The sequence below is a fragment of the Allobosea sp. RIT-PG3_2 genome (assembly GCF_057321085.1).
Genome location: NZ_JBXWCA010000001.1, coordinates 170640 through 227348 on the forward strand (window position 1 = coordinate 170640; position 56709 = coordinate 227348).

Sequence of the window (56709 nt, forward strand, 5' to 3'; positions counted from 1 at the left end):
GGGCATCGCATGCAGGACCGGCGTCGGCCGCACCGGCGTCGTCGCCGATATCGAAGGCGGGGCTCCCGGCCCGCGCCTCGTGATCCGCGCCGACATGGACGCGCTGCCGATGCAGGAGACCACCGGCCTGCCCTATGCCAGCACCGTTCCGGGCCGGATGCATGCCTGCGGCCATGATCTGCACACGGCGACGCTGATCGGCGTGGGTGCCGCCCTCAACCAGCTCTCCGGCAAGCTGAGGGGCTCGATCCGCCTCGTCTTCCAGCCGGCGGAGGAGACGATCGACAGCGGTGCCGCCGCCATGATCGCCGACGGCGTGCTGGACGGTGTCGACATGGCGCTCGGCTTCCACAACGAGCCCGGCATACCCGCTGGCCAGATCGCCTATATCCGCGGCGCGAGCTTCGCCTCCGCCGACAGTTTCCAGATCGTGGTCGAGGGTCGCTCAGGCCACGCCGCCCAGCCGCATGAAGCCGTCGATCCCATCGTGGCGGCCGGCTATCTCCTGACCCAGCTGCAGACGATCGTCTCGCGCGAGCTCAATCCGATCCGCAGCGCCGTCGTCACCGTGGGCCGCATCGAAGGCGGCGACGCCTACAACATCATCCCGGACCGCTGCACGATGGCTGGCACGGTCCGCACCCGCTCGCCCGAGGCGCGCGACACTATCGAGGCGGCGATGAAGCGCATCTGCGCCGGCGTCTCGCTCGTCCATCGCGTGGACTGCAAGATCCACTATCGCCGCAACCTGCCGCCGGTGATGAGCGACGACAAACTGCTCGACCGCACAATCGCGGCGGTGAGACTGCAGGGGGGTGACGCCATCGAAGTCGAGGGCGGGTTCGGCGCCGAGGATTTCGCCTTCTTCTCAGAGCGGGTGCCGTCCTCGCATATCCGCATCGGCTCCGGACAAGCAGGCCGTCAGGACCGCGTCCACAACTCGAACTACCAGCCCGACGAGTCCTGTATTGCCGAAGGCGTGCGGGTGCTCGTCCGATCCGCCATCGAAATGCTCAACGGACGACCGGCGGTGTAGCATTGCGACCCGGCAGCTGGCCGACAGCGCCCCGGCATCAAGCTGGATGAGGGGCAGCGACTTCGCGCGCCGCCGTCCGAACCGCGTCCAAGGTTCGATCGACGATCGCTGCGTCATGCTCCGACGAAACGAACCAGGCGCCGCGTTCCAGCACGCGAACGCCGCGCTTGAGCAGCGCATGGGCGAAGCGGCTGTAGGCCGCCTTGTCCGAGCGGGCGACATCGCGATAGTTCCGCGCCGGCGCATCGAGTCCAAAGGCGACATGGAACATCAGCGGGAAGCCCGCGACCTGCGCCTGGATGCCCTCCTCGGCCAGGATCTTGCGGATGCCGTCCTGCAGGCGCTGGCCATGGGCGGAGCTGCGCTCGTAATGCTCCGGCGTCAGCGCTTTCTGGGTTGCGACCATCGCCGCCATGGCGATCGGCTGCGCATTGAAGGTGCCGCCATGCAGCACGCCATCTGCGAACAGATCGACAAGCTCCGCGCGACCGGCGATCGCCGCGACCGGAAAGCCGTTGGCGATCGCCTTCGCCATGATGGTGAGATCCGGCGTCACGCCGAAGCGCTCCTGCGCCCCGCCCCGGCCGAGGCGAAAGCCGGTGATGACCTCGTCGAAGATCAATAGCGCGCCGTGCCTGCGGCAGGCGGCGAGCGCACCCTCGAGATAGCCGGGCGCGGGCGCGATGGCACCCTGGTTGCACATCGCCGGTTCCATCAGAACGGCGGCGACGTCGCCCTTGGCCAGCCGCGCCTCCAGCGCCGCGAGGTCGTTCCAGCCGAGGATCGAGAGCCCCTCGCCCGCCTCCGGGTCCTGCCCCTTGCTGCCGATCACCGGCGTCGGCGCCTCGTCTGGCCCGGCCGCGTTCAGCCCCGGCGCCGTCGACCACAGGATGTTGTCGAACCAGCCGTGATAATGCCCCTCGAACTTGACGATGGTCCGCTTGCCTGTGGCCGCACGCACCAGCCGCATCGCCGCCTGCGCCACCTCCGAGCCGGAGGAGCCGAAGCGCAGCCGCTCCGCCGAGGGGATGCGCTCGCAGATCAGCTTGGCGGCTTCATATTCGATCGGCGCCTGCCCGGCGAAGAGGATGCCCTTCTCCGCCTGACGCTGGGCCGCCTCGATCACGGCCTTGGGCGAGTGGCCAAGCACGGTCGCGCCCATGCCGCAGTAATAATCGATGATCCGATTGCCATCGACATCGATCAGATAGGCGCCCTCGCCGCGCTCGAAGACGAGCGGCCCCGGTGCCATGCCGAGCCGGAAATTGCTGTTCACGCCACCCGCGACGAAACGGGCGTTCGCCGCGACCTGGCGGGCCGATTCCTCGAAGCGCAGTGTCTCGGACTGCTGTGTGCCGTTGCCTGCCACGTGCGTTGCCTCCGCTGCTATTGCCCCGACCAGACCAGACCCTCCGCACCGCGTAAAGGAACGCTGGTTTCGTCTTGCGGAATTCCGCGGGGCTGGGTATGCGGAGCTGATCGAGCTGGACGACCGGAGCGGCCATGACCAGGAAACCCGACAACCCCTACGTCGTGCAGCCGGTGATGAAGGCGCTGAAGGTGCTGGAACTGGTGGCCCGCCACGGGCACGAGATCGCGCTCACAGCCGTCAGCAAGGAGCTGCGGATTCCGAAGACGACCACCTTCCGCTATCTGCAGACGCTCACCGCCGCCGGCTTTCTCGACCACAACCGAGCCACCGACCGCTACAATCTCGGCCCCCAGCTGCGCGCCATCGCCCGTGCCGATGCCAGCGTCAGCAAGGTCCGCGAGCTTGCGCGCCCGGCCATGATCGAGCTGATGCACGAGTTCAACGAGACGGTGAACCTGGCCGTGAAGGGCAACGGCACGGTCGTCTATATCGACCTGATCGAGGCCAATCGTTCGCTGCGGATGCAGGCGCGCATCGGAGAAAGCCATCCGATGCATTCGACCGCGCTCGGCAAGGCGATCCTGGCCTTCCTCCCCGAAGCCGAGCGTCAGCGCCAGCTCGACCTGCCCCTGACAGAGCGCACCGGGCGCACGCTGCTCGAACGCGAGGAGATCGAACGCCAGCTCCGTCAGGTGGCGCGGACCGGCTATGCCACCGAGATGGGCGAGAACGAGGACGGGGCCATGTGTGTCGGCGTGCCGATCCTCGACGAGGACGGCTATCCCGTCGCGGCGCTCAGCGTCTCCGCCCCCCTGATGCGCATGCCGCATTCGCTGGCGGCGAAGGTCGGGACGCGTCTGCGCGAGGTTGCGGCCGGCATCTCGACCCGGCTCGGTTCGCATCCGCCGGCCGCTGCGCGCTGAAGCCCCGCTCATCGGTATTCGATCCGAGGGTCGATCCAGGCATAGAGCACGTCAACCGTGAGGTTGATCAGCATATAGGCGATCAGGATCACCAGGATGCAGCCCTGGATCAGTGGATAGTCGCGCGTGCTGATCGCCTGGATCAGCAGGCGCCCCAGCCCCGGATAGGTGAAGACCGCCTCCGTCACCACCGCCCCGCCGATGAAATTCGCCATCATCAAGCCGACGATGGTGACGAAGGGCAAAAGCGCATTGCGCATGATGTGCAGGCCTACGATGCGGTTTTCCGGCACGCCCTTGGCGCGGGCGGTCCGGACATAGTCGGCCCGCGCCTCGCCGATCAAGGAAGCCCGCAGGAAGCGCGCCAGGATGCCCGAGACATAGGTGCCGAGCGTGATCGCCGGCAGCGCCAGGCTGCGCAGCGCGTCAGCCGGAGACTCCCAGAGCGGCACATGGCGCGAGGCCGAGGGCAGCCAGCGCAATTCCACCGCGAAGAGCAGGATCAGCAGGATGCCGAGCCAGAAGGTCGGCACGCCCAGCGCCAGCGCGCTCCAGCCGCTGAGCAGCCGGTCGAGCCAGGAATTCGGCCGGACCGCGCTCGCGATCGCCACGGGGATGCCGATCGCCAGAGCCACGACGATCGCCGCCAGCGCCAATTGCAGCGTCGCCGGCAGCCGCTCCCCGATCAATTGCAGCACCGGTTGGCGGCTATGCAGCGACAGGCCGAAATCGCCGGTCAGCGCCCGGCCGAGCCAGTCGAGATACTGCACGACCATCGGGCGGTCGAGCCCGTAGCGCTGGATGGCCGCAGCGATCTCCTCCGGCCCCGCATTCTCTCCGACGATGACCGCGACCGGCCCGCCTGGCACCGCATAAATCATCGCGAAGATCGCAAACGAGGCGGCCAGCAGCACGGGCAGCATCTGCAGGAGGCGGCGCAGGATATAGGCCGTCATCGCCTGGCCCCGATCTTCTCGCCGGAGGCGTCGGTCTCGTTGCGGTCGAGCAGCGAGGTCAGGGCCCGGCCGATCGTGTCGAAGGACAGGATCGTCAGTGTCAGGACGAGGCCGGGCAGCACCGCATAGGTGGGAGCCTCGTAGAGATAGGACTTGCCGGTGCGCAGCATCTCGCCCCAGCTCGGTGTTGGCGGCGGCACGCCGACTCCGAGGAAGGCGAGCGCCGCCTCGAGCAGGATCGCGATCGAGGCGAGCACGATCGCCTGAACTACCAATGGGCTCAAGGCGTTGGGCAGGATCGTTCGGAACATGATGTAGCCGGGGCGCCCGCCGAAGCCGCGCACCGCCATGACGAAATCGAGCTGGCGCAGTGCCATGACCTGCGCCCGCGCGATGCGCGCGAAACCGGGAATGCCGGCGACGCCGACCGCGATCAGCGCCGCCCCCTGGCTGCGTCCGAGCACCGCGATCAGCGCCATGGCGAAGAGGATGTTCGGCAGGGCGAGCAGCACGTCGATGCAGCGCATCAGGAGCGAGTCCCGCCAGTCGCCGTAGAAGCCGGCGATGAGCCCGACGGGCACGCCGATCAGCGCCGCGATGAGGACCGCGCCGAAGGCCGTGACCAGCGAGGTTCGCGCGCCATAGACGACGCGGGCGAGAATATCCCGGCCGAGTTCGTCGGTGCCGAACCAGTATTCCGGCGAAGGCGGCTGCAGCGAATCCGCGATGCTCTGCCTCAGCGGGTCAAGCGGCAGCATGCCCGCGAAGATCGCCGTGAGCGCGACCAGGGCGAGGAAGGCGAGGCTCAGCGCCGCGCCACGCCGGGCCAGCAGCCGGCGCAGCACGCGCCCGAGCGAGGCCAGGCTCTCCCGCATCAGGCGGCGCCGATGAGGCGCCGCCGCGTTTCCGCCAGCCGCATCACTTGAACCCGATGGTGCGCGCGACGAACAGGTTGTCGATGTCGAGCGTAACCCCGCCGATCTTCTCCGAGGCGGCGATCAGGCCGACATCGTAGGAGTTGGTCGGGATCGCGAAAGCCTCGTCCACCATGACCCGGTTGAGGTTGTCGTAGGCGGCCTTGACCTCGGCCTCTCCGCCCGCGGCACCGTCGACCTTGGCGATCGCGGCGACATAGTCCGGGTGCGGGTGCGGGTCCTTGAGGACCGGGTTCTGCGACGTCCGGTAGATCGAGTTGGTCGTGACCCGCGACGGGAACTTCTGGACGTTGCCGACAGCGCCGAAAGTCGCGGCGAAATCGCCGCCGAGCAGCGCCGTGACGTATTCCGCGCCCTGCCGCATATCGAGTTCGATCGGGATGCCGGCCTTGGCGAGCGAGCCCTGGACGATCTGGCTGATCGTCACGGAAGCCTCGTTGCTGCCGTCCACCAGGATCTTCCAGCCCTTCATCTCGTCCGCCGAAAGACCGGAGGCCGCGAGCAGCTTCTTCGCCTTGTCGAGATCGAAGGAGTAGGTCTTGATGTAGCTGGCATCGAAGGCCGGGCTCGCCGGCGCCCAGGGCAAGGCGACCACCTGCCCCATGCCGGCATAACCGACGCGCAGGATGCTGCCGCGGTCCATCAGATAATTGAAGGCCTGCCGGAACGACTTGTTGCGGAAGGGACCGCGCGTCGAGTTGATCCGGAAGACCTGGACGAGCTGGCCGGGGCCGGCGAAGACCTGATAGCCGGCGCCCTTGAGCCTGACCGCGCTGCGCGAAGAGCCGTTGTAGACGATGTCGACGGCGCCCGACTCCAGCGCCGCGGTCGCCGCCGCATCCTCGCTGAAGACGGTGAAGACGAGGTCCTGCGCGATCGGCTGCTTCTCGCGCCAGTATTTCGGGTTGGCCTTGAGAACGAGCCCCTGCCCGACCGCACGGCTCACCAGCGTGTACGGGCCGGTGCCGGCCGGAACTGTCTCGACCGTGTCGATGCCTTTTGGGTCAATCGGGATCAGGAACTGCAGGAGGTCTAGAATCTGCCGGTCCGGCACCGGCGCCTTGAAGTTGATCGTGACCGTGCGCTCGTCCGGCGCCGACCAATCCTTCACGATCGCCATGGTCGAAAAGACGTTCTTGCCGCGCTTGGGATCGGCGCCCTTCTGCAGGGTGGCGACCACGGAGTCGGACTTGAACGGCGTGCCGCTATGGAAGGTCACGCCGTCGCGCAGCTTCAGCGTCACCGAGGTCTTGTCCGGCGCGATTATCCACCCGGTCGCCAGGCTCGGCTCCGGCTTCCCCTCCGGCGTGTACTCGATCAGGCTGTCGTAGAGGTTCTTGATGACATGGAAATTGACCGTGGAGAGCTGCTGCGGATCATAGTTCGCCAGCTCGTTCAGCACGGCGACACGCAGAGTGCCGCCCTTGAGCTGCTGGGCGGAAGCCGGCAAGGCCGCCAGCAGCGGGGCCGCCCCCGCAAGGGCAAGGCCGGTCATGCAGATTTGACGTCGCGACAGCTTTGTCATCGCTTTCCCCTCTTGTTGTGCTTCGGTTTCGCGTCAGCTCGTCCCCGCTCCCGGCTGGGACGAATGCGCCCGCCAGTCGCTTATTGTCTCCAACGGATAGACCGGGCGCGGAATCCGCTGCCACGGCAGGGTGAACACATCCGACTGTCCCGGCCCGCGCGTGTCGGCGCGCACGAGCCCGGAGGCGATACGGTCGAAATACTGGAAGTTCGAGGCCGTCTTGAGCACGGCCATCTTGTAGTCCGAGAGGTCGATGCCGAAGGCCTCGTAAACGTCAGGCACATTGCCCGCGACGCCGCGCAATTCCGAGATCAGGAGCGTCACCGGCCCGACATCGAAGACGGCGACCCGGCCCATGTCGACTTCCGGCTGATGATTGAAGTTCAGTGGGATCGACCCGCCTCCGAGCTTCCGCACCCTGCCCGTCACCGTCAGCGGCTTGAAGAAGGCGGTCGCCGCATCGCCGCCGAGCGGCAGGGTCACCTCGGCGCCCTCGCCCGCCGCGGTCAGCGTCGCGACGGCCTTGGGCGAGATCAGCGGGATCAGCGCCTTGCTCCTGATGCCGAGCCGCAGCATCGCTTCCAGCAGCAGGTTGCTGTCGCCGGCCGCGCCGCCGAAGACGGTGTCGCCGGTGTCGCTCAGCACGACCATGCCGCGCTCGGCCGCATCGGCCTTGCGTACGGCGTCATCAATGGAGATCGCTTCACGAATCTGGAAGTCGTCGCGCATCGACCAGGCGAGATCGGCAAGCTCGTCCGCCAGCGTCTCGGCCAAAGCCTTATCGCCATCGGTGACGACGATGGTCGACCATCCGCCCTCGGCGACATCGAGCCAAGGCTGCATCGGATAGTTCGAGGCCTGCAGCACGCGGCGGTCGGCCTCCAGTGCCCGCGCCCGGTCGAACCAGATCTTCATCGGCCCCTTCGAGGTCAGGAACTGCTCCTGATGCGAAAGCAGCGGGATCTTGCGCCAGGCCATGACGGGTTTGAGCTTGCCGGTCAGGATGCGCAGCAGCACCTCGGTCCCGACCTTGCCGGTGTCGAACACGTCATGCGGCTGGGTGCGGTGGCCCACGATAGCCGTGCAATTGGCCATAATCTTCTGCGTGATATTGGCGTGATGATCGAGCCCGAGCATGATCGGCACGCCCGGCCCGAGGATCTGGCGGCAAAGCTCCGCCTGTTCACCCTCGACATCGTCCACCCCCTCCGCCGCGCAGGCGCCGTGCAGGTGCAGCACCAGCCCGTCGATCGGCCCGACATTCTCCAGGCCGGCCCGGATCTTCGCCTGGAAGAAGTCGAAGGCCTCGCGCGAAATACGTCCGCCGGCCACCGCCCAGGCCCGGATGATCGGGACCGTCTCGATATCGAGCCCGGATTCGCGGATCGCGGCGAAATGCCCGCCGATCTGTCCGATCTCGCCGAAGTGCCGGGCGATGTCCTCGCCTTCATAGAGGCCGAACGCCTCGAAATCGTCGAGCGTGGTCAGCACCGGATTGAAGTCGTTCGTTTCCTGAACGATGTGGATCAACGCCAGACGCACAGCGACCTCCCGGATAGCGGCTTCGAGCGCCCGGGCCACGCCGGGCGAACGGCTTGTCAGAAGCTTGCAGGCATCGGCTGCGCCGGTCCCGGCCACGAAGCAGACGACCCCGCGAAATCTTCGAAAAGCGTAGGTGCGGCAACTATTTCACGTCAAGGATTCAACGTTCCATCTGAAGGAACATGACGTCAGGCGACGGCCTGTGCTCTCGCCGCCGGCCAGTAGCGGCAGGAGACGCCATGCCCTTCCGAGACCTCGTGCCATTCGGGCGTGCCGGCGCGGCTGTGATCGACCCCGCGGCTGTGATCGACCCCGTGGACGCAGCCACCACCATCGCCATCGAGGAAGCGCAGATCCGGCGGGGCCCGCCTCAGACGCTCGCGCTGAAGGGCAGGATCGGGCACCGGCACGGCGTCGAGCAGCAATCGCGTATAGGGATGAGCCGGGCTGTCATACACTTGGCCCGCGCTGCCCATCTCGACGATGCGCCCGCGGAACATCACGGCGACCCGATGCGCCATCTCCCTGACGATGGCGAGGTCGTGCGCGATGAAGAGATAGGACAGCCCCAGCTTCTCCTGCAGCGATTGCAGGAGCGCGACGATCTGCGCCTGCGTGCGCACGTCGAGTGCCGAGACCGGCTCGTCGCAGACGACGAAATCCGGATTGACCGCCAGCGCCCGCGCGATGACGACACGCTGCCGCTGCCCGCCGGAGAATTCGTGCGGATAGCGCCGCACCATCGCCGGATCGAGGTTCACCAGTTCCAGCAACTCCGCGACCCGCGCGCGCATCTGGTGCGCCGGCACGCTGCGGTGGACCTGCAGGGGTTCGCTGAGGATCTGGCCGATGGTCATGCGCGGATGCAGGCTCGAATAGGGGTTCTGCAGGACGAACTGCATGTGCCGGCGCATCCGGCGCAGTTCGCCGGCGCGCATCGTGGTCAACTCCTGCCCGAGCAGCCTGACCGAGCCCCCGCTCGCCTTCTGGAGTTGCAGGATGGCGCGGCCTGCCGTCGTCTTGCCTGAGCCGGACTGGCCGACGAGACCGAGCGTCTGCCCCGGCGCGATATCGAAGGAGAGGCGCTCCACGGCGGTGACCGGCGCCGCGCCGCGCCGTCCCGGAAACTGCACAGAGAGGTCGCGGACTTGCAGCACGGGCTCGATCGAGAGCTCCCCAGCCAGGTCGCGAAGCCCGGGTGCCGCGGTCATCGGACCGCCCTCGCATCCTGCAGGCGCGGCACGGCATCGAGCAGAGCCCGGGTATAGGCGTGCTGCGGCGCTGCAAAGATCTCGTCCACCGGTCCGGCCTCGACGATCTCGCCGCGGTACATCACGTTGACGCGGTCGACCATGCCCGCAACGACCCCGAAATCATGGGTGATCAGCATGAGCGCCATGCCGCGCTCTTCCCTGAGGCGCAGCAAGATCCGCAGGATCTGCGCCTGCACGGTGACGTCGAGCGCCGTGGTCGGCTCGTCGGCGATAAGCAAGTCTGGCTCGCAGGAGATCGCGATTGCGATCAGCACGCGCTGGCGCTGCCCGCCCGAGAACTGATGCGGAAAATCGTCGATGCGACCAGCCGGATCGGGAATGCCGACGAGATCGAGCAGTTCGACGCTGCGCTCGCGCGCTGCCTTGCCCGACAAGCCGAGATGGCGGCGCAGCATGTCGCCCATCTGCGCGCCGATGCTCATCACCGGGTTGAGCGAGGTCATAGGGTCCTGGAAGACCATGGCGATGCGCCGGCCGCGCAAATCGCGCATCTCCTCCTCGCCCAGCCCGAGAAGCTCCTGCCCCCAGAACGCGACCGAGCCGCCGAGCCCGATCGAGGCACCCTCGGGTGCCAGCCGCATCAGGGCCTTGGCGGTGACGCTCTTGCCGCAGCCAGATTCGCCGACGAAGCCGACCGCCTCGTCGGCGTTGATGTCGAAGGAGATGCCGCGCACGGCCTGTATGATCTCGCGCCGTGTCGTTACCGTCGCGGTCAGGTCGCGCACCCGGAGAAGCGGCCCTTTCATCGCACGCTCCCCACGTCGAGCACTTCACGCAGGCCGTTGGCGATGATGATGAAGGTCAGCGTCGCGAAGACGATCGCGGCGGCAGGGCCGACCACCGTCAGCGGCGCCAGCTCCATGAACTGCCGCGCTTCCGAGAGCATGCCGCCCCAGTTCGGATCGGGAGGCGGCGGGCCGAGCCCCAGGAAGGAGAGCGCCGTCACCGTGAAGATCGTCTGCGACAAGGTCAGGCTCGTCGCGACGAGGATGGGCGAGACCACGATGGGCAGGATATGGCGCAGCACCAGCCTTATCTCGCTCATGCCGACGCTGCGCGCCGCCTCGACATGGTCCCATTGCTTGACGCTGAGCACCGGCGCCCGCACCACCCGCGCCATCGCCGGCGTGTAGACGATGGCTATGGTCAGGATCAGGTTCGGCACCGTTGGCCCGAGTGCGGCGACGACAGCGATTGCCAGAAGCAGCACCGGAAAGGCGAAGACGACATCGAGCAGGCGCATGACGATCTCGTCGACGAACCCGCCGAGATAGCCGGCAGCGAGCCCCAAGATCAGCCCTGCCACCAGCGCGATGAACACCGCCGTCACCGTGATGAGCAGCGTCGTACGCCCGCCGACGATCAGGCGGCTCAGGACGTCGCGCCCGATCGAATCCGTGCCGAGCCAGTGGGCGGCGCTCGCCGGAGCGAGCGAATCCGGCGAGGTCACGGAGGGAGCATAGGGCGCGACCAGCGGCGCGAAGACGGTGACGATCAGCATTGCCCCCAGCATGGCCAGCCCCAGGCCGAGCAGCAGCCAGCCCTGTGTGATCCCGGCCGCCTTGCGTTCGCTTGGAGGGGCCGCCGTGGCGGCCGGCATGTTCTCCTGCACGGCGCCGCTCACATCTGAACCCGCGCATCGACCCGCGCATAGGCGATGTCGATCATGGTGTTGACCAGGACGACGATGCCGGCTGCGACCAGTACGATTGCCTGGATAACCGGATAGTCGCGGCTGTTGATTGAATCGAAGAGGTACTGGCCCATTCCCGGAATGGCGAAGATGGTTTCGACCAGAATACTGCCGCCGAGCAGCGCCGCGATCTTGAGGCCTGCGGCGGTGATGACCGGCGTCAGCGCGTTGCGCATCAGGTAATCGCGCAGGATCGCGCCGGGTCTCAGCCCCTTGGCGCGGGCGACCATGACGAAGTCCTGATTGGCGACCTCGAGCACGGCGGCGCGCGTGTTCTCGGCGATCGTCACCGAGACGGCGAGCGCCAGCGCGAAGGCAGGCAGCAGCATGCTGCAGAGATTGGCGAGCGGGTTTTCGAGAAAGGGCGTGTAGCCGAGCACCGTGATCTCGGGGAAGTAGAGGCCGAAGAGGAGCACGATCAAGGTTGCGACGACATAGTTCGGCACCGCCAGCATCAGCCCGTTCCAGAGCCGGACCAGCCAATCGACCGCGCCGCGCAGCCGCGCCGCAGCCAGCCCTGTGGCGATGCCCATCACGACGGCCATGATCGCGGCGATCAACGTGAGCTGGACGGTAACGGCGAGCCGATCGAGCAGCTCGCCCAGCACCGGCCGGCGCGTCACGAAGGAGATGCCAAGATCGCCGGTGAGCGCAGCCCCGAGCCATGACAGATATTGTTGCATCAGCGGTTGGTCGAGCCCGAGATCGCGGCGGATCGTCGCCAGTACATCCGGCGCCACGCTCTGCGAACCGGCCGCCGCGATGGCAAAATCCCCCGGAATCGCGCGCATCAGCGTGAAAGCGATGATGGAGACGCCGAGCAGGATCGCCGCCATCCAGGCAAGGCGCCCGAGGACGAAACGCGTCATCGGCATGCCTCCGCCGCGAGGCGGCAGGCAGAGCCTACTTCTTCAGCCATGTCGTGCGCACGAAGGAGCGGATGTTCGCCGCCAGCGGCACATAGCCCTGGACATAGTTCCACCAGATCTCCCAGCGCAGCGGGTATTGGTAGACCTGGATGACATAAGCGTTGTCGGCGATGCGCCGCTGGATCTCGAGATTCTTTCCTGCGCGCTTGCCCGTGTCGAGTTCGGCCCGCGCCTCGGCGATCATCTTGTCGAGCTCGGGATCGTTCGAGCCCATCGCCTTGCCGTAGCCGCTGGTCGAGGTGATGTACTGGAACACCCCGTCGGGATCGGGCGTCCAGGACAGCGCGACGGAAAGCAGAGTCGGCCAGTCGCCGCTCGCCCATTTGGCGAGGAGCGGCGCGGTCTCCATCGGCACCAGCTTCACGGTGATCCCGGCCGTCTGCCATTGCTGCTGCAGGATCTGCGCGCAGGCGACGTCAAGCGGATTGGCGGCGACGACGATATAGTCCCCGAGATCGATGCCGCCGGGATAGCCGGCTTCGGCGAGAAGCGCCTTCGCCGCCGCCGGATCGTGCTTGTAATAGGGCAGCTCGCCCGCTCCGTCATAGCCGCCGACCTGGCTTTCCGGGATCATCGCGCCGACCTTGCCGGAGCCGCCGAGCACGGTGTCGAGGCAGGCCTTGCGGTCCGTTGCCAGGCTGAGCGCGCGACGGACCTTCACGTCGTTCAGGGGCTTTGCCTTCATGTTCAGCCAGATCGGGAAGGTGCGCGAGGTCTGGCCGGGCGCCGAGACGAAATTCGGCGAAGCGCGCGAGATGGCGGTCGCCACCTTCGGGTCCTTCACCCAGGTCATGTCGATGGCGCGGGAGCGCAGCGCCGAGGTCAGCGTCGCCTGATCCTTGTAGAACTTGAACACCACCTTCGCGAGATGGGGCTCGCCCTTCTCGTAATAGCCATCGAAGCGCGCCAGCGAGAATTGCTGGTTCGGCTGATAGGCCTCGAAGGCAAAAGGCCCGGTGCCGACCGGCTGGGTGACGAGGTTTTCGACTCCGGCCGGGACGATCGCGCCATTGGGGTTGCTGGCGAGATTGCTGAGGAAGGCCGCATCGGTCGCGTTGAGCTGAAACCTGACCGTCAAGGGATCAACCACCGTCACCGACTCGATGCTGGAATACAAAGCGCGCAGGCGGCTGCCTGTGGCCGGGTTCATGATCCGGTCGAAGGTGTGCTTCACGTCCTCGGCGCTGAAGCCCTTGCCGTTATGGAACTTCACACCCTGCCTGAGCTTGAAGACGTAAGTCTTTGGATCTGGCTGCTCATAGCCCGTCGCCAGATCGGGCTCGACCTTCATCTGGGCGTTCCAGCGCAGCAGGCCGGTATAGAGCAGACTGGTGAAGTCGTAGGACGAGAAGGCGTTGACCGTGACCGGGTCGAGTCCGATCGGATCGGCATCGGCGCCGATCGTCAGCGTGCCGCCCGCGGCCGGGGTCTGGCCGTGCGCCAACGCGCTCCAGAGGGCGGGCGTGGCAAAGGCCGCGCTACCGGCTGTCAACAGCTGCAGCAGACTGCGTCGCGACGGCGCGTGCTCGCCTTCGCCATCGACCCCGAGGAATGACGGTGCGGTCACGAACGATCCTCCCACAATGACGCTCGCCGGCGCATCCGGCCCGATCCTTGCCTGCTGCCCGAAGGGTTGGGCGGCATCGTCGGGTTCCTGATCTCGATGCTTTGGCCGCCTTACCGTTTGGATTGGTGACGGCCTTCCCGCTCTCGAACGCAGGCTAGGAAGCGCCCGAATTCGCGTCAAGGATCACAGGTTTCACCAGAAGGAACAGTCTGCGCGCTCCCTTCAGAAGAAAGTCCGGATGGCGCCGGTCACGCGCCAGTCGTCGTCGACCAGCATCAGCAGCGCCCATTTGTCGAAGGTCGTGCAGGGATGGCCGATGCCGAAGGCGACCATGTCGCCGACCTGCAGTGGGCTCTCATCGGGCGTGCCGAGATGGCAGTGCTGGTCGTTGAGCGCCAGCACATTATGCCCGGCCGGCATCGGCTCCGGCCGCGCCATCGCCCCGCCCGGCCGGTACCAGCGCAAGGGCACCGGCATCCCCGAATCGAAGCTGATGTCGCGCTTGCCGACAGTGAGCAGGCTGCGCCCGCGCTCCGGCCGCGACTGGACATAGGCCCAGACTTCCAAAGCCGGCTCCAACCCACCCGGCGGCAGCTTCAAACTGGTCTCCAGCGTGATCCGCCGGAACGCCGCCGAATAGACGGTGGAATCATGGGTCAGGTAGCAGCCCGAGCGCAGCACCTTGACGATCGACCGCTTGAAGGCCGCAGCATTGAACGCCTCGCCGACCCGGTCGAACAGCGAGGTCCCGCCGGCCGAGAGCACCATCGGTTCCGGCCCCAAGAGCCCCTCGCCCTCGGCAGCCGTCGCAACCGCGACCACTTCGCCGAGCAGCCTGTCGGCATTGGCGGTGTCGCTGTGCAGGCCCTCGAAACATTCGAAGCCGGCGAGCCGCAGGCCCGGCGCGCCTGCGACGGTGCGCGCCACGGCCAGCGCTTCCTCGCGGGTCCGCGCGCCGGTGCGCCCGCCCATGAAGCCGATCTCGACGAGGATGCGCAGGGGGTTGGCGTCCGCATGCTCCTTCGCGGCCTCGGCGAGCAACCCGACCCCGGCGACGCTGTCGGCGAGGCAGTAAAGTTCGAAGCCAGGTTCCCGCAGCGCGGCGAAACAGGCCGCGATCTCTTGCGGGCCGACCGGCTGGTTGGCGAGGATGACGCGTTTCACGCCGAAATGCCGGGCAACGGCAAGCTGCTGCATCGTCGCCACGGTGATCGCCCAGGCACCGTCGGCGATCTGCAGGTCGAAGAGCTGCGGCGCCATCGTCGTCTTGCCATGCGGCGCGATCAGCAAATCGTTGGCGCCGGCGAAAGCGCTCATCCAGGCGCTGTTGGCCTGCAGGACGCTCTCGCGGATCACCGCGAGCGGCATCGGCATGTCGCCGCCGAGAACGCTCCAGCCCTGCCGGCCGATATCGCCAAGCCGCAGCTTCGCGCCCGGCGGCAGTCCCTTCATCAGATCGTCGAGGTGCTGGTCCCCGATCTCGCCCAACGACAGGCGCGGCAGGGCGGCGGCAGAAGCGGTTACAGCCATGGGTTCGGATCCAGCGGAGAGAAGGGGCGCCTGACCTTGGTATAGGGGATCTTGCTCGCATCCGGCGGATAAGGCCCGCCGCTGTCGAGATAGAGCACGCTCGCTGCGATCGGCGCGAAGGCGGCGTGGAAGTGGTTCGAGGACTTCACCACGACCAGCTTTTTGGCGGCGAGATCGACGCCGAGATCGGTGAAGACCGGCGGGCTGAAGGTCTGCGCCCGCGTCGAGGCAAGCACGATGTCGATCTGGCCGATGCGGATCGCGGCGGCAGGGCCGAGCGAGACCCAGCTCTGTGCGAACGGGATCAGCAGGTCGTCGGTCGTCCCGATGACCTGGACCGTCGCATCGATCGGCTTGCCGGAGGACGGCGCCGCCTTTCCGGCGAACCGCAACGAGATTTCGGTCCCGACGCCGGCGGCTCTGCAGAGGCCGACCGCGACGGGGTCCCATAGCGCCCCTATCGCGGCGGGCACGTCCGGGTGCCGCAGCAGCGCCTCGACCATCACCGAGGAATCGCCGGCCACGCCGCCGCCCGGATTGTCCCAGCGATCGGCCAGGACCACGGGTTTTCCCGGCTGCGCCAGTTCGAGCGCCGCCGCGATGCCCTCTTCCGGCCTGTAGTGCTTCGGCGAGGCGCCGTTCCCCCAGCGCAGGATTTCGAGACCGAGTTCCCTGGCGAGCGCCGCCGCCTTCGCTTCGTCGCCATCGGTAATGACCAGCACCTTCGTCCCGACATCGGCGACGTCCGCGGCCTGAAAACCATGCGCGACCGAAATCGATAGGATGCCGTCCCTCCCTTCCAGCGCCATGATCCGGTCCACGAAACTGCGGCCAGGCTCCCGGCTGGTCATGAAGGCGGCGAGCCCGCGGCAATCGAACACTGCGCTGGCGGGCCTGACCTGCTTGCGCGCGGTCCTGAGGCAGAGTTCCAGCAGGTCCTCGGCCCGCGCCAGAAAGTCCGTGTGCGGGAACTCCTTGAAGGCGACGATGATGTCGGCGCCCTCGACCATCTGCCCGGTAAGATGGCAATGCATGTCGAGCTCGGCTCCGACCACGCAATCCGGCCCGGCGAGCGCCCTCACCCGCGCGATCAGGTCACCTTCGCAATCGTCATAGCCGCGCGCCACCATCGCGCCGTGCAGGCCGAGCAGGACGATGTCGACCGGCAGTGCCGCCTCGAGCTGCCCGAGGATTTCGTCGCGCAGACTCTCATAGCCGCCTTGAGAGACAAGCCCCGCCGGCTCGGCCCAGGTCGCCGTCCCCTCGATCAGCTCGTAACCTTCGCTGGCGGCGCGACGCCGCGCCGCGACGATCGGCGCCGAGCACAGGGTCGGCGTTTCCGGGTGGGTTCCCGGCGGGCAATAAAAGGCTCCCTCGAAGGCGCTGCGATCGACGAAGAGCGGCGCGAAGGTGTTGGTTTCCGTCGCCAGCGACGCAGTGAAGACGCGCATCTGCCTCTAGTCCCGATCTGCGCCGGCATCGCTCTCTCCGGCGCGCGGGCCGGCACCATGAAGCGGGGAGTTGGCGCAACCTGTCAAAGCACTCGCGTTCCTTGGAGCGGAACAATGCCGGCTTGATTCGGAACAGCGCAGCGGCCGAGATGAGCAGGCTTCAGGGAGCCTCGCAGAACATGCCGCAGCCTCGCCGGATCCTGCTGGGGTCCCTCTTCCACGAGACGCATAGCTTCGTCGACGAGGTTACCGGGCTGGCCGATTTCACCATCCGCACCGGCGAGGAACTGTTGCGCCGGCGCGGCGACGGCTCGACGGTCGACGGCTTCCTCGAAGTGGCCGAAGCCGAGGGTTGGCAGGTTGTGCCGACGGCCGACTACACGGCGCTGCCGGCCGGAACCGTCGATCACGCCATCTTCGAGCGCTTCCTGTCGGAATTCGATGCCGGGCTGAAGGCAGGGCTCAGCTCCGGTGGCCTCGACGGCATCTGGCTCGCGCTGCACGGTGCCATGGTCACGACCGCCTGCCCGGATCCCGAAGGCGCGCTGCTCGCCCATATCCGCTCAGTGCCGGGCTGTGAGACCCTGCCGGTCTTCGGCGTCTTCGACCTTCATGCCAATTTCACCGCGGCAATGGCACAGCATGCCAACACCCTCGTCGCCTACCGCGAGAACCCGCATACGGACGCTCGCGAATCCGCCGTGCGCTCGGCCCGTCTGCTCGCGCAGGCCCTGAAGGAGAACGTCCTGCCGCGCATGCTCTCCTGCAACGCGCCCGTGATGTGGCCTCCGACCGGCACCGGCACCGCCGACCGGCCCATGCGCGACCTGGAAGCGCTGGCCCGGCGGATCGAGCAGGAGAACCCGGCGATCCGGGTCGCCAACGTCATCGGCGGCTATTCCTTCTCCGATGTGGCCGAGGCCGGCGTCGCCTTCGCGATAGCGTTCACCGGCGCGGAAGCGGAAGCGCGGGACGCTCTCGCCCAACTGACCGAGACAGCCGTCGCCTTGCGCGATCACGGCCTGCCGGCGGAATGGGACATCGACGACGCGGTCGCGGAGATCCTGCGGTCTCCGGGCGGCCCGTATCTCGTGGTCGAGCCGGCCGACAATATCGGCGGCGGCGCGCCGGGCGACGGCACCTCGGTGCTGCGGGCCTTCCTGCACCACGGCGTCGAGAACTGCGCGGTCGCCATCGCCGATCCCGTGGCCGTTGCCGCCATGACCGGCGCGAAACCCGGAGAGACCCGCAAGCTCTCGATCGGCGGAAAGGGCAGCGCCGTTGCCGAAGGGCCGGTCGAGATCGAGGCGCGCTTCGTCAGCGCCAGCGACGGGGAATTCGCGCTGGAGGACCTGAATAGCCACCTCGCCGCCTCGCAGGGCTCGCGCTTCAGCATGGGGTCGAGCGTGGTGGTCGAGGCAGGCGGCGTCACCATCCTGCTGACCAGCCGCAAGACCCCGCCTTTCGACCTCGGCCAGTTCCGCTCGCAGGGCATCCATCCCGAGATGCTGAAGGCGATCGGCGTCAAGGCGGCGGTGGCGCATCGGCGAGCCTACGACAAGATCGCCAAGGGCAGCTTCACGGTGGCGACGCCCGGCCCCTGCACCAGCAAGATCGCCGGGTTGCCCTATACGCGTTTGCGCGGGCCGGTCTTTCCGATCCACGCTGAAGCGCCGCATCGATAATGCGGAGGCCAGCTGCGCCTGGGAAGCGCGGCCGCGAATATCCTGTTTCCTCTCACGAAACAGGCGCATCTTGCTTGGGGAGGGCGGCGCATCGTCTGCTTGCCGCTGCGCCGGCCATCGAGCGGTTTTCAGCAAAAGGCGGAGGGGAAGCCATGTTTCAGAATCTCATCAAGATCGCCGCAGGGCTCGGAGTCGCCGCCTGCGTTCTCCTGCCCGCCACCGGTGCCTCGGCACAGGGCAAGCTCAAGGAGGTGCTGAGCCGCGGCAAGCTCATCGTCGGCACGGGCAGCACCAACCCGCCCTGGCATTTCCGCAACGAGAAGGGCGAGCTGGTCGGCTTCGACATCGAGATCGCCAAGATCATCGCACAGGGCCTGTTCGACGATCCCAACAAGATCGAGTTCGTCAATCAGGCATCGGACGCTCGCATCCCGAACATCGCCACCGGCAAGGTCGATATCGCCTGCCAGTTCGTGACCGTGACGGCCGCGCGCGCCCAGCAGGTCGCCTTCACGGTGCCGTACTATCGCGAGGGCGTCAGCCTGATGATGGTCGCCGGCGGCCCCTTTGCCGATTATGCGGCGCTGAAGGCGGCCGGCAGCAAGGTCACGATCTCCGTGCTGCAGAATGTGTTCGCAGAGAAGATGGTCAGGGATGCATTGCCCGAGGCCAAGGTCGACCAGTTCGAGAGCGTCGACCTGATGTACCAGGCGCTGAACTCGGGCCGTGCCCAGGCCGCGGCGACGGATTCCTCTTCGCTGCGGTACTATATGAAGCAGAACCCCAACCGCTATGTGGATTCCGGTTACAGCTGGAACCCGCAGACCTATTCCTGCATCGTGAAGCAGGGCGATCCGGACTGGCTCAACTTCGTCAACGTGGCGCTCCGCGAGTCGATGACCGGCACGACTTTCCCGATCTACAAGGCGGCCTATGAGCGCTGGTTCGGCGAGACGCCGCCCGAGCCCAAGATCGGCTTCCCGCAGGAGTTCCGCTGAGCCCCAGGTCACTGCTCCGTGGAGTATTCGCTGCATTTCGGCGCCGTCTGGGCGAGCTTCGACAAGCTTCTGTCGGGGCTCGCACTCGGCTTGGCGCTGGCCGTCGTCGCCGTGGCGATCGGCACCGTTCTCGGGCTGCTGTCGGCCTTCGCCAGCGTCGCGCCTTATCGTGCGCTGCGCAGCGTCTCTGCGCTGTATGTCGCGCTGATTCGCAACCTGCCGCTGCTGGTGCTGGTGCTGCTCGCCTATTTCGCCCTGCCCCAGGCCGGCATCACGCTCGACAAGTACCAGAGCTTTGCGGGCGCGCTCGCGCTCTATTCCGGCGCTTATCTCACCGAGGTGTTCCGGGCCGGGCTGATCTCGGTGCCGAAGGGCGTGATCGAGGCCGCGCGTTCCATCGGCCTGACACGGCTGCAGACCAATGTCTCGGTGGTCGCGCCGATCATGCTGCGCAACGTCCTGCCATCGCTCGGCAACACCTTCATCGGCATGTTCAAGGACAGCTCCATCGCCGCCGCCATCGCCGTGCCGGAACTGACCTTCGAAGCCCGCAAGATCAATGTCGACACCTTCCGCGTGATCGAGACCTGGACCGTGGCGAGCGGGCTTTACATCGCAGCCTGCGTGGTCATCGCCATGCTGCTGCGCGGCCTCGAACGCCGCTTCCCCAAGTTCTGAGCGCGCCATGCAGCTTTTCCTCGATCAGCTCTGGATCGCCCGCTGGCCGCTCTGGGACGGTTTTCTCCTCACCGTCGCGATAGCGGCCGCCTCGATCCTGTTCGGCACGCTACTGGGCGGGCTCGTCGGCATCCAGCTCTCCTATGCACCCTGGTGGCTGCGGCTGCCGTTCCGGCTCTATGTCGACATCATGCGCGGCACCCCCGTGCTCGTGCTGATCCTCGCCGCGTTCTACATTCCCTCCGTGGCAGGCCTCAGCCTCGGCCCGACGCAGGCCGGCATTCTCGCTCTGTCGCTGTTCGCGGGCGCGCATATCGGCGAGTTGCTGCGCGGCTCGCTGCAGGCCATCCCGCCCGGGCAGGCTGAAGCCGGGCGCAGCATCGGACTGACCTTCCCGCAGCTCCTCGCCTATGTGCTCCTGCCGCAGGCGGCGCGCAGCGCGCTGCCCCCCTGGATCAATACCGGCGTCGAGCTGATCAAGGGCTCGAGCCTGCTGTCGATGATCGGCGTCGGCGAACTCCTGCTCAAGACGCAGGAGATCATCGGCCGCAACTTCATGACCATCCAGTTCTATCTCTTCGCCGGCATCCTCTATCTGGCGATCAACATCCTGCTGGATCAGATCGGCAAGATCGTCGAAAGGCGCGTGGGGCAGCATTGATGGACGAAAAGCGGCAGCCCCTTCTCGCGATCCGTGGCCTGACGAAGCGGTTCGGCCCCGTCGAAGTGCTCAAGGGGGTCGACCTCGACCTCAACCAGCGCGAGGTGGTCTCGATCATCGGCTCCAGCGGCTCGGGCAAGACGACGTTGCTGCGCTGCGTCAACCTGCTGGAGGAATACCAGGGCGGCGACATCGTGCTCGATGGCGAGACGATCGGCTATCGCTCGACGAATGAGCGCCGCCATCGGCTGGGCGACCGCGAGCTTTCGCGCCAGCGCTCGATGACCGGCATGGTCTTCCAGAGCTTCAACCTGTTTCCGCATCTGACGGCGGCCGGCAACATCATGCTCGGCCTGCGCAAGGTGCAGAAGCGCCCCAGGGCCGAGGCACGCGCCATCGCGGAGACGTGGCTCGCCCGCGTCGGTCTCGCGGCGCGGGCCGATCACCATCCAAGCCAGCTCTCCGGCGGCCAGCAGCAGCGCGTCGCCATCGCCCGCGCGCTCGCGATGAACCCCAAGCTCGTGCTGCTCGACGAGGTGACCTCGGCGCTCGACCCGGAACTGGTGCAGGAAGTGCTGAACACCGTGAAGAGCATCGCCGACGACGGGGCGACGCTGCTGATCGTGACGCATGAGATGCGCTTCGCCCGTGACGTCTCCAGCCGCGTCGTCTTCATGGAACAGGGTCGGATCGTCGAGGATGGCCCGCCCGCGGAGATATTCGGCAATCCCCGGAGCACTCGGCTGGCGGAATTTCTGCGCAATACTCGGAACTGACGGTCGACCGCACCCGGATCACATCCGGTCCAAGACGATCCGGCCGACGATCGAGCACACCGACCAATTCGGAGCATGCTCCTCATCGCAAACATGGCCGCAGGAGTGCGGCCATTCAAGCGCTGCCACAGCGACCTGGAGACGATGAATCGACAGGTCGAGCTAGAACGGGAAGAGACGAACGGAAAACCGTAAAGAGAGCGATAGAGGGCAAGTTTTCAAGGGCTTAGCATTCCCTTGGCTGCCGACTAATTGGCATTGTGTAAACAACAGCGGCTCCTTGCCACTTTTTGCGATCAGTTTTTTAGATTTCGGCCCTGCCGGGAATCGACGCTGGAGACCTCCAAAGCCTTCCCTCTCACTCTTCAGTCGCTCGTTTCATAGGCAGGTGGTCGATTCATTGTGAGCCGCGGCGAGATCGTGGAACACCTGTACGAAGAGCTCGGAGCGCTCTTTGCCGAGCGGCTCAAGATGCCGCCTCTGCGTGAACGGCTTCTTCAATCGCCCAAAGCGAGATTAACCCCTCACCAGAGGGAAATAGACAGCGTACCGTGCGAGCTGCGGCGATGCGGCAACGCCACCTTTCGCGCGCTCGCACCTGGCGGAAGTGCAATATCTGCGGATCCACAACCGGCTACAGTTGATTACACGGCGCGTCAGCTGAAGAGCTGAGGCATAGTGTTGCGGCGCTCTCACCGCTTTCCTTGTCGGCGGGACGAGGCCGAGCGGATCAAACTTGGCTAGACCCGAGAGATTCTCCAGCTAGCCCGTTGCGGACGTCGGCAAGGTCCGCTTTCCGCCTGTTCTGCTTGTGCTATCAGCTCGCCTTTCCTGGCCATTCTGAAAAAGCGTTCTCTTCCGGAGCGCTCAGGTCAATCACAGTGAGATGACCGTCGGCCCTGGGCCCAGCGCATCGTAGGAGGTACCGGCGCCTTAGGCAGAGCAGTTCCTCGGGTCAATTTGGGCAACACTCATCCTACCGCCGATCCACGCAAGGATGCCGTTTCATATGGCGTGCGATCTTTTGAACGTCCTGAGCCACAAGGAGAAGATACGTAATACCGCGGCCTCAGCTTACGGCCGCGCACATCACTGTTAGGCGGAGAACGGTAGACAATCTTGGATTTGATTCGCTGTGGCTCCAAAATCGACGACGAGGATCGCCGTCCAAGTCTCCTCGATAAATGGATTTAGGCTCTTCGCGTGGCGCGACGCCGTTTTCAAGCTTTTAAAATTCAATAACTGCCATGTCGAGTATGCGAGACAATTCTATTCAATTACAATGAATTAGAAGCAGAAGGGGGGCCCGCCGGCCGTCATAAAGCTGGGGAGCGGTTCAAATTGCTCTAGCCCCGGATTGTCGATCGGATCACACTCCTTGCGAGTGCACCCAATACGCGACGATGTGCTGACAACCGATGCGAGCGAGCGCCCTGGAGGACGCATCCGCTGTGCCTGGCCTTTCCGGTGAAACGGACATGAATTCTCAACCACCGTAAGATCGTGAGCTCAGCCATGAACGTGACGTTCGAAGAAGGTTTGGCGGTCCTTGAGGCTTTAGCCAGCAGTAATTGCCCCAGCACTGTCAGTCAGTTAAGCTCTCAAACTCACTTCGACGAGGACACCGTCCAGAATACGCTGAAGATTCTTGAAATGTCGCGATACATCTCCATATCGCGACATTCTTCTCGCGTAGCACTGTCACCCAAACTGTGGAGCTTGGGGTTTTGCCTAAAGGACGCAGCTGATCTGAAACGCGTTTCGGAGCGACATCTTTCAAAGCTGGTCATGGAAACGCGCGAGTCCGCATGCGTGGCGGTGATCGCTGATCTAGAAGTCGTTATCGCGGCCTGCATTAACGCGCCAGGACCAACTGTGACTGAATTTGAGGTTGGCAGCAAAGTACCAGCTCAGAATTGCGCTGCCGGAAAGGCGATCCTGGCATTTCAATCTCCACAGGTCATCAGTGAAGTGGAGGCTAGGACTGTTGGCGAGGCACGGGGGCAATTCGATGCTGGATCGTTCCGAAGCGAACTTGAGATGATTCGCGCGCGAGGATTCGCTGTTAATTCCGACGAAACGGGAAAAATGAAGTGCGAAATCGCCGCGCCGATTCGATACAGCGGTGGAGTTGTCGAGGCTGCGATCGGTATATCGGGCCCATCAAACTGGGTAGAATCGGAATCTATTTCGGAACTGGCCGAGAATATCCTGGAAGCAGCCAAGCAGATTTCATGCGAACTCAACCGGTTAAACGCTGGGACAGCGTTCAACTCTTGAAAGTGCCGCCGATTTTTCGGAGACAGCGTTGGGTCAGGAAATGATCGGTTCTCGCACTCGGGCTATGCCGGTGAACGCCTCCCACCGGCTCGGATCCCTTAGCTATATCGCTGCCGCGCTTTGAATTGGGTTCAAGGAAGCAGCTCCGTTATCGAACGAAGCGGTAAAGCTATGGCACTGACCGGAATTCCGGGAACGACCGAAACTCACGTCCGAAGGCGCCGAGTCTATCATATCGGCGGCTACGACCCGGCGCCCCCGTCGGCAGTGTTCGAGCGCTTCACCAGGGAGCTGCGACGCTTCGAACGCGCGTGGGGAACACATGCATCAACGACCGAACTCGAAGTAAGCGGAGATCTCGCCTCGTGGCAGGTTTCCGCGTCGGGCTCGAACTGGCGTACCGAAATCGAGATGCGTCTCGTCAGGTGGGACGATGTGATCGTCGGCTCAGGCGTGCAACCAACATGGCGCCGTTTAGTGCCCGCAGTTATCGCATTCTGTGATTTTCTGGTTGCAGGGGCGTTCACGGCATATCTCCGATCCAGTTGGCGATATGCACTGTTTTTCCTCTATCCGATTTTGATTCTGGCGCTGGCCGGCTCTGTCTCTGCAGCGGCGGCGGCATTCATTCTGAACTCCACTGGAAGTTACTTCGCAGCAATTCTGACTTTATTTATTTCATTATACGCTACGTTATACGCAGCTGACAGATTGCTATATCTCAACATTCTGATTGAGGATTGGATATTCTCACATAGATACGTACGAAAAGGGGATAGTATTCTCAACGACCGCTTACAGCGCATCGCGGAGGAAATCGCGCGCAATGCCCCAGCCGATCAGGCCGACGAGATTCTTATCATAGGGCACAGCCTGGGCGCCGTTCTTGCCATCGACCTCATCGATCGGGCGATGAAAATTCAACTTGATCAATCGGGCAACACCCGCAGGCTAGCCTTCTTTTCCGTCGGAGCTTCAACCCTCAAAATCGGGCTCCATCGCGCGGCATCTGGATTTCGTGCCGCAATCGGGCGGGTAAGCTCCAATCTTGACGTGCTTTGGGTAGATTACAGGGCTCGGTCCGACGTGATGAATTTTTTCGGCGCAGAGATGCTACGAGACCTGAAACTTCGCCCGGCCAGCTCTCCCCTCGTTCGGAATGTCAGCATAAGACGGATGATAGCACCGGGACGCTATCCGCGGATTCGGAAGAACTGGTACAAGATGCACTGTCAATTTGTGAGAGGTAACGATCGACGGGCTCCCTACGATTACTTTATGACAGCCTGCGGACCGCTTCCGGCAGAGTGCATTGCGCGATCGGAGCGAGGCGCTATGGATTATTTCGATACTGAGGGCCAATTGATCGATTCGGGTGACTTTGCCTGCGATCTCAAGGGTGGGACGGCAAGGAAATGACCCTTTCGATAGCGAAAGCGATCTACCTATTTCTCGCGATTGGCTGGTACATCGTTCGGATTCCTCATGAGCGGCGCTCTCGTCGGACACCGATTTCCCGTTCGGCGCGAGGGGGTAAGGAGCGAATTTTGCTCTGCATTTCCTTTACCGGCCTCGGGATTTTGCCTTTCGCCTATGTAGCCTTTGGGTTTCCGCGTTTTGCAACGTACACGTTCCAACCCTCATTGGCTTGGGCGGGAGCAGCTGCGTCAGCAGCGGCTTTGCTGCTTTTTTATCTCACTCACCGCTCCTTGGGGAGAAACTGGTCCGTCTCTCTAGACGTTCGAGAGAGCCACAAGTTAGTTACCGATGGCGTTTATACTTACGTACGCCATCCGATGTATTCAGCTTTTTGGCTATGGGCGATTGCGCAGGCCCTCCTTTTACCCAACTGGATTGCCGGCCCCGCCGGCCTGGTCGGGTTTGGTACGCTTTATTTATTTCGCGTGAGCGAGGAAGAAAAATTGATGAATGAAGCATTCGGGCACGAGTACGCAGATTACATAAAGCGAACCGGCCGCATCTTCCCACGCGCGAACCGCCCGCGCGCGCCACGCTGACGAAATGACAGAAGGATGGCAAAATTGACGCCGAGTTGCCGCACCACCTGTGTCATTTGGCAACCTTAATTCGTCGTAAGACCGCCAATCGATCTTTTGCCAGTTGAAATTGCGAATAGCATCTGAGATCGTTAGCGTGTGCCACACGACGATTTGATGCTAAATTGTTCGGCACCGTGTTGCGCAATTGCACTAGAATAAAAATTGCGCAGGGCTGAGAGTGGGCTTGTTAACTGAGGGCGAACCGATGAAAACAATCGTAGTGTTGGCCGTATCTGTTGCACTGATCAGCGTTGGCGGATGCGCCTCTATCGGTAAGGGGAAGGGTAAAGCCCCCCCGCCGGTCGCTGCCCCTATCGTAACTAAGGGCTAGCTTCGCTAATAATGAAAGCGGCCGAGTAATCGGCCGCTTTCTCCATGGAATAGCAATACGCAATTTTGCGTGCGGAAATTCCGCAGCTGGATGTTTGCCTGATCGGGAGGTCTGCGATGTGGTTTGGCAAAAAACCCTCGGCTCGCTCTTGGATCCTGGCGTTCGGCCTGTCGAGCGCTTTACTCGTATCCGGCCACGATGGAGCGGGCGCGCGCGATCGCGGCAGTTACCACGATATCGGCCAAACCTCCCCGTCGGCGGCAACGGCTTCGGCACCTGCGTCGCCACAGTTGTCGCGCGAGAAAGCGCTATATTTCGTCGAGTTTCGTTCCCGGTACGCTCTAAGCTATGGCCACACGTTCTTGGTCCATGGGCGCCTTAACGCGAGAGGCGAAGTGGGCTCTGTAACGGCAGATCAAGTCGCCGGCCTTCATCCCGCAGGCGAGGGACCGCAACTCTGGTCGGTAGGACACGTCGTTCCGGTGCCGGCAGAAACGGGTCCGAGCGATGGTGATTTGGAAGACCAGTACATTTCCAATAGATTCCGCATCGTACTGGATGAAGCGCAATATCGGAGAGTTTCAGCCTACATCAAGCGCAAACAAAGGACTGCCACGATGTGGCATGCTGTCCTATATAATTGCAATCGCTGGGTGGGTGAGGTTGCTACATTCATGGGAATGAAGGCCCCGGATAATACGCTTCTATATCCAGCGGAGTATATATCTAGCCTTCGTTCTCTCAATAGCCGCAAGTTTATCGAGCCACAGTTTTCGGCTCATCGCTATCGGTAAATCAAGCTGGCCGCCGGCCGCTCCTGCTTGATTCGCGACGGCATTGGCGATTCTACGGCCGACAGCCTTTCCTTCGATGTTGGCAAAATAGCCCGGCCGCAACCGGTTTGCCGTCCTACCGCAGCACAATAACCGGTGTCCCAACCGGAACTCGCTTGAAAAGATCGATTATATCGTCGTTTAGCATGCGAAAGCATCCATACGATGCGAAGGTTCCGACGGAATCGGGTCTATTCGTTCCATGAATAGCATATTGCCCTCCCCCTGACAGGGTCATCGCCCGGGCGCCCATGGGATTTCGCGGAGATCCTCCAGCAATCACGTCAGGGATGCTTGGATTGTCACGCTTTATTTCATCGGGCGGAGACCAAGCCGGCTCGACATACTTCGCTTCAATTCTAACAGCGCCTATCCATTGCTTCGTCGACCTCCCGACTGCCACGCGATATTGGATGGCCGTGCCGTCGTCCAAAACCAGATACAATCTCCTGTCTTTTGTCCTGATAACAATCGAGCCTGGCTCCTCATTGCCGGCATAGGAAACGACCTCTCGCGCGCTGACGACTGGTGATGCCAGGATTGCCGCCAAGATCGTCGACAAGAATATCCGCTGCTTCCACATACTACTCACCCTGACCGGTCGAACTCACTTGCGCACTCGAACTGCCAAGTGCAGCTCTATTGTCCTCGATTTCGCTTAGCATACTGGAGCGGCTGTTAACATTCCGGACGCAAGTCCTGCTGGACCATTCTCATCAGCCGAATTGCGTTTGAAGTGCGTGAGCCGAGATCAATACAGCATCATGGCCCAGCGGTCCCAGCGAAAAAGAGTGAGATGGGCGACGGTGCTCCGGGAAGAAGAAGCCTATTTCGGAGAATGCCGCGTTCTCCGCATTCAGGACCGCTATTCGAAATGTGCGATTGGCATCCGGGGAACAGCAAGGGTTACCGCCAGCCCTCAGCCCCTTGAGCTCGCAAGAATATTGCCGTCCAGCGCATGATACTCATCTGCGCGGAAGAACTGCGTAGCTTTCGCCCCATAGACCAGCAGCGAGCGCTGCTTCAACTCGGCAAGGGGCCTCGCGAAGGCCTGGAGGGAGAACGCGAATAGAGCCAGCAAGGCTATGTCACGCGTACTCCGCGGCGGCCAGGAACCGCGGCGCGCGGCCTAACGACCAGCTTTTTATCTCAGCGACGGCTGCTTGCAACCCGGCTCTGATGCGCACTGGAAAGGAATTGCATGAAAGCCGTAGGGATCTCAATGAAGCCGACAGCTTCCTGGCGGATGTCGAAATCCGCGATAGCCTCGATCAGCATCTCGAATTCCCACTCCCCGTCAGAGCCACTTGAGGACGAGATCAGCTGTGCAGCTCGCAGCACAGCAGCCTTCCGCTGTTCATAAGACGAGATCATCACGGCGTGGGCATTCGGCATGACACCACCTCATCGCTACGCAACTCACGTCTGCTATGCTAACGAATCAACCGCTGGAATACGAGTCGCCCATGACGGACTGCTCGCTAGCCGGCCCCGAACGCCTGAAATGAAGTAAGCTGACGCCCCTCGCTCAAAGACGTGGGCCTTCGCAGCGTGCCGGTTCTGCCCATTGGCGCGCTGCCCGAAAGCGGGGCCAGCTAGGCACCGAGCGAGGTCTATCGCCCTGTGGCGAGCAAAAGTTTGGCCTCGGAACGATGTCCATTGGCGAGGCAGTCAGACATTCTCGATAGACTGACGCGATCCGCTTTCTGGAAGGGCAAGTTCCGAGTGCGTGCTCGATTCTGCTCGCAATCGTGCCGGCCCGAAGGAGGCTCTCCCAATGGGATGCCCCGTTTCCGTCAGCCGCGTGCCCGAGCAGATTGCGCCAAGCTCGCCAGCAGTGCATGCGTTTCCCGATCGGCCCGAGGGCGGAAAGATAATCCGGATCGTCGATGAGGGCGTCTTCCGCCCGTACGATGCAGCGACGATACTGACGAGGCGGCTGGTATCCAACGGCGCATGAAAGGCAGCTTCGTTTAGATACAGCTGCCTAACCGCTGCGATGATTGCTGCGGCAATGGCGAGGTCCGCTTCGATGCATTCCTAGGTGTCGGCAACACGGATTTCGATGGCATGGCGGTCGAACCGTGGAAGAAGAAAAGCTGGACTCCCAATTCCTCTTCCAAGTGTTGCATATGGCGTGTGAGGGCGGGTTGGGCGATCTCAGCGCTTCGGAAATTTTGCGGAAGCTCCCGAGTTCGGCGATGCGGGTGAAACAGTCGAGTTGTCTCTGATTCACGCCGCCCCCGGCTGGCACGCGTCCGTATCGGCCGCCTCCCAGCCATCCGAGACGATCGTCTATAGCCAAGGCGCCGCGAAGGGCGGTCACGCCGTCCATATCTGGCTATTCGAGGTCGAGCGGACATGATTGACGAGGAATTCGTTGAACACCCGGATCTTGGCAGGCAGGTGGTCGCGGTTCTGATAAGCGATGTTCATCGTCAGCATCGGGAGCTGCCAGTCGAGCAGCACAGGCACCAGGCGCCTTGCCGCGATGTCCTCCTGCACGATGTAGAGCGGCTGGATGAGGATACCGAGGCCGGCGATGGCCGCCTGGCGGATCACCTGCCCGTCATTGCAGTCGAGGGCTGCGCTGATTCGGACGACCCGCTCCGTATCCCCCCTGGTCAGGCGTAGCGAAAACGGATCGGCGGCGAGGTTGTAAACCAGCATCTCGTGCTGAGCGAGGTCGGCGGGCGCCTTGGGCCAGCCGCGTTCTTGCAGATAGGCCGGGGAAGCCGCCAGCACGCGCCGCATCCGTCCCAGCCGACGCACGATGATGTTCGTATCGGGTTCATGCAGCCGCGTGCGGATGGCGACGTCGATCCCGGCCTCGATGAAATCGAGATAGCGGTTGGCGACGGCGATATGGATGCTGAGCTTGGGATAGAGCGAGCGGAAGGCCGGCAGCATCGGCGCCAGATAGATCGTCGCGAAAGAGAGCGAGCTGGTGACCCGCAGCACTCCCTGTGGCGCAAGCGTATGGGCGTTTACGGCGTCTTCGGCCTCGGCGAATTCACCAAGCAGTGCGCTGCTGCGCTGATAGAAGGCTTGGCCTGCCTCCGTCAGCCAAAGACGCCGCGTATTGCGTTCGACAAGCCGGGCGGCGAGACGCTCCTCCAGGGCGGCCAGGTGCCGGCTGGCGGCCGCGTTCGACATGCCGAGCGCTTCCGCCGCCCGTGAAAGGCTGCGCATCTCCGCCGTCTTTACGAAAACCTCGATCTGCGTGAGCCGATCCATATTTCCGCTTTCCGTAAAAGAGACTTCCTGGAAGTCGTCTTTATTTCCGCGTTCCGCAAGCCTTAATTGGTTGCAACAAGAACGACCCTGGGTCGAGGAAACACTCATGTCCGGTCCGATCCGCCACATCGTAATGTGGCGCTTGCGCGGTGACACTCCGCAGGAGCGCGCCGCGGCGCGCGCCAAGGTGAAGTCCGCCTTCGAGGGACTCCGGGGTCTGATCGACGGCCTCAGCCACATCGAGATCGGCGTCGATTTCAGCGATGTCGACTATGCCTGCGATGTCGTGCTGGTCAGCGAATTCACCGATCGCGCCGCGCTGGAAGCCTATGCCACCCATCCCGAGCACCTGCGGGTGCGGCAGGAGCTTGCCGATCTGAGGATCGCGCGCTTCCAGGTCGACTATCACACCGGCGAGGAGACGCCGGCCCTCGCCGGGAGCCAGCCGCACCATCGCCGCGAAGTCGTTGCCGGCGAGTGAGCTGGCAAGACCCGCCGCAATCCTGATCCAAGGAGAGGCCGATGATCGAGACCTTCACTTATGAGGCTCTCCCTTCGCGGGTCCGCTTCGGGCGCGGCACGATCAGCGACGTTGCGGCGGAAGTCGAGCGGCTTGGCCGGCGGGCTCTGGTGCTGACGACGCCGCAGCAGGTAGGCGCGGGCCAGCGCCTCGGCGCTCTGCTCGGCCCAGTCCTCGCGGGCTATTTCACCGAGGCAACCATGCACACCCCGGTCGAGGTGACCGAGCGGGCGCTCGTCACCCTGCGCGAAACCGGGGCCGATTGCGTCGTGGCGCTGGGTGGCGGCTCCACAACCGGCCTCGGCAAGGCTCTGGCACTGCGCACCGGAGTGGCGCAGGTCGTCATCCCGACGACCTATGCGGGTTCGGAAATGACGCCGATCCTCGGCCAGACGGAAGCCGGCCGGAAGACGACGATCCGCTCGCTCGACGTGCTGCCGGAAACGGTGATCTACGACGTCGATCTGACGGTCAGCCTGCCGCCGCTGCTCTCGGCAACCTCGGGCATCAACGCCATGGCCCATGCGGTCGAGGCGCTCTATGCGAGGGACCGCAATCCGATCATCTCCCTGATGGCGGAGGACGGCATCCGCACGCTGTCCTCGGCCCTGCCGATCCTCGTCCATGAGCCGGGGAACCTGGAGGCACGCACCAACGCACTCTACGGGGCTTGGCTCTGCGGCTGCTGCCTTGGCGCGGTCGGGATGGCGCTGCATCACAAGCTCTGCCACACGCTCGGCGGCAGCTTCGACCTGCCCCATGCCGAGACGCATACGGTCATCCTGCCGCATGCCGTCGCCTACAATGCCGCGGCCGCGCCGGAGGCGATGGCCGCGATCTGCCGGGCGCTCGGCGCACCCGACGCGGCGCAGGGCCTGTTCGATCTGGTGCGCGCGCTCGGCGTGCCGCTCTCGCTGGCCGAACTCGGCATGCCGGACAGTGGCATCGCGACGGCGGCGGATATCGCGGTCGAGAACCCCTACTGGAATCCGCGCCCGATCACGCGCGACGGCATTCGCGACCTGATCGCCCACGCCTACGCCGGCGAGCGGCCACGCGCCGCTATCGCCGAAGACGAGGCGGCTTGAGCCATGGCTCGCCGCATCCTCCTCTCGGGCGCCACCATCCTATCGATGGATCCGGCCGTGGGCGACCTGCCTCGCGGCGACATCCTCATCGCAAACGGTAAGATCGCCGCCATCGCGCCGCGCATCGAGGCCGGAGATGCCGAGCGTCTCGACGTGGCCGGGCGGATCGCCGTGCCGGGCTTCGTCAATGCCCATATGCATAGCTGGCAGACGGGCATGCGCGGGCTCGCGGCCGACTGGACGCTGCTCGAGTATTTCCGCTGGGTCCATGCCGGTCTCGCCACGCTGTTCAGGCCGGAGGACATCGGCATCGCGACCCTGATGGGCGCGCTCGGCCAGATCGATGCCGGCACCACGACGCTGGTCGACTGGTGCCACAACAACCCGACCCCTGCCCATACCGATGCCGCCGTCGAGGCGCTGGCCGAGAGCGGCATCCGCGCCGCCTTCTTTCACGGCTCGCCCAAGCCCGATCCGAACCCCGGCGAACCGCATTTCTCCGAGGTGCCGCATCCGCGCGCCGAAATCGAGCGCCTGCGGCGCGGCCGCTTCGCCAGCGATGACGGCTTGCTGACGCTCGGCCTCGCCATCCTCGGCCCGCACTATGCGACGCTGGAGGTAGCCCGCGCCGATTTCCGCCTCGCGCGCGAATTCGGCCTCGTCGCCTCGATGCATCAGGGCGGCGGCGACGCCAAGACGCCAGGCGGATGGGAAAAGCTGATCGCCGAGGAACTGGTTGGGCCGGGCATCAACATCGTGCACGGCAACGACTTGCCCGACGAGCTGCTCAGCCAACTGCTCGATCTCGGCGCGTCCTTCTCCGTGACCCCGGAGAACGAGATGACGCAAGGCCACGGTTTTCCGATCACCGGCCGGCTCCTCGCACGCGGCGGCGCACCATCGCTCGGCGTCGATCTCGAATCCGTTCTCGCCGGCGACATGATGGGCGTCGCCCGCATCGCGCTCGGCATGCAGCGTGCGCTCGACAACGCCGAAAGCCGCCGCCAGACCAGCGCCATTCCGCCGACCTCGACAATTCGCGTGCGGCAGGCGCTATCCTGGATCACCATCGAGGGCGCGAAGATGCTGGGCCTCGATCACCGCATCGGCTCGCTTGCGCCCGGCAAGCAGGCCGACATCACCCTGATCGACGCACGGGCGCTGCATCTGCAGCCGGTGCACGATCCCGCGGCCACCGTCATCATGCAGGCTGGGCGCGGCGACATCGAAGCCGTGATGATCGCAGGACGTTTTGCGAAACGGGACGGCCGGCTGCTAGCCGATGGACTGAACGAGAAGCTCGAACGCCTTGCTGCTTCCGGCACAAGAATCGTCGAGGAGCTTCGCCGCTCGCAGCGAGCAGCTTGAGGACAACAGTATGATGGACACACAAACCATCGGCTGGATCGGGCTCGGTAAGATGGGGCTGCCCATCGCCACCCGCCTCGCGGCAGCCGGACATGCCGTCGCAGGCTTTGATCGCGACCAGCAGCGCATCGCCGAGGCCTCGGGTGGCGGCGTCACGCTTGCCACGACGCTTGCCGACGCAGCCGGACGCGACATCGTCTTCACCTCACTGCCGGACGACAAGGTGCTCGCCGCCGTCACTCTCTCAGGCGGGCTCTTCGATGCCATGCGCAAGGGCGCGATCCTGGTTGAAACCTCGACCGTCAGTCCCGCTATCTCGGTCGAGGTCGCGCGGGCAGCCGCGCAGCGCGGCGTCGCCTATCTGCGTGCGCCGGTCTCCGGTAACGCCGCTATCGCCCATACCGGCAATCTGACCTGCTTCGTATCGGGACCGCGCGCGGCTTTCGACGCCTTCTTGCCGATCGCGCAGGACTTCACTCGCGCCCAGAAATATCTCGGCGAGGCTGAGGAGGCACGCTTCGCCAAGCTCGCCGTCAACCTGATGATCGCGGTTTCCGCCGCGATGATGGGTGAGAGCATCGTGCTTGCCCGCAAGGGCAATCTCGCGTGGCAGGATATTCTCGACGTGCTGACCAACAGCGCGGTCGGCTCGCCGATGGTGCATTACAAGGCCAAGAGCCTGGAGACGCGCGATTTCGCCCCAACCTTCTCATGCCGGCAGATGGCCAAGGATCTCGACCTGATCATCGGCGCGGGCCATGCCGCCGAGATGGCGCTGCCCCTGGCGACACTAACGCGCGAAACCTACGGCGCCCTGATCGGACGCGGCGAGGGCGAGGCCGATTTCATCTCGACCGTGCGCCTTGCCGAATGGCTCGCCGGGCTTGGCGAGCCCGGTCTCGACACCAACGCAGGGAGGCTCGGATGAGGAACTTCGACCAGAACAGTATCACCCAGGCGGTACTGGAGCGCGTCGCCGGCGCGCCGGATGCCCGCACCAAGCAGATCAGCGAAGCACTCGTCCGCCACCTGCACGATTTCATTCGCGAGGTCCGCCCAACGCAGGAGGAATGGGCCAAGGGCATCGCCTTCCTGACCGATACCGGCCAGATGTGCACCGGCACGCGGCAGGAGTTCATCCTGCTCTCCGACACGCTCGGCGTTTCGATGCTGGTCGACGCGATCAATCACGACCATCAAGGCGCCGTCACCGAGAGCACCGTGCTCGGCCCCTTCTATGTCGAGGGCCCGCCGGAAGCGGCGCTAGGCAGCGACATCTCCGGCGAGCTGCCGGGTGAGCCGATGTATGTCTCCGGCACTGTCGCCGCGGCGGATGGCAACCCGCTCGCGGGAGCAATCGTCGATGTCTGGCATTCCGACGAGGACGGCTATTACGATGTGCAGCATTCAGACGACGGGGTCGATCTCGTCGCCCGGGCGCGCTTCCGCACCGATGCGCAGGGCCGCTTCCACTTCTGGTCGATAAAGCCCGCCGCCTATCCGATCCCGCATGACGGCCCGGTCGGCAAGATGCTGGAGGCGCAAGGCCGCCATCCCTGGCGGCCGGCGCATGTCCATTTCATGATCGCGGCGCCGGGCCACGAGAAGCTCGTCACCCATGTCTTCGTCTCCGGCGACCAGTATCTCGATTCCGATGCCGTCTTCGGTGTGAAGGATTCGCTGATCAGCGAATTCACCGAGCAGCCGGCGGGCACCGCTCCGGACGGCCGGGCACTCGACCGACCGTGGTGCCGCCTGACCTACGACTTCCAGCTCAACCCCGCATTCTAGGCAGCCGCCTGCGCCACAGGGGAACGCCACCGACAATCGCATCCAGAGAGCCCGGTCAGCGGGCCAACGCGAAGGGAGAAACCATGTTGACCAGACCCTCATCCAACGAGGGAGCCGTGGAGACGGCGGTGGCGCGGCTGACCGAAACGCTCGGCCCGCGCGTCAGCCGAGCTCCCGGCGTCCTAGCCGATCACGGCCGCAGCGAAGCCTATCACGCGCCCTCGCCTCCCGATCTCGTGGTGTTTCCGGAATCCACGGAGGAGGTGCGCAGCATTGTGACGCTCTGCCACGAGCTGCGGCTGCCGATCGTGCCGTTCGGCGCGGGCACTTCGCTCGAGGGCAACGCCTCGGCGCCCCAAGGCGGCGTGTGCATCGACATGTCCCGCATGGACAAGGTTCTGTCGGCGAGCCCCGAGGACATGGATGTACGCGTCCAACCCGGCATTACCCGCAAGCAGCTCAATGCGCAGTTGCGCGACACCGGCCTTTTCTTCCCGATCGACCCCGGCGCCGACGCCTCGATCGGCGGCATGGCCTCGACGCGCGCCTCCGGCACGATGGCAGTGCGCTACGGCACCATGAAGGACAATGTGTTGGCGCTCGAGGCGGTGCTCGCCGATGGCCGCGTGATCCGCACGGCCCGGCGCGCCCGCAAATCTGCGGCCGGCTACGACATGACCCGTCTGCTCGTCGGCGCGGAAGGAACGCTCGGCGTCATCACCGAGGTGACGCTGAAGCTGCATCCGCAGCCGGAAGCGATCTCCTCGGCTGTCTGCGCCTTTCCCGATCTCAAAGCCGCAGTCGACACGGCGATCGCTGTCATCCAATCGGGCGTTCCGGTGGCGCGGATCGAGCTTCTCGACGCGGTGATGATGCGCGGCATGAACCTGCACGCAAAACTCGGCCTGCCGGAAGAGCCGCATCTCTTCTTTGAGTTCCACGGCTCGAAGAATTACGTCGCCGAGCAGGCCGAGGCGGCGCAGGCGCTGGCCGGCGAGTTCGGCGGGCAGGGTTTTGCCTGGGCGACCTCGCCGGAAGAGCGCAGCCGCCTCTGGCACGCCCGCGACAACACGCTCTATGCCGGGCTCGCCCTGCGGCCCGGCGCGCGCGCCCTGGTCACAGACGTCTGCGTGCCGATCTCGCGCCTGGCCGAATGTCTCGTCGCGACGGCCGCCGACATCGCGGAGAGCGGCCTCGTCGCCCCGGTCGTCGGCCATGTCGGCGACGGCAATTTCCATCTTCTCGTCCTGCACGACCCCGACAGTGCCGAGGACCTCGCGCGGGTGAAGGCGTTAAACGGGCGCCTCGTCAGGCGGGCGATCGCGCTGGACGGCACCTGCACCGGCGAGCACGGAATCGGCCTCGGCAAGATGGATTTCCTCGAGCTGGAACTGGGTGACGCCGTCGATGCGATGCGCCTCGTGAAGCAGGCGCTCGACCCGCTCGGGATCATGAACCCCGGCAAGATCTTCCGCTCCTCGCCGCGGATGGGAGGCGCAGCATGAACGCGATGACCGCGGCCAAGCCCCGCATCGAAGCGGAACTCCCGCCTCCCCGCGCGGCCGAGGGCAAGCCTCTCCTCGAGCTCAAGGGCATCTGCAAGAGCTTTCCCGGTGTGAAGGCGCTCGACGACGTTTCCTTCGCCGTCTGGCCGGGCGAGGTCCACATGCTGCTCGGCGAGAATGGCGCCGGCAAATCCTCGCTGATGAAGGTGCTGTGCGGCGCCTACCAGGCCGATGCCGGCACGTATTTCCACAAGGGCGAGACCGTCGAGATCCGCACTCCGGCGGATGCCCGCAAGCTCGGCATCGCCGTGATCTTCCAGGAATTCTCGCTCGTCCCATATCTCGACGTCGCGCAGAACATCTTCCTTGGCCGCGAATTTCCCTCGCGCATGCCCGGTCTCGTCGACCGCCGGCGGCTCTATCGCGAGGCGCAGGCCGTGCTCGACCTGATCGGGCTCGACGTCGATCCGAGGACCAAGGTCCACACGCTCGGCGTCGCGCAGCAGCAGATGGTCGAGATCGGGAAGGCGCTTTCGCAGAATGCGCGCATCCTCGTCATGGACGAGCCGACCGCCGCGCTCTCCGACCGCGAGACGGAACGTCTCTTTGCGGTGATGCGCCAGCTTCAGGCTAAAGGCGTCGCCATCGTCTACATCTCGCACCGCATGGCCGAAGTGTTCGCGCTCGGCGACCGCATCACCGTGCTGCGCGACGGCAAGCTCGCCGGCCGGGCGCAGCCGGGCGAGACCACGCCGGACGAGCTCGTGCGGATGATGGTCGGCCGCAATGTCGATATGAGCTATCCGCGCAACTTCGCGGAGAAACCGGGCGAGATCGCTCTGGAGGTCAGGGGCCTCAGCGCCAAGAACGGCATCCGCGACATCGATCTGACCGTGCGCGCCGGTGAGATCGTCGGGCTGTGCGGCCTCGTCGGCTCCGGCCGGACCGAGGTCGCGCGCGCCATCTTCGGCGCCGACGAGATCACGGCCGGCGAAGTGCGGGTCTTCGGCCAGGCCAAGCGCGGTGGACCGGACGTCTCCGCCTTCGCCGGTGTCGGCCTCATCCCGGAAAGCCGCAAGACGGAGGGGCTCGCACTGATCCGCACGGTCAGCGACAATCTCGCCGCCGCAGGCCTGCCGAAGCTGTTCCCGCACAAGCTGTTCTCGCCCGCTCGCGCCCGCCGCTCGGCCGAGGAGCTGATCAAGCGGCTGCGTATCGCGACGCCCTCGCCCAGCCAGAGCGTCGGGGTGCTCTCCGGCGGCAATCAGCAGAAGGTGGTCATCGGCAAATGGCTCGCGGCCGACACGCGGCTGTTCATCTTCGACGAGCCGACGCGGGGCATCGATGTCGGCGCCAAGTCCGAGATCTTCGCGCTGATCGACCAACTCGTCGCGGATGGTGCGGCAGTACTGATGATCTCTTCCGAGCAGGCCGAGATCGTCCATGTCTGCGACCGGGCCTATGTCATGCGCGGCAAGCGCATCGTCGGGGAACTCTCCCGCTCCGAACTCTCCGAAGAGAACATCGTCAGAATGGGGATGCACGATGAGTGATCAGGCCGTCTCCTCTCCGTCCCCGCGCGTCCCGGCAGTGCCGGGCGTGGCGGTCGCACTCGCCGGACTTTCGCTGTTCTTCGCCGTGGCGAGCCCTGGCTTCCTCAGCGCCGGAAACCTCTCCAACGTGCTGGTGCAGTCGGTCATCCTGCTGCTGCTGGCCCTGCCGATGACGCTGATCATCATGACCGAGGGGCTCGACCTCTCGATGGGTGCGGTGTTGACGCTGGCCTCGCTGGTGCTGGCGCTGATCGTGGTCTCGACGCAATCGCTCGTGCTGGCACTGCTGGGCGCACTCGGCGTCGGGCTCGTCTTCGGGCTCGTCAATGGTTGGCTGATTGCGGGCTTGTCGATCCCGCCCTTCGTCGCCACGCTCGGCACGCTGGGCGCCGCACAGGGGCTCGCCCTCGTCGTCAGCGACGGCCAGAGCGTCGTCGGCATCCCGCGCTTCGTGCGGCTGATCTATTCCGGCACCACGTTCGGCATCCCGACCCCGATCCTGATCGGTGCGGGCTTCTACGCCCTCTTCCACATCCTGCTCTACCATACCCGCTTCGGCACCTATGTCTGCGCGCTCGGCGGCAATCGCGATGCGCTGACGCTCGCCGGAGTGGCCTGGAAGCGCCTGCTCGTAGCCGTCTACATGCTCGGCGGCGCAATGGCGGGGGTCGCGGCCCTGCTGATGACCGCGCGCATCAATGCCGGCCACCCGACAGCTGCTATCGGCATGGAGTTCGACGCCATCGCCGCCGTGGCGCTCGGCGGCACCTCCTTCGACAAGGGCAATGGCTGGCTCTTCGGCACGCTGCTCGGCGTGCTGACGGTCGGCGTGCTGCGCAACGGCCTCAACCTGATGGCCGTGCCCTCCTCCGTCCAGGTCGCCTGCATCGGCGCCCTCGTCATCGCCGCCCTTCTCATCGACAGCCTGCGGAGCCCCCGGTCATGAGCATCGCCAGCGACGCCTCCGCCCGTCCGTCCGGCTTCCATGTCTCTCGTGAGGTGCAACAGCTTGTCTACCGGCTGCTGGCGGTCGCGCTGTTGTGCGCTGCATTGAGCTTCGCGACGGAGGCCTTCCTCACCGCCAACAACATCCTCAACGTGCTCCGGCAGGCGAGCCTGTTGTTCTTCCTGGCCTCCGGGCTGACGCTGGTGATCCTGACGGGCGGTCTCGATCTCTCGGTCGGCGCCAATATCGGCCTCTCCGCCTGCTTTGCCGCGACGGTGATCAAGGCGACCGGCTCGCCCGCGCTCGGCACGCTGGCGGGGCTCGCCACCGGACTCGCCATCGGCATCTGCAACGGGCTGATGGTGGCGAAGCTGCGCATCCCGTCCTTCATCGCCACCTACGGCATGCTCTGGGTGTTGCACGGCATCACCTATTACTACATGGCCGGCGAGACCATTCACGGCTTCCCACCCGGCTTCCGCCAGATCGGCTCCGGCTATTTCCTCGGCGTGCCGATCCCGGTCTATCTGATGGTGGTCTTCCTGCTGGCGGGCACGATCTTCGCCCAGCGCACGATCTGGGGGCAGCAGATCTACGCGATCGGCGCCAACCCGGTCGCCGCGCGCCTCACCGGAATCCCGGTCGATCGCCGCCTGATCCTGGTCTACGCCTTTTCCGGCGCCATGGCCGGCGTGGCTTCGATCGTCTTCCTCGCCCGGCTGAACTCGGCCGAGGGCGACATCGGCGAGGCCATGACTCTGCCGGCGATCGCCGCCGCGCTGATCGGCGGCGCTTCGCTGTTCGGAGGCGTCGGCAGCGTGTTCGGCACCTTCATCGGCGCGCTCATCCTGACGCTGGTGCTGAACGGCATGAACCTGCTCGCCGTCAACGCCAACTGGCAGCCCCTGGTTACCGGGCTGATCGTCATCCTTGCCGTCTGGCTCGACATGCAAGGCCGCCGCCGCGCGTAAAAAACCAACCAAGAGAAACCCAAGGGAGGGAACCCATGTCCAAGTCGAAAATTCTCGTTGCAGCACTGCCCGCCATCCTGATGTCGACCGCGGCGCTCGCCGCCGGCGAAACCATCGCGGTCTTCACCAAGAACCAGACCAACCCCTATTTCCAGACTGTGCGGGTGGGCGCCGAGGCCGCGGCGAAATCGCTCGGCGCCAAGGTGGTGCACTACATCCCGACCAAGCCGGACTCGATCCCCGAGCAACTCAGCCAGGTCGAGGATGTGATCGTCAAGAAGCCGAGCGCCATCGTCTTCGTGCCGGTCGACTACAAGGCGATGGTGCCCGGCGTCGAGCAGATCAACGATGCCAAGATCCCGATCGTCAACGTCACCGACCGCAGCGCCGGCGGCAAGTTCCTCGCCTTCGTCGGTGCTGACGACTACAGCCTCGGCCTCGAAACCGGGCGCTACCTGCTGAAGGCGATGGGCGGAAAGGGCAATGTCGTCATCCTCGAAGGCGTCAAGGGCTCGCTGACCAATATCGACCGGGTGCGCGGCTTCAACGACGCGATCAAGGAGACGAAGGACGTCAAGCTGCTCGCCAGCCAGCCGGCCAACTACCAGCGCCTGCAGGGCCTGCAGGTGATGGAGAACCTGATGCAGTCCCATCCGCAGATCGACGGGGTGCTCGCCGCCAACGATGCGATGGCGATCGGCGCGATCGAGGCTCTCGACGGAGCCAACCGCAAGGCCAAGGTCGTCGGCATCAACGGCACGCAGGAGGCAGTCGACGCGATCAAATCCGGCAAGCTGCTGGCATCGGGCGACTATAACGGCTTCCTGCAGGGCTGCATCGGGACCATGGTCGCGATCCGGGCCTTGCGGAAGGAAGCCACCGTGACGGAAGTGGTGCTGAAGCCGACCGTGGTGAACGCCTCGAACTACCAGCCCTATGACGCGCCGCTGGAATCGCGAGCCTGCCCGAGCTGGAGCGATGCCGCCGCCATGGCCAGCAAATAGATCGGAACCTCACTCACCGCGGCGGCCGGCACGTCATCCGGCCGCCGATAGGAGCCTCGCCGCATGCTGTTCGTGATCCACGCCCTCGACAAACCCGGCGCGCTCGACGCCCGTCTCGCCAACTACGATGCGCACAAGGCGTTTCTCTCCGATACCGCCGCACTGAACGTGAAAATCGTGATGTCCGGACCACTGGTCGCCGACGACGGTTCGACCATGATCGGCAGTCTCTTTGTGGTGGAAGCCGCGGATCGCGAAGCGGTGGAACGCTTCAATGCAGCAGATCCGTTTCATAGCGCAGGCATCTGGGATCGCGTCTCGATCACCGGCTTCATCAGGCGCCAGGGCTAAGCTCGAAATCGGCCGGGGTCGTGTCCCGGTTGATGGAGGCGCGCCATGATTGACCAGACCGACCGAGCTCAACCGGAATTCGACTGAGGATAAGGCTGTGTCTGTACGCTATTATGCGGCCCATCCAGGAGCGACGCGGTTCAGGGCGCGCCGCTCCGCCTATGCATAATTCCTAAACGGCGGGGCAAAATGAAACGATACCGCCGCCAGAGAATTTCGACCAGCGAACGGATTTGCCGAGATTCTGACGGAATCCAAAGCGCCGCACTAACGAAACGCGAAGCTGCTGGCGGCAGTCCACTTGTCAACGAATAAGGCGCTGCAAAAACAGCGCCTTATTGCCAATGCTTTACAGATTACGGCAGGCGTTCGCTAGAACGGGATGTCGTCGTCGAGATGGCTCGACGAGGAGCGCCCGCCGCCACCGCCGCCGCCCGACATGGCCGGCTGGCGCGCGGCGCCGCCACTGCTACCGCCGCCCATCGCGCTGGAGCGGCCGAAGGAGCTGCCGCCCGAACGCTCTTCCCCGTAGCCGCTCGCGCCGGCGCCCTCGCTGTACTCCTCGGAGCCGCCCTGGCGGCTGTCGAGGATGGTGAGCTCGCCGCGGAAGCGCTGCAGCACGATCTCGGTGGTGTATTTCTCGACGCCGGACTGGTCCTGCCATTTCCGGGTCTGGAGCTGGCCCTCGATGTAAACCTTGGAGCCCTTCTTCAGGTACTGCTCGGCCACCTTCGCCAAATTCTCGTTGAAGATCACGACCGAGTGCCACTCGGTGCGCTCCTTGCGCTCGCCGCTCTGCTTGTCGCGCCAGGTCTCGGAGGTGGCGATGCGCAGATTGACGACGGGTTCGCCGCTGCCGAGGCGGCGCACTTCGGGGTCCCGCCCCAAATTGCCGACGATGATGACCTTGTTGACGCTGCCAGCCATGAGAGGCTCCATTTCCTGCGCACTAAACACACAACCGGCCGAATGACCGGGAGCCGAACCCTATCGACCCACAAATCCATTATCAACGATGTTCCTGTTTTGTTCAAGGTCTCAAGGCGAGGTTTTCCCCCGCTGATTCGGGTGACGCCCGGTTGATCGAAAAGCGGACGGATTCCGATCACGGCCGCTCTGTCTCCGATGGGGGCGGCGCACCGAGGACGGCCTGCGCCATCCTGTCCAACAGCACCGCAAGCAGCACGATGGCGAGCCCGCCGATGAAGCCGAGGCCGGGATCGGCCCGCTGCAGACCGAGCAGGACGATCTCGCCGAGCCCCTTGGCGCCGATCATCGAGGCAACGACGACCATCGCCAGCGCCATCATGATCGCCTGGTTCAGTCCCTGCAGGATGGTGGGCCGGGCGAGCGGAAGCTCGACCAGCCAGAACGCCTGCCGTGGCCGCAAGCCCAGTGCGCGCGAGGCTTCGACGACCCCGGCATCGACACCGCGCAGGCCGAGTTCCGTCAGCCTTGCGAAAGGCGGCAGGGCATAGATCAGCGTCGCCACCAGAGCCGGCGCCCGGCCGAGCCCGAGCACCATCGCCACCGGGATCAGATAGACGAAGCTCGGGATCGTCTGCATCAGGTCGTAGAGCGGCGTGAGCGCACGGCCGAGACGCGGCAGCCGCGCCGCCGCCACGCCGAGCGGCAATCCGAGCAGAACCACGAACAGCACGGCGACGACGACCAAAGCGAGCGACTGCATCGCCTCGTTCCAGACACCCAGCCCGGACAGCGCCGCAGGCAGCGCGGCCATCGCGAGCACGAAGCCGATGCGCCTGCTGGCCAGCCAGGCGCCCGCCGCGACGACGAGGATGAAAGCCGGCACCGGGACGAGCAAAAGGCCCGTCTCGACCCATCGGACAGGCGCGGTCAACCAGGCGCCGAGGCCGTCGAGCCTGTCGCCATAGCCGGTGACGACGGCGTCCACGGCGCGATTGACGAAGCTCTGCAGCGCCTTGCCGAATTCCGGGACGAAACCGGCCGTCACAGGCTGGAAGCGACCTTCGTGGCGATGTCCCCCGGCAGCCATTTGCGCCAGATGTCCGGCTGCGTCTTCAGGAAGACGAGCGCCTGCTGCTCGGGAGTGACGCCCTTCTCGCGGGCTTCGGCCAGCATCTTCGAGGTCATGTCGCTGGTCGTGCCGTAGCTCTTGAAGAAAGTGGCGAGCTGCGGCGCCTTCTTGGCGAGGTCGATATTGGCGCCGATGACGACCTTGCTGGTCGGATAGGCCGTGGCGCGCTTGGGGTTGTCGCTCGCCTTGAGCTCGGCCCAGACGGCCGGATCGAAGGGTGCCTCCTCGAGCTTGACGAGATCATAGGCGCCCAGCAGCCAGCTCGGCCCCCAATAATAGAACAGGACCGGCCGCTTGCGCTTCAGCGAGGCCTCGATGGCGGCGACCAGCGCCTCGCTCGAACCGCCGCGCGTATTGCTGAAGTCCTCTGCCAGCCCGTAGACCGCGAGCTTCTTGGTGTTGATGCCCTCGCAGACCCAGCCGGCGACGCAGTTGTAGAAACGGCCCTTCCCCGGCTCCTCCGGATCGGCGAACAGCGCCTTGTAGCGCTTGAGGTCTTCGACCGTTTTGAGATCGGGAGCCTTGGCATCGGGCCCGGACACCAGATAGCGCGGCACGAACCAGCCTTCGCTTGCGTCCGGGAATGCCGTGCCGAGCGGCTCGACCTTGCCGGCCTCGGCAGCCTTCACCCAGGCCTCGACCGGGTTCGCCATCCAGATTTCCATGACGATGTCGACATCGCCGCGCGCGACGCCGTTGACCAGCGGAGCGATGGCCCCGGGAATGCGCTCGACCTTGCAGCCGAAGCCGCGCTCGGCGATCGCGCTTGCGACGGCGGTGTGGAAGGCAGCGGAATCATAGTCGAGCCCCGCCATCTTCAACGACCTGTCGAGTTCGCAGGCCATGGCCGGGGCGCTGAGCGCAAGACCGAGGGCAAGAGAGGCGATTCCAAGAAGGGGTTTCATCGTCATCGCTCCCCGATCAAAATTGTGACAAAGGCCGTGGGCAGGATCGTTGGCACGACCCGCTCTGTAACGCCGGACCGGGCCGATTGATCCATGCAGCGGCCTCTCGTTCGGGGAGCATCGCTCAATCAGCGCGGCGAGGCCACATCCAGTCCTGCCAGAGTCCGTCAGGACCGAAACACGAGATGCATCTGCCGAGAACAAGCGCGGGAGCCGTGGGATGGGTCGACAGGCATTGAGCCCCTCGTGCCTTCCCTGTCTCGATCGGAGTAGCGACCGTTTTGATGTCACTGGCACGACCGGTTGCAGGATCATCGCAAGAAGCCGTGACTTCGCCCTAGCTTCGCGGCAGGATCGGCTCTCGAAAGAGGGCCTCCGAATGAAGATGCTTTTCGTGGCCGCGTGCGGTCTTCTGCTAACGGGATGCGCTGCCGTCGGCAGCTTGTCCGAGCCCACGCGCATTGATCCGATGCAAAGCGATGGACAGAGCTATGTGCAGGGACCGGCAGGGAGCTACGAGCCGCCGCCTGCCGAAGAGCGACTGACGACCTCGTGCAAGATGAAGGGCAAAGGCGTGCAGTGCTTCTGAGCGAACTGACCGCGTTCGTTCTGGCGACAAGGAGCGTTCCCGGCGCTCCATGACAGGATGAGGAACCGCGGCCTCCGCAATCGCCCGGGCGGTACTGCCGTATCTCGCATGTCGACCCGTTCCGGACTTTTCGGTCATCCCGCCATGATCGTGTAATTGCATGCGCAAAGGACGTTCCGGGGGTGGAAAGCTGGTGATGAAGCGCTCGACGTATCGTGCAATCGCTATATTGCTCTGCTCGATTATGGCGGCGCTATCGCTCTATTTCGTTTCCAGATTGAATTGGATCGCTCTCCCCCTTGGCCTAGCCGCCGCGTTGACAGCCTTCATGATCGGCCGGGCATCAGCCTGGGCGGCCGGTCTTATATTTTTGCTCGCTTTGATCGGATACTGGTCACCCTTGCCGTATTATATCGATCTGGCAGCGTCGCGAGTTTTGCCCTTGGAAGAAGCCAAAATGGTCGGTGGTGGCGCGCTGCGAGGCAATTATCTATTGAATAGCGGCTTCCTAAGTGCGTCGTCGCGATTGATTGTTATTGAAGGCGATGTTCCCGCGCTCGATGATCTCCAGCGGCGGCCGGCATTTTATCTCCCCGAGCTGACTAGAGGCGCCTGTCGAAACAAAATAATTCGGCTTACCAATCAGGCGTCGGTTGTTGATACACGCTGCAATGACGCTGACGTTCCTGACAAGTAGCCGCGCCCGGGATGACCGCTCCCGACCCCTTGCGGACACTCGGGACGTCTGCTTTGCGGCCGTTCGGCGCAGCCATCGTTCTGGGCGCCACAACGAGGCTGGTGACGCCGGCTCCGATGAGGGACTGACGCTTTCCTTCACACGGCAGGAGGCTCAGGTTCGGCGATAGCCCATTTTTTGGGGAGCGGTTTGCCGCAGGCATGGCTGCTCTTGCATGAACCGATTTGGACATGGCCGCGACAACACCGCAGGGGGTTCGAACGCGGAGGTGGCCGTCAGATGACTCTGAAGCAACAGGTTGTTCGCATATTGCGCGGTCCTACGGCGACCCGCATCCGTTTCACCTTTCCCTCCGGGGGCAGGACCATCGCGATTTCGCCCGGCACGTTTCACTACGTCGCGCGGGCGCTGGAGAACGGCCGAGCAAGGGTGTCACCCCCGGCGGCGATGGTTCCCGGAGCGGCCGCCCAATATACCGGCTTCAGCGGCGGTGCCGTGCCGGCGAACACGATGGAGGTGCCGCGCATTCTCGGTCGCATCGAGGAGGGCCATATCCTGCACGAGTCCCTTCATTGCGCTTATGATCTGCTCGGCACCAACATCGCCGCCGCCGATGACGAGGCATCGTGTTATGTCGTCTCCGCCCTGGCGTTCCTGATGACCGGTGTGCGCCCGCCTCGCTGGAGCAACGAACCCTTCGTCTCCGCCGGTCGGGTGGCGAGAGGTCTGCTTGCCCGATATCAGCGCGGGGATCGAGGCGCGCATCCCGTCGACCCGACAAACTGGCAGGTCTTGCGCGCCGTCTTGATGACGCACCCTCTCTACATGTTCCCGTGGAGTGGCACCAACAACTGGACGCTCGGCCCGGTACCTACCGGCGGCAGCTACACCCACGACGGCTGACCGACCGTCCACTGCATTTGCTTCTACGGGCGTCGGAGGCTGTCATACCTCCCCCGCGTCTGCGTTCGCTCGATGGAGCATGAAGAAGAGATCGACAGAGTTCCATCCCGCGGCGCCGGTGACGTTGCGCAGGATCGGCCGTCCCCAAGTCGTGAGTTCGATCCAACATCGACCTGGATCGCTACGGCGACCTTGCACGCGATGGCAGTAAATGTTCGGTGTCCGCTTCCGGCCGTTGCGGAAGCTACGCCCCGGATAACTGGCGGTGGTCCGCGATAACCTCCGCCACGACCTTCCGAGCTTTTTCTATCGCCAACGCATCTCCATCAGGGCCTGCGACAGTGATGAGAGCTTTCCACAGCGCCCATCCTCGAGCACGTCTCCAAGTGTCGTCATCAAATGGAAGTTCACCACGGAACACGCTGCGGCTATTGCCGGAAAATTCCGTCCACGCCATCACCAAATCGCAGGCAGGGTCGCCTACCGCCGAGCTTCCGAAATCAATCACGGCGTCAAGATCTCCGCATTGCACCAGCAGATTGCCCGGAGCTATATCGCCATGAACCCATAGCGGCTGGCGACGCCATTCCGATGAGAGCGCCGCTGCCCATACTTCGGCAGCAGAGGCGGTATCTATCCTTCCGGCCAGCGCAGACAGGGCGGCCCGGGTTTCGGTGTCATAAACAGCAAGACGCCCGCCACGATGAAAATTGTGGCTCCCCGGCGCGGGCCCGTCGGTCGCATCGATACGGTGCAGCGCAGCCAGAAACGAGGCCAGTGACCGGGCAAAAGCAGGTAGATCAGCGATACTCCCTGTCGTTGCCGGCCGCCCCTCAAGCCATCGATATATCGACCAAGGCCAAGGATAACCTTCGGCCGGCGCCCCCATTGCCAACGGACACGGGACCGGGAGGGGCAAGTGCGGTGCGAGCCTTGGCAGCCAGCGATGCTCCTTTTCGACCTGCGCCACATAGGGTTCTGCGCTCGGCAAGCGAACGGACAGGTCCCGACCAAGCCGAAAGGTTCGATTATCCCAGCCGCCTGGTTGGACGGCATCCAATGGCAAGGCGGCGTACTGCGGAAACTGCACTTCGAGCAGCCGTCTGACCAGTTCGACGTTGATGGCCACGGGCAGTTTGGCAGGCTCCTTCGCCATCAATCGTCATCCCGGACCGGGCGCCATAGGTCCTCGGGAATGCGCTTGCCGGTCACTTGTTCGTCAGCGAGGCGGTCAGCTTGAAACTTGGCCTCGATCCGCGCGATATCGAGGAAATATGACAGCGTCCGGAAGCTCCGGGCATCGGCCTCCGCCTCTAGCGCAGCGATGCGCTCAAGCAGGTCATCCACGCGGCGCAGGGGAGCGCGCGGGGCACCTGACCACGAGCGAACGATGTCGGCCATGCGCCCCTCCATGCTTTGGTCAGCCTATGCGGCTACGGCGGGGATGCACAACGGAGCTGCGAACGAACTTCCGTTTTCGACCCTTTGCCGAAATTCCATCGCCGCGTAACAACCGCCGCAATATGTAGCGTTGCGAAAGTTTATTTTGGCTTTATCATATAGTATAAAGCAAAATGCAGGGCGCATGCGGCAAAGAATACCGCCACAACGCCAATCCAAGGCTTGATTTCTATAAACACAAAAACCAGCAAGTATGTGGATATAAATATAAAAAGCATATCAATGATGTAGATTAGCGCCATATCAAGTTGCTCTCCGATTAAAATACCTCATCGTGCGCCAGATAGGTTAAAGGCGCCTTCTTACTCTTCCAAGCGTCATTCCGTCCGCTTCCGACCCAACCCGGACGTCCCCGGATTGTGGGTTCACGGCCTAAAACAATCCTTAGGATCACGTTTAGGCTCCGGGGGGTGTCGGCGCGCGGCTGCGGACTCGGTGATGAAACCTCATTGGTAGCAGTGTGTCGATCGGCGCCGACGCTCCCTTTTCATCAGTTATGAACCGCTTCTGGGTAGCGTATCGCCACAAATTGGGTTGATGCCCTCTGGAGCCGATATGGTCCTGACGCACCGCCAGTTGATCGGAGCGACCGTGTTTTCGGTCATTCTCGCAATTCCGTTCGTGACGTTTGTGTCGTCGATGGTGGTCTTCCCTATACTCGTCTTCGGGGCAATCGGTATCGTCGCGAATTTCGCGCCGCCTCTGCTCCTGTTAGCCGCCTGCTTCAATCGGCTAGGTCTCTCGCTGGGCACCGGGCGCATGCTCGAGCTCTGGCAGTTCTCAGCGATCATTTGGATCGGCTGCGCCTTCGGCCTCGCGCGCTGGGGCGATGTCGCGAGCACAATGGGCGGCCGCAACATCCCTTATCTCAAAGTGCTGTTTGCGCCGTATCTCTATCTGCTCGGACAGCCGATCTCCTGATGACGGGGGGCACTGCTAAAGCGGCGACCGCGCCGCTACTTGGCATTTGATCTGCCGCGTCGTGGTTCGCGGCGGCGGGCGTAACGCTGCGGTGAAACCCATTGCCTTGAGATGGATGCGGGTCAGGCGCCTGCTTCCACCCGTTGCGGGCCATTATCGCCAAGGTCGCCTGCATATTCTTCGCCGGACGGGCGCGCTGCTATAAGAAGAGGATTGCCGCGATCCAAAGCGTAACGGCGGCGGTCCCCACAATGCCAACGCCTCGTACTAACCAGTTCGCGCTGAAAGCAGCGATGAGAAGCGGCGATGCGAGGACGGCGGTAAAGAACGAGTAGGCCAGCTTGTCTTCCATGTGCGCCTTCCTGAGGTGCCTCTCGGTGCGGTCCGCTCCCGACCCGTTGCGGACACTGAACCTATCCTAGGTCAACATGCGCATCTGCGTTGTGAACTGTAGAGGAACGATATGGCTCTATCGGATCAACCCGCCTACCTCATCAAAATGAGAGCCAAGCCCGGAATGGGTGACACGCTGTTTGAACTTGCCACCGCCGGCATGGCGAAGTCCGGTGCTTCGGACAGGTTCATCATCTTCCGCGAGAAGGAAGACCCCGATGTTCTGTGGAACATCGAGGTGTTTCGATCAGTGGCGGCGAAAGACGCATACGAAAACGGCCCGCTTGGCGACGTCCTTCGGGATGAGATCATCGGCGTCTTGGCGGAACCTCCGATGCGTATCGAGGGCTACCCCTATTCTGCGGCACCATAGCAGTCCTCCGCATCGGGAGGTCGGCTCCGCAAACGACCTAAGATGGAAAGAAACCCGGCAGGAGAGACCCGCCGGGTCGCAATCCGAGGATTGTTCGCAGCGTCAGCCGCGGCGAGCGAAAGCCTTGAGCGTCGCCGCGGCCAGCGCCGACTTCAGGATCGCTCCGAGGAGGAAGGGCAGCGCGCCGACGGCGATCGCCTTGGACATGCCGATCAGCAGGCTCAGCCAGGCCACGCCGATCACCAGGCAGAGCGCATTGCCGGCCAGCATCGACGCGAAGGCGAAGCCGACGCGGCTGTCGTTCCAGCCGCGCTGTGCCAGCCAGCCGGTCAAGGCTGCGGCGAAGGGGAAGGCAAGCAGATAGCCGCCGGTCGGGCCCGCGAAGTAGGCCGCGCCGCCGACGGCGCCGGCGAAGACGGGCAAGCCCATAGCGCCCTGCGCCAGCCAGGCGATCACAGTGACCGCGCCGAGGCGCCAACCATAAAGCGCGCCGATCAGCGTCACCGCGAAGGTCTGCATGGTCATGGGCACCGGGTACATCGGCACCTTGATCTGCGAGGACAGCGCCAGCAGCAGGCTGCCGATGATGACGGCGCCGGCCTGCCAGGCGAGCGAACGGTTTTCCAGCCGCAGCGGGCTGAAGGGACGGCTGAGGGCAATATCGGTCATGGTCACTCCTTCGGCGGGATTAAATTATCTATAATTTTGATCTTTGATCTATGATGGAGTCCATATCTCCGCTCAAAAGGCAAGCCACCCTCCTCCTCGCCCGCGTGGACCAGCCGTGCCAAGGCCATCACCCGACGATGGCGAAGGCGCCGCGCGTCGCGCCTGAGGCCGTCCGGACCGGCCGCTCGCCGATCCATTGGGCATGCCGCGCCAGCGTTGCCAGCGCGGTTTCGATGTCGCCATTGCGCAGCGCCGTCAGGATGGCGCGATGGTCGTGATCGGTTGGCGTTTCCCATTCGGAACGCCAGGCCGAGAACAGGAAACGGGCGCTGGCGGCATGAAGGTCGTCGATCGTCGCGAGCAGCCGCTTCATGCCACAGGGCGCGACGATGGTGCGGTGGAAGCGGCGATTCGCCTCCTCCCAGGCGCGGACATCGGTCGCCGAATCGCAATCGCGGCGGGCCTGCTCGGCCTTGTCGAGGATAGCGGTTGTCAGATGCGGCGCGGCATGGCGCAGCGCCAGCACCTCCAGTGCCGCGCGCATCTCGGCCACTTCCCTCACCTCCGACAGATCGAAGGAGGCGACGCGGACGCCGCGGCGAGGTTCGCTAATGGCGAGGCCCTGCGCCTCCAAGCGGCGGAAGGCTTCGCGCACCGGCACATGGCTGGTCTCGAACTCCTCGGCTACATGATCCTGGCGCAGGCGGGCACCCGGCTCGATCTCTCCGGCGATGATCCGCTCGGCAAGGGTTCGGGCGATGCGGACGGCGATGGTGTCTTCGGCAGGCTTCGTCATGATTTATAGATAATTTGGCCGGCGCCCGGAGTCGACAGGCCGAGCGCAGGTCGATCGATCGCGGCGCGAAAATCGCTCCCGAACAATTCGTCGCTGCTGACGTTTTCTGTCAGGACGACGGCAGCAGCCGGCGCGGCTGCATGCTATTCATGCCGGGCAGACTGTCGCGAGGCTGGTATGGCCCGGCATATGCCCTATCTCTAGGCCTTCTCCGATACGGACGCCCCGATGGCCCGCAAGACCGATATCGCCGCCGCCCAAACGGCTGCCCAGCAAGCTGCCGCGCTTGAGGACATGTTCGACCGCAACCGAGCGGCCGATCCGAACAGCCGCGCCATCACCGTGCGCGGCGCGCGCGAGCACAATCTCAAGAACGTCGACCTCGCGATTCCCCGCGACAAGCTCGTGGTGTTCACCGGCCTTTCGGGCTCGGGCAAGTCCTCGCTCGCCTTCGACACGATCTATGCCGAGGGGCAGCGGCGCTATGTCGAGAGCCTCTCGGCCTATGCCCGCCAGTTCCTCGAGATGATGCAGAAGCCCGATGTCGATCAGATCGACGGGCTCTCGCCGGCGATCTCGATCGAGCAGAAGACCACCTCGAAGAACCCGCGCTCGACCGTCGGCACCGTCACCGAGATCCACGATTATATGCGCCTGCTCTGGGCGCGCACCGGCGTGCCCTATTCGCCCGCGACCGGCCTGCCGATCGAGAGCCAGACCGTCCAGCAGATGGTCGATCGCCTGGTCGAGCTGCCGGAGAAGACGCGCGGCTACCTGCTCGCGCCCGTGGTGCGCGGCCGCAAGGGCGAGTTCAGGAAAGAGATGGCTGACTGGCTGAAGCGCGGCTTCCAGCGCGTCAAGGTCAATGGCGAGTTCTACGAGATCCCGGACGCCCCGGCGCTGGACAAAAAGTTCAAGCACGACATCGACGTGGTCGTGGACCGCATCGTGATCCGCCCCGATCTCGGCGCGCGGCTGGCGGATTCGCTGGAGCAGGCGCTGGAGCTCACCGACGGCATCGCCGTCTTCGAATATGCCGACGAGAAGCAGGAGAACGGCGAAGCCCGCCGCGTCACCTTCTCGTCCAAGTTCGCCTGCCCGGTTTCCGGCTTCACCATTCCCGAGATCGAGCCCCGGCTTTTCTCGTTCAACAACCCGTTCGGCGCCTGCCCGGTCTGCGACGGCCTCGGCCATGAGATGCGGATCGATCCGGACATGATCGTCCCCGATCATTCGCTGACGCTGAAGAAGGGCGCCATCGCGCCCTGGGCCAAGTCGACCTCGCCCTATTACGGCCAGACGCTTGAGGCGCTCGCCCGCCATTTCGGCTTCTCGATGACCAAGCCCTGGTCCGAGCTGCCGGAGAGCGCGCAGAAGGCCATCCTGTTCGGCACGGGCACCGAGCCCGTGCGCATGGCCTACAATGACGGCCTGCGCAGCTACGAGGTGAAGAAGCCCTTCGAGGGCGTCATCACCAATATGGAGCGGCGCTGGAAGGAGACGGAGTCGGACTGGGCGCGCGAGGAGATCGGCCGCTTCATGTCCGAGACGCCCTGCGCCGCCTGCGACGGCTATCGCCTCAAGCCCGAGGCGCTGGCGGTGAAGATCGACATGCGCCATATCGGCGAGGTCTCGAAGCTCTCGGTCAAGGACGCGCTGGACTGGGTCACCGCCCTGCCCGCGCGCCTCTCCAGGAAGCAGAACGAGATCGCCCCGCGCATCCTCAAGGAAATCCGCGATCGGCTGACCTTCCTGCTCGACGTGGGGCTGGAATATCTGACGCTGGCCCGCGCCTCCGGCACGCTGTCCGGCGGCGAGAGCCAGCGCATCCGCTTGGCAAGCCAGATCGGCTCGGGCCTGACCGGCGTGCTCTATGTGCTGGACGAGCCCTCGATCGGCCTGCACCAGCGCGACAACGAGCGCCTGCTCGGGACGCTGCGCCGGCTAAGGGACCTCGGCAACACGGTGATCGTGGTCGAGCATGACGAGGACGCGATCCTGACGGCGGACTATGTCGTCGATGTCGGCCCCGGCGCCGGCATCCATGGCGGCGAGATCGTCGCCAAGGGCACGCCGCAGGACATCCTCGACGATCCCAATTCGCTGACCGGCAAATACCTCACCGGCGAGATGTCGGTCGCGGTGCCGAAGGCGCGCCGCAAGGCGCAGAAGGGCCGCAGCCTCAAGATCGTCGGCGCGCGCGGCAACAACCTGAAGAATGTCGATGTCGAGATACCCCTGGGGATGTTCACCTGCATCACCGGCGTCTCCGGCGGCGGCAAGTCGACGCTGGTCATCGACACGCTCTACAAGGCGGTGGCGCGCAAGCTGAACGGCTCGATCGAGCACCCTGCCCCGCATGACCGCATCGAGGGCATGGAGCATCTCGACAAGGTCATCGACATCGACCAGTCGCCGATCGGCCGCACGCCGCGCTCGAACCCGGCGACCTATACCGGCGCCTTCACGCCGATCCGCGAATGGTTCGCCGGCCTGCCGGAGGCGAAGGCGCGCGGCTACCAGGCCGGGCGCTTCTCCTTCAACGTCAAGGGCGGCCGCTGCGAGGCCTGCCAGGGCGACGGCGTCATCAAGATCGAGATGCACTTCCTGCCGGATGTCTACGTCACCTGCGACGTCTGCAAGGGCAAGCGCTACGACCGCGAAACCCTTGAGGTGAAGTACCGCGACAAGTCGATCGCCGACGTGCTCGACATGTCGGTCGAGGAAGCGAAGGGCCTGTTCAAGGCGGTGCCCTCGATCCGCGACAAGATGGACACGCTGGCGCGCGTCGGGCTGGACTACGTCAAGGTCGGCCAGCAGGCGACGACGCTCTCGGGCGGCGAGGCGCAGCGCGTCAAGCTCTCCAAGGAACTGTCTAAGCGCGCCACCGGCCGCACGCTCTACATCCTCGACGAGCCGACGACCGGCCTGCATTTCCACGACGTCGCCAAGCTCATGGAGGTGCTGCACGAGCTGGTCGACCAGGGCAATTCGGTGGTGGTGATCGAGCACAATCTCGAGGTGGTGAAGACCGCCGACTGGGTGATCGACATGGGCCCCGAAGGCGGCGACGGCGGCGGCAAGGTCGTGGCCGAAGGCACGCCGGAGGACATCGTCCGCATCGGCAAGGGCCACACCGCGCGCTTCCTGAAGGAAGTGCTGGACAGGCGGCCGATCAAGAAGGCGAAGGTGCAGCGGCAGGCGGCGGAGTAATCTAACAACGCCCCTAAACCCTTAGTCTATCAATTGCGCACCGAGCAATGCAGCGTCTGGCGGCATCGTTATCTAATAGCTCAAGCAGCCTTGACACGAATCGCCGCAAATCTTATCGCCGACTTAGCTTACGCGTGAAGCACCGAGAGGTGCTTTGGCCTGGTGTTTCGCTGGGTCTCAAGTTATTGCGTTCACTTGCGGCCTCGGAAGGCGGGTTTGCCCCGTCGACCCCGGGGGTCGCTCCGCTCGACGGGTCAAACCCGCCTTCCGATGCCCCAAAGGTAAGCTAATTGTTGCCTCTCTTTGACGACCTAGACCCTGGCAACATTCACGTTCAAGAGCCCTATTCGGTAGTATTTCTCTGCGGCGGACAGCTTAGTGATAATGGATCACCTCCAATATCACTACGTGATGCGTTTTACTGGGCGCTTGACAACCCAATCATGAAGATCGGCGAGTGGCTAACGGCCGAAGAAGTTACAAGACGATCTGATTTTTTTGACAATTATGGGGACATTTTACTTTTTGAGACCGATCTTGCGCAAATTGTCAAGCTAATAGTACTGTTCTGCGAAAGTGAAGGAAGCGCAGCCGAATTGGGCGCCTTTGCAGCGATAGATGACATACTAGAGAGACTCTACGTTGTTGTGCGCGAGCACCATTGGAATGACAATTCTTTCATAAAGCTCGGCCCCTTGCGCCGAGTTGAGCGAAAAATTGGACGAAAGGCTATCCAAGTCGTCGCGGATGACGACGTAGGAATCACTAAGCGCAATATATCGACCGTAGATAAACGCATGCTGGTTGAACAACTGCATGATTCTTTGAAGATCAGATTGAGTGGAGACCAAGAACCATCTACTTTTGATCCGAATAGATCGGGGCACATCATTAAAATAATCGTCGGTCTCGTTCAAGAATATGGAGCGCTTACTTTTATTGAAATTACTGAATTGCTATCAAAATTGAACATAATACGCTCAAATGAGGCAATAAAGGGGTACCTGCTGTGCGCACGCTCGGTAGGCTGGCTCACTCTCGTGCCTCGCGGATCAGAAGACTACCTTGTTTCCACCGAAAAGGGACAGGACGCAGCAACATTCCACCTAAAGGAGACGGCAGAAGAAAGGAACAAGACTAGGCGCCGTGCGATAATACGCGATCATTGGCGAACGAAAGACAAAATTCGATTTGCGGCGATTAGAGCCGCGCGTGGAACGCCGTGATGTCCGAACTACTCAAAGTTCTTGTCAGCGAAAGCGGATTGAGTGAGAGCGACGTGATTTCGATCGCGTTAACGGCGCCGAAGCGTTACAAAACCTACGAAATTCCAAAGCGAAACGGCGGCTTTCGTGAGATTTCTCAACCCGCGAAAGAGGTCAAGCTTTTACAGCGCATTTTTGCTGAAACGTTCTTGAATAAAATCCGCCTTAGCGACGCCGCCACCGCTTATCGGCCAGGACTCTCTATTCGAGACAATGCGGCAGCGCATGCTCGTGGAAACTCAATATTGAAGTTTGATTTTAAGGATTTCTTTCCATCTATCCAGTCTGACGACTGGGAGACATACTGCCAAGAAGAGGGAATTTTTAGTGACGAATTTGATATACGGCTGAGCTCTAATCTTTTATTTTTCAGAAAGAGCAAGAATTCTATTCTTAGACTTGCTATCGGAGCCCCTTCATCCCCGGTGCTTTCCAACGTATTGATGAAGGAATTCGATGATGCAATCTTGTCCGCTATAGAGAAAGATAGTGTGATATATACACGCTACGCCGACGATATGACCTTTTCCGCGTCTCGTGCATATAATTTAGTTGATGTCGAAAAATACCTTCGCCGCGTGATTAAGGAAACACGCTACCCAAAGCTGCGTTTGAACGAAGAAAAGACGGTATTTGCTACCAGCAAGTATCGACGCTTTGTGACTGGCCTCGTTCTAACTGATGATGGCGCGGTATCACTGGGACGTGAAAGGAAGCGCGAAATAAGTGCGGGCGTCCATCGATATATGTGCGGCAGGCTTGATCTAGCGGCGACTGAGAAATTGTCTGGTATGTTGGCATTTGTGAAAGCTGTTGAGCCTTCATTTCTTCAACGTCTCGAAGCCCGCTACGGCCAAGACGTCATCGTCGGGATTCGACGTATGAAGCTCCGTACCTGAGTACAACTCCAAACTTATCGCGCCCCTCGTCACCCGCCCTATCCTGCCCTCGCCCATCACCCAAACGGGGCGGCCGTCCGGAGGTATGCTGGAGGTTGGGTGAGAGTCGGCGTCTGCGGGCGGGGGTTGCGCCTCGCTTCAACGGCACACCCTCATCCGGCCCTCCGGGCCACCTTCTCCCCTCCGGGAGAAGGAAA

53 protein-coding genes (1 of these 53 cut by a window edge) are annotated in these 56709 nt (G+C 63.9%); 30 read left to right on the forward strand and 23 right to left on the reverse strand.

Annotation, left to right across the window (positions count from 1 at the left end):
* Positions 1–1036, forward strand: the 3' portion of a protein-coding gene (locus AC2FAN_RS00780) for a M20 metallopeptidase family protein (RefSeq protein WP_485172361.1). The gene continues 167 nt to the left of window position 1, outside the view; the window shows 1036 of its 1203 coding nt (coding positions 168–1203); the start codon falls outside the window, past its left edge; the stop codon is at positions 1034–1036.
* Positions 1037–1073: 37 nt separating this feature from the next.
* Here the strand turns inward: AC2FAN_RS00780 and AC2FAN_RS00785 are convergent, their stop codons facing one another.
* Entirely contained in the window at positions 1074–2405 is a 1332-nt protein-coding gene (locus AC2FAN_RS00785; protein ID WP_485172362.1) for an aspartate aminotransferase family protein, read from the reverse strand.
* A 134-nt stretch (positions 2406–2539) separates the two neighbouring features.
* Between AC2FAN_RS00785 and AC2FAN_RS00790 the strand changes: the two genes are divergently transcribed.
* Positions 2540–3331 (forward strand): IclR family transcriptional regulator, encoded by a 792-nt coding sequence (locus AC2FAN_RS00790; RefSeq protein ID WP_265053306.1) that lies wholly within the window; start codon positions 2540–2542, stop codon positions 3329–3331.
* Between the two features lie 8 nt (positions 3332–3339).
* Here AC2FAN_RS00790 and AC2FAN_RS00795 read toward each other — a convergent pair whose 3' ends face one another.
* The 11 genes from AC2FAN_RS00795 to AC2FAN_RS00845 form a co-directional block, all read right to left on the reverse strand.
* A complete protein-coding gene (locus AC2FAN_RS00795; RefSeq protein WP_485172363.1) occupies positions 3340–4287 on the reverse strand; it encodes an ABC transporter permease in 948 nt (315 codons plus the stop codon).
* Positions 4284–5162: an ABC transporter permease gene (locus tag AC2FAN_RS00800; RefSeq protein ID WP_485172364.1), complete on the reverse strand. Its 879-nt coding sequence runs from the start codon at positions 5160–5162 to the stop codon at positions 4284–4286. The genes AC2FAN_RS00795 and AC2FAN_RS00800 overlap by 4 nt, the downstream gene beginning before the upstream one ends.
* 43 nt (positions 5163–5205) lie before the next feature.
* Entirely contained in the window at positions 5206–6717 is a 1512-nt protein-coding gene (locus AC2FAN_RS00805) for an ABC transporter substrate-binding protein (protein ID WP_476806660.1), read from the reverse strand.
* 63 nt (positions 6718–6780) lie between these two features.
* Positions 6781–8385: a M81 family metallopeptidase gene (locus AC2FAN_RS00810; RefSeq protein WP_485172365.1), complete on the reverse strand. Its 1605-nt coding sequence runs from the start codon at positions 8383–8385 to the stop codon at positions 6781–6783.
* Between the two features lie 92 nt (positions 8386–8477).
* Positions 8478–9500: an ABC transporter ATP-binding protein gene (locus AC2FAN_RS00815; RefSeq protein ID WP_485172366.1), complete on the reverse strand. Its 1023-nt coding sequence runs from the start codon at positions 9498–9500 to the stop codon at positions 8478–8480.
* Positions 9497–10309 carry an ABC transporter ATP-binding protein gene (locus AC2FAN_RS00820; RefSeq protein ID WP_485172367.1) on the reverse strand — a complete coding sequence of 271 codons (813 nt, stop codon included), beginning with the start codon at positions 10307–10309 and terminating at the stop codon, positions 9497–9499. Before AC2FAN_RS00820 ends, AC2FAN_RS00815 begins: the two co-directional genes overlap by 4 nt.
* A complete protein-coding gene (locus tag AC2FAN_RS00825; protein WP_485172368.1) occupies positions 10306–11163 on the reverse strand; it encodes an ABC transporter permease in 858 nt (285 codons plus the stop codon). Before AC2FAN_RS00825 ends, AC2FAN_RS00820 begins: the two co-directional genes overlap by 4 nt.
* Before the next feature lie 20 nt (positions 11164–11183).
* Positions 11184–12125, reverse strand: coding sequence for an ABC transporter permease (locus AC2FAN_RS00830; protein ID WP_485172369.1), 942 nt, complete (start codon positions 12123–12125; stop codon positions 11184–11186).
* Positions 12126–12159: 34 nt separating this feature from the next.
* The gene (locus AC2FAN_RS00835) at positions 12160–13752 is read right to left on the reverse strand and encodes an ABC transporter substrate-binding protein (protein WP_476806655.1); all 1593 of its coding nucleotides are present in this window, start codon (positions 13750–13752) and stop codon (positions 12160–12162) included.
* A 222-nt stretch (positions 13753–13974) separates the two neighbouring features.
* Positions 13975–15282, reverse strand: a complete 1308-nt coding sequence (locus AC2FAN_RS00840; RefSeq protein ID WP_485172370.1) for an alanine racemase — start codon at positions 15280–15282, stop codon at positions 13975–13977.
* The gene (locus AC2FAN_RS00845; protein WP_485172371.1) at positions 15273–16733 is read right to left on the reverse strand and encodes a M81 family metallopeptidase; all 1461 of its coding nucleotides are present in this window, start codon (positions 16731–16733) and stop codon (positions 15273–15275) included. The genes AC2FAN_RS00840 and AC2FAN_RS00845 overlap by 10 nt, the downstream gene beginning before the upstream one ends.
* Before the next feature lie 179 nt (positions 16734–16912).
* Here AC2FAN_RS00845 and AC2FAN_RS00850 point away from each other — a divergent pair, with 179 nt between their 5' ends.
* From AC2FAN_RS00850 to AC2FAN_RS00890, 9 genes are all read left to right on the forward strand, one after another.
* Positions 16913–18418 carry a M81 family metallopeptidase gene (locus tag AC2FAN_RS00850; protein WP_485172372.1) on the forward strand — a complete coding sequence of 502 codons (1506 nt, stop codon included), beginning with the start codon at positions 16913–16915 and terminating at the stop codon, positions 18416–18418.
* 152 nt (positions 18419–18570) lie between these two features.
* Complete coding sequence (locus AC2FAN_RS00855; protein WP_476806651.1) at positions 18571–19416, forward strand: transporter substrate-binding domain-containing protein; 846 nt, start codon at positions 18571–18573, stop codon at positions 19414–19416.
* 18 nt (positions 19417–19434) lie between these two features.
* The gene (locus AC2FAN_RS00860; protein WP_476806650.1) at positions 19435–20094 is read left to right on the forward strand and encodes an amino acid ABC transporter permease; all 660 of its coding nucleotides are present in this window, start codon (positions 19435–19437) and stop codon (positions 20092–20094) included.
* Positions 20095–20101: 7 nt separating this feature from the next.
* Positions 20102–20755, forward strand: a complete 654-nt coding sequence (locus AC2FAN_RS00865) for an amino acid ABC transporter permease (protein WP_265053291.1) — start codon at positions 20102–20104, stop codon at positions 20753–20755.
* Positions 20755–21531 carry an amino acid ABC transporter ATP-binding protein gene (locus tag AC2FAN_RS00870; RefSeq protein ID WP_485172373.1) on the forward strand — a complete coding sequence of 259 codons (777 nt, stop codon included), beginning with the start codon at positions 20755–20757 and terminating at the stop codon, positions 21529–21531. The genes AC2FAN_RS00865 and AC2FAN_RS00870 overlap by 1 nt, the downstream gene beginning before the upstream one ends.
* A gap of 1515 nt (positions 21532–23046) precedes the next feature.
* Positions 23047–23811 (forward strand): IclR family transcriptional regulator, encoded by a 765-nt coding sequence (locus tag AC2FAN_RS00875; protein WP_485172374.1) that lies wholly within the window; start codon positions 23047–23049, stop codon positions 23809–23811.
* Between the two features lie 171 nt (positions 23812–23982).
* A complete protein-coding gene (locus tag AC2FAN_RS00880; protein WP_485172375.1) occupies positions 23983–25230 on the forward strand; it encodes a hypothetical protein in 1248 nt (415 codons plus the stop codon).
* Positions 25227–25829, forward strand: coding sequence for a protein-S-isoprenylcysteine O-methyltransferase (locus AC2FAN_RS00885; RefSeq protein ID WP_485172376.1), 603 nt, complete (start codon positions 25227–25229; stop codon positions 25827–25829). Before AC2FAN_RS00880 ends, AC2FAN_RS00885 begins: the two co-directional genes overlap by 4 nt.
* A gap of 247 nt (positions 25830–26076) precedes the next feature.
* A complete protein-coding gene (locus AC2FAN_RS00890; RefSeq protein ID WP_320109552.1) occupies positions 26077–26202 on the forward strand; it encodes an ABC transporter in 126 nt (41 codons plus the stop codon).
* 909 nt (positions 26203–27111) lie between these two features.
* Here the strand turns inward: AC2FAN_RS00890 and AC2FAN_RS00895 are convergent.
* The 3 genes from AC2FAN_RS00895 to AC2FAN_RS00905 form a co-directional block, all read right to left on the reverse strand.
* A complete protein-coding gene (locus AC2FAN_RS00895) occupies positions 27112–27618 on the reverse strand; it encodes a L,D-transpeptidase (protein ID WP_485172377.1) in 507 nt (168 codons plus the stop codon).
* Positions 27619–28184: 566 nt separating this feature from the next.
* A complete protein-coding gene (locus tag AC2FAN_RS00900; protein ID WP_265053285.1) occupies positions 28185–28430 on the reverse strand; it encodes a hypothetical protein in 246 nt (81 codons plus the stop codon).
* 927 nt (positions 28431–29357) lie between these two features.
* Positions 29358–30272, reverse strand: coding sequence for a LysR family transcriptional regulator (locus AC2FAN_RS00905; RefSeq protein ID WP_320109578.1), 915 nt, complete (start codon positions 30270–30272; stop codon positions 29358–29360).
* A 106-nt stretch (positions 30273–30378) separates the two neighbouring features.
* Here AC2FAN_RS00905 and AC2FAN_RS00910 point away from each other — a divergent pair, with 106 nt between their 5' ends.
* The 11 genes from AC2FAN_RS00910 (at position 30379) to AC2FAN_RS00960 (ending at position 41369) form a co-directional block, all read left to right on the forward strand.
* On the forward strand, positions 30379–30753 hold the full coding sequence (locus AC2FAN_RS00910) for a Dabb family protein (RefSeq protein WP_485172378.1): 375 nt from the start codon (positions 30379–30381) through the stop codon (positions 30751–30753).
* 41 nt (positions 30754–30794) lie between these two features.
* Positions 30795–31880 (forward strand): maleylacetate reductase, encoded by a 1086-nt coding sequence (locus AC2FAN_RS00915; RefSeq protein ID WP_485172379.1) that lies wholly within the window; start codon positions 30795–30797, stop codon positions 31878–31880.
* Between the two features lie 3 nt (positions 31881–31883).
* Entirely contained in the window at positions 31884–33248 is a 1365-nt protein-coding gene (locus AC2FAN_RS00920; protein WP_485172380.1) for an amidohydrolase family protein, read from the forward strand.
* A 13-nt stretch (positions 33249–33261) separates the two neighbouring features.
* Positions 33262–34176, forward strand: coding sequence for an NAD(P)-dependent oxidoreductase (locus AC2FAN_RS00925; protein WP_485172381.1), 915 nt, complete (start codon positions 33262–33264; stop codon positions 34174–34176).
* Positions 34173–35039, forward strand: a complete 867-nt coding sequence (locus AC2FAN_RS00930) for an intradiol ring-cleavage dioxygenase (protein ID WP_485172382.1) — start codon at positions 34173–34175, stop codon at positions 35037–35039. The genes AC2FAN_RS00925 and AC2FAN_RS00930 overlap by 4 nt, the downstream gene beginning before the upstream one ends.
* Positions 35040–35122: 83 nt before the next feature.
* Positions 35123–36544 carry an FAD-linked oxidase C-terminal domain-containing protein gene (locus tag AC2FAN_RS00935; protein WP_485172383.1) on the forward strand — a complete coding sequence of 474 codons (1422 nt, stop codon included), beginning with the start codon at positions 35123–35125 and terminating at the stop codon, positions 36542–36544.
* A 5-nt stretch (positions 36545–36549) separates the two neighbouring features.
* Positions 36550–38097, forward strand: a complete 1548-nt coding sequence (locus AC2FAN_RS00940) for a sugar ABC transporter ATP-binding protein (RefSeq protein WP_485173039.1) — start codon at positions 36550–36552, stop codon at positions 38095–38097.
* A complete protein-coding gene (locus tag AC2FAN_RS00945; RefSeq protein ID WP_476807489.1) occupies positions 38090–39043 on the forward strand; it encodes an ABC transporter permease in 954 nt (317 codons plus the stop codon). Before AC2FAN_RS00940 ends, AC2FAN_RS00945 begins: the two co-directional genes overlap by 8 nt.
* A complete protein-coding gene (locus tag AC2FAN_RS00950; RefSeq protein WP_265053276.1) occupies positions 39040–40014 on the forward strand; it encodes an ABC transporter permease in 975 nt (324 codons plus the stop codon). Before AC2FAN_RS00945 ends, AC2FAN_RS00950 begins: the two co-directional genes overlap by 4 nt.
* Positions 40015–40049: 35 nt before the next feature.
* Complete coding sequence (locus AC2FAN_RS00955; RefSeq protein ID WP_485172384.1) at positions 40050–41018, forward strand: sugar ABC transporter substrate-binding protein; 969 nt, start codon at positions 40050–40052, stop codon at positions 41016–41018.
* Between the two features lie 63 nt (positions 41019–41081).
* Positions 41082–41369, forward strand: a complete 288-nt coding sequence (locus AC2FAN_RS00960) for a YciI family protein (RefSeq protein ID WP_265053274.1) — start codon at positions 41082–41084, stop codon at positions 41367–41369.
* Between the two features lie 372 nt (positions 41370–41741).
* Here the strand turns inward: AC2FAN_RS00960 and ssb are convergent, their stop codons facing one another.
* The 3 genes from ssb to AC2FAN_RS00975 all read right to left on the reverse strand — a co-directional run bounded on the left by ssb (position 41742) and on the right by AC2FAN_RS00975 (position 44333).
* The gene (gene ssb / locus AC2FAN_RS00965; RefSeq protein ID WP_485172385.1) at positions 41742–42296 is read right to left on the reverse strand and encodes a single-stranded DNA-binding protein; all 555 of its coding nucleotides are present in this window, start codon (positions 42294–42296) and stop codon (positions 41742–41744) included.
* A 178-nt stretch (positions 42297–42474) separates the two neighbouring features.
* Entirely contained in the window at positions 42475–43386 is a 912-nt protein-coding gene (locus tag AC2FAN_RS00970; protein ID WP_485172386.1) for an ABC transporter permease, read from the reverse strand.
* Positions 43341–44333 carry an ABC transporter substrate-binding protein gene (locus tag AC2FAN_RS00975; RefSeq protein WP_485172387.1) on the reverse strand — a complete coding sequence of 331 codons (993 nt, stop codon included), beginning with the start codon at positions 44331–44333 and terminating at the stop codon, positions 43341–43343. Before AC2FAN_RS00975 ends, AC2FAN_RS00970 begins: the two co-directional genes overlap by 46 nt.
* A gap of 379 nt (positions 44334–44712) precedes the next feature.
* On the opposite strand from AC2FAN_RS00975, the gene AC2FAN_RS00980 reads away from it, so the two are divergent.
* The 3 genes from AC2FAN_RS00980 to AC2FAN_RS00990 all read left to right on the forward strand — a co-directional run bounded on the left by AC2FAN_RS00980 (position 44713) and on the right by AC2FAN_RS00990 (position 46522).
* Entirely contained in the window at positions 44713–44922 is a 210-nt protein-coding gene (locus tag AC2FAN_RS00980; RefSeq protein WP_485172388.1) for a hypothetical protein, read from the forward strand.
* A gap of 196 nt (positions 44923–45118) precedes the next feature.
* Entirely contained in the window at positions 45119–45619 is a 501-nt protein-coding gene (locus AC2FAN_RS00985; RefSeq protein WP_485172389.1) for a hypothetical protein, read from the forward strand.
* 279 nt (positions 45620–45898) lie between these two features.
* Complete coding sequence (locus AC2FAN_RS00990) at positions 45899–46522, forward strand: hypothetical protein (RefSeq protein ID WP_265053383.1); 624 nt, start codon at positions 45899–45901, stop codon at positions 46520–46522.
* A gap of 244 nt (positions 46523–46766) precedes the next feature.
* On the opposite strand, the gene AC2FAN_RS00995 is transcribed toward AC2FAN_RS00990, so the two are convergent.
* Positions 46767–47678 (reverse strand): aminoglycoside phosphotransferase family protein, encoded by a 912-nt coding sequence (locus AC2FAN_RS00995; protein WP_485172390.1) that lies wholly within the window; start codon positions 47676–47678, stop codon positions 46767–46769.
* The gene (locus AC2FAN_RS01000; RefSeq protein WP_485172391.1) at positions 47678–47923 is read right to left on the reverse strand and encodes a hypothetical protein; all 246 of its coding nucleotides are present in this window, start codon (positions 47921–47923) and stop codon (positions 47678–47680) included. The genes AC2FAN_RS00995 and AC2FAN_RS01000 overlap by 1 nt, the downstream gene beginning before the upstream one ends.
* A gap of 615 nt (positions 47924–48538) precedes the next feature.
* Between AC2FAN_RS01000 and AC2FAN_RS01005 the strand changes: the two genes are divergently transcribed.
* Entirely contained in the window at positions 48539–48904 is a 366-nt protein-coding gene (locus AC2FAN_RS01005; protein ID WP_265053264.1) for a hypothetical protein, read from the forward strand.
* Positions 48905–49103: 199 nt separating this feature from the next.
* Here the strand turns inward: AC2FAN_RS01005 and AC2FAN_RS01010 are convergent, their stop codons facing one another.
* Entirely contained in the window at positions 49104–49256 is a 153-nt protein-coding gene (locus AC2FAN_RS01010) for a hypothetical protein (RefSeq protein WP_485172392.1), read from the reverse strand.
* Between the two features lie 111 nt (positions 49257–49367).
* Between AC2FAN_RS01010 and AC2FAN_RS01015 the strand changes: the two genes are divergently transcribed.
* The gene (locus tag AC2FAN_RS01015; RefSeq protein ID WP_485172393.1) at positions 49368–49670 is read left to right on the forward strand and encodes a putative quinol monooxygenase; all 303 of its coding nucleotides are present in this window, start codon (positions 49368–49370) and stop codon (positions 49668–49670) included.
* A gap of 102 nt (positions 49671–49772) precedes the next feature.
* Here AC2FAN_RS01015 and AC2FAN_RS01020 read toward each other — a convergent pair whose 3' ends face one another.
* Both AC2FAN_RS01020 and AC2FAN_RS01025 read right to left on the reverse strand, forming a co-directional pair.
* A complete protein-coding gene (locus AC2FAN_RS01020) occupies positions 49773–50339 on the reverse strand; it encodes a biotin transporter BioY (protein ID WP_485172394.1) in 567 nt (188 codons plus the stop codon).
* Positions 50340–50466: 127 nt separating this feature from the next.
* Complete coding sequence (locus AC2FAN_RS01025; protein ID WP_485172395.1) at positions 50467–51135, reverse strand: GntR family transcriptional regulator; 669 nt, start codon at positions 51133–51135, stop codon at positions 50467–50469.
* 228 nt (positions 51136–51363) lie between these two features.
* Between AC2FAN_RS01025 and uvrA the strand changes: the two genes are divergently transcribed.
* From uvrA to AC2FAN_RS01040, 3 genes are all read left to right on the forward strand, one after another.
* Positions 51364–54348, forward strand: coding sequence for an excinuclease ABC subunit UvrA (uvrA, locus tag AC2FAN_RS01030; protein ID WP_485172396.1), 2985 nt, complete (start codon positions 51364–51366; stop codon positions 54346–54348).
* A gap of 293 nt (positions 54349–54641) precedes the next feature.
* Positions 54642–55574 (forward strand): retron St85 family effector protein, encoded by a 933-nt coding sequence (locus AC2FAN_RS01035; protein WP_485172397.1) that lies wholly within the window; start codon positions 54642–54644, stop codon positions 55572–55574.
* Positions 55574–56512: a retron St85 family RNA-directed DNA polymerase gene (locus tag AC2FAN_RS01040; protein ID WP_485172398.1), complete on the forward strand. Its 939-nt coding sequence runs from the start codon at positions 55574–55576 to the stop codon at positions 56510–56512. Before AC2FAN_RS01035 ends, AC2FAN_RS01040 begins: the two co-directional genes overlap by 1 nt.
* Positions 56513–56709 lie beyond the last annotated feature (197 nt).

Excerpts from the sequence above, each read along its gene's own strand:
- AC2FAN_RS01005 (WP_265053264.1), top strand. The coding sequence starts at position 48,539 with ATGGTCCTGACGCACCGCCAGTTGATCGGAGCGACCGTGTTTTCGGTC.
- AC2FAN_RS00875 (WP_485172374.1), top strand. The coding sequence starts at position 23,047 with ATGAACGTGACGTTCGAAGAAGGTTTGGCGGTCCTTGAGGCTTTAGCC.
- AC2FAN_RS01010 (WP_485172392.1), bottom strand. The coding sequence starts at position 49,256 with ATGGAAGACAAGCTGGCCTACTCGTTCTTTACCGCCGTCCTCGCATCG.
- AC2FAN_RS00855 (WP_476806651.1), top strand. The coding sequence starts at position 18,571 with ATGTTTCAGAATCTCATCAAGATCGCCGCAGGGCTCGGAGTCGCCGCC.
- AC2FAN_RS00825 (WP_485172368.1), bottom strand. The coding sequence starts at position 11,163 with ATGCCGGCCGCCACGGCGGCCCCTCCAAGCGAACGCAAGGCGGCCGGG.
- AC2FAN_RS00840 (WP_485172370.1), bottom strand. The coding sequence starts at position 15,282 with ATGGCTGTAACCGCTTCTGCCGCCGCCCTGCCGCGCCTGTCGTTGGGC.
- uvrA (WP_485172396.1), top strand. The coding sequence starts at position 51,364 with ATGGCCCGCAAGACCGATATCGCCGCCGCCCAAACGGCTGCCCAGCAA.
- AC2FAN_RS00940 (WP_485173039.1), top strand. The coding sequence starts at position 36,550 with ATGACCGCGGCCAAGCCCCGCATCGAAGCGGAACTCCCGCCTCCCCGC.
- ssb (WP_485172385.1), bottom strand. The coding sequence starts at position 42,296 with ATGGCTGGCAGCGTCAACAAGGTCATCATCGTCGGCAATTTGGGGCGG.
- AC2FAN_RS01025 (WP_485172395.1), bottom strand. The coding sequence starts at position 51,135 with ATGACGAAGCCTGCCGAAGACACCATCGCCGTCCGCATCGCCCGAACC.
- AC2FAN_RS00925 (WP_485172381.1), top strand. The coding sequence starts at position 33,262 with ATGGACACACAAACCATCGGCTGGATCGGGCTCGGTAAGATGGGGCTG.
- AC2FAN_RS01040 (WP_485172398.1), top strand. The coding sequence starts at position 55,574 with ATGTCCGAACTACTCAAAGTTCTTGTCAGCGAAAGCGGATTGAGTGAG.
- AC2FAN_RS00945 (WP_476807489.1), top strand. The coding sequence starts at position 38,090 with ATGAGTGATCAGGCCGTCTCCTCTCCGTCCCCGCGCGTCCCGGCAGTG.
- AC2FAN_RS00900 (WP_265053285.1), bottom strand. The coding sequence starts at position 28,430 with ATGCCGAATGCCCACGCCGTGATGATCTCGTCTTATGAACAGCGGAAG.
- AC2FAN_RS00930 (WP_485172382.1), top strand. The coding sequence starts at position 34,173 with ATGAGGAACTTCGACCAGAACAGTATCACCCAGGCGGTACTGGAGCGC.
- AC2FAN_RS00815 (WP_485172366.1), bottom strand. The coding sequence starts at position 9,500 with ATGACCGCGGCACCCGGGCTTCGCGACCTGGCTGGGGAGCTCTCGATC.
- AC2FAN_RS00950 (WP_265053276.1), top strand. The coding sequence starts at position 39,040 with ATGAGCATCGCCAGCGACGCCTCCGCCCGTCCGTCCGGCTTCCATGTC.
- AC2FAN_RS00960 (WP_265053274.1), top strand. The coding sequence starts at position 41,082 with ATGCTGTTCGTGATCCACGCCCTCGACAAACCCGGCGCGCTCGACGCC.
- AC2FAN_RS00915 (WP_485172379.1), top strand. The coding sequence starts at position 30,795 with ATGATCGAGACCTTCACTTATGAGGCTCTCCCTTCGCGGGTCCGCTTC.
- AC2FAN_RS00910 (WP_485172378.1), top strand. The coding sequence starts at position 30,379 with ATGTCCGGTCCGATCCGCCACATCGTAATGTGGCGCTTGCGCGGTGAC.
- AC2FAN_RS00970 (WP_485172386.1), bottom strand. The coding sequence starts at position 43,386 with ATGGCTGCCGGGGGACATCGCCACGAAGGTCGCTTCCAGCCTGTGACG.
- AC2FAN_RS00975 (WP_485172387.1), bottom strand. The coding sequence starts at position 44,333 with ATGAAACCCCTTCTTGGAATCGCCTCTCTTGCCCTCGGTCTTGCGCTC.
- AC2FAN_RS00990 (WP_265053383.1), top strand. The coding sequence starts at position 45,899 with ATGACTCTGAAGCAACAGGTTGTTCGCATATTGCGCGGTCCTACGGCG.
- AC2FAN_RS00880 (WP_485172375.1), top strand. The coding sequence starts at position 23,983 with ATGGCACTGACCGGAATTCCGGGAACGACCGAAACTCACGTCCGAAGG.
- AC2FAN_RS00790 (WP_265053306.1), top strand. The coding sequence starts at position 2,540 with ATGACCAGGAAACCCGACAACCCCTACGTCGTGCAGCCGGTGATGAAG.
- AC2FAN_RS00890 (WP_320109552.1), top strand. The coding sequence starts at position 26,077 with ATGAAAACAATCGTAGTGTTGGCCGTATCTGTTGCACTGATCAGCGTT.
- AC2FAN_RS00885 (WP_485172376.1), top strand. The coding sequence starts at position 25,227 with ATGACCCTTTCGATAGCGAAAGCGATCTACCTATTTCTCGCGATTGGC.
- AC2FAN_RS00795 (WP_485172363.1), bottom strand. The coding sequence starts at position 4,287 with ATGACGGCCTATATCCTGCGCCGCCTCCTGCAGATGCTGCCCGTGCTG.
- AC2FAN_RS00805 (WP_476806660.1), bottom strand. The coding sequence starts at position 6,717 with ATGACCGGCCTTGCCCTTGCGGGGGCGGCCCCGCTGCTGGCGGCCTTG.
- AC2FAN_RS00920 (WP_485172380.1), top strand. The coding sequence starts at position 31,884 with ATGGCTCGCCGCATCCTCCTCTCGGGCGCCACCATCCTATCGATGGAT.
- AC2FAN_RS01020 (WP_485172394.1), bottom strand. The coding sequence starts at position 50,339 with ATGACCGATATTGCCCTCAGCCGTCCCTTCAGCCCGCTGCGGCTGGAA.
- AC2FAN_RS00830 (WP_485172369.1), bottom strand. The coding sequence starts at position 12,125 with ATGACGCGTTTCGTCCTCGGGCGCCTTGCCTGGATGGCGGCGATCCTG.
- AC2FAN_RS00850 (WP_485172372.1), top strand. The coding sequence starts at position 16,913 with ATGCCGCAGCCTCGCCGGATCCTGCTGGGGTCCCTCTTCCACGAGACG.
- AC2FAN_RS00980 (WP_485172388.1), top strand. The coding sequence starts at position 44,713 with ATGAAGATGCTTTTCGTGGCCGCGTGCGGTCTTCTGCTAACGGGATGC.
- AC2FAN_RS00985 (WP_485172389.1), top strand. The coding sequence starts at position 45,119 with ATGAAGCGCTCGACGTATCGTGCAATCGCTATATTGCTCTGCTCGATT.
- AC2FAN_RS00935 (WP_485172383.1), top strand. The coding sequence starts at position 35,123 with ATGTTGACCAGACCCTCATCCAACGAGGGAGCCGTGGAGACGGCGGTG.
- AC2FAN_RS00865 (WP_265053291.1), top strand. The coding sequence starts at position 20,102 with ATGCAGCTTTTCCTCGATCAGCTCTGGATCGCCCGCTGGCCGCTCTGG.
- AC2FAN_RS00905 (WP_320109578.1), bottom strand. The coding sequence starts at position 30,272 with ATGGATCGGCTCACGCAGATCGAGGTTTTCGTAAAGACGGCGGAGATG.
- AC2FAN_RS01015 (WP_485172393.1), top strand. The coding sequence starts at position 49,368 with ATGGCTCTATCGGATCAACCCGCCTACCTCATCAAAATGAGAGCCAAG.
- AC2FAN_RS01000 (WP_485172391.1), bottom strand. The coding sequence starts at position 47,923 with ATGGCCGACATCGTTCGCTCGTGGTCAGGTGCCCCGCGCGCTCCCCTG.
- AC2FAN_RS00955 (WP_485172384.1), top strand. The coding sequence starts at position 40,050 with ATGTCCAAGTCGAAAATTCTCGTTGCAGCACTGCCCGCCATCCTGATG.
- AC2FAN_RS00870 (WP_485172373.1), top strand. The coding sequence starts at position 20,755 with ATGGACGAAAAGCGGCAGCCCCTTCTCGCGATCCGTGGCCTGACGAAG.
- AC2FAN_RS00995 (WP_485172390.1), bottom strand. The coding sequence starts at position 47,678 with ATGGCGAAGGAGCCTGCCAAACTGCCCGTGGCCATCAACGTCGAACTG.
- AC2FAN_RS00800 (WP_485172364.1), bottom strand. The coding sequence starts at position 5,162 with ATGCGGGAGAGCCTGGCCTCGCTCGGGCGCGTGCTGCGCCGGCTGCTG.
- AC2FAN_RS00845 (WP_485172371.1), bottom strand. The coding sequence starts at position 16,733 with ATGCGCGTCTTCACTGCGTCGCTGGCGACGGAAACCAACACCTTCGCG.
- AC2FAN_RS00895 (WP_485172377.1), bottom strand. The coding sequence starts at position 27,618 with ATGTGGAAGCAGCGGATATTCTTGTCGACGATCTTGGCGGCAATCCTG.
- AC2FAN_RS00820 (WP_485172367.1), bottom strand. The coding sequence starts at position 10,309 with ATGAAAGGGCCGCTTCTCCGGGTGCGCGACCTGACCGCGACGGTAACG.